This window comes from Halorubrum sp. B52 (assembly GCF_059752555.1).
Window position 1 is genome coordinate 453,892 of the sequence record NZ_MWTG01000018.1, and the last position, 56,247, is coordinate 510,138.

At 59.0% G+C, this 56,247-nt stretch carries 54 protein-coding genes and 8 pseudogenes (2 of these 62 cut by a window edge); 37 read left to right on the top strand and 25 right to left on the bottom strand.

Annotated features, from left to right (window positions below; translation table 11 throughout):
- From B4V04_RS19255 to B4V04_RS19275, 5 genes are all read right to left on the bottom strand, one after another.
- Positions 1-1,118: the 5' portion of a hydantoinase B/oxoprolinase family protein gene (locus B4V04_RS19255; RefSeq protein ID WP_498233258.1), read on the bottom strand. 616 nt of this gene lie to the left of the window's left edge; 1,118 of the gene's 1,734 nt are visible here — the first part of the coding sequence; the start codon lies at positions 1,116-1,118; the stop codon falls past the left edge of the window.
- 172 nt (positions 1,119-1,290) lie between these two features.
- A complete protein-coding gene (locus B4V04_RS19260; RefSeq protein ID WP_498233259.1) occupies positions 1,291-3,048 on the bottom strand; it encodes a hydantoinase B/oxoprolinase family protein in 1,758 nt (585 codons plus the stop codon).
- A gap of 49 nt (positions 3,049-3,097) precedes the next feature.
- Positions 3,098-4,114, bottom strand: a complete 1,017-nt coding sequence (locus B4V04_RS19265; RefSeq protein WP_498233261.1) for an LLM class flavin-dependent oxidoreductase — start codon at positions 4,112-4,114, stop codon at positions 3,098-3,100.
- Between the two features lie 166 nt (positions 4,115-4,280).
- Positions 4,281-5,261, bottom strand: coding sequence for an AEC family transporter (locus tag B4V04_RS19270; protein ID WP_498233262.1), 981 nt, complete (start codon positions 5,259-5,261; stop codon positions 4,281-4,283).
- Between the two features lie 23 nt (positions 5,262-5,284).
- Complete coding sequence (locus B4V04_RS19275; RefSeq protein ID WP_498233264.1) at positions 5,285-5,962, bottom strand: DUF2848 family protein; 678 nt, start codon at positions 5,960-5,962, stop codon at positions 5,285-5,287.
- Positions 5,963-6,263: 301 nt separating this feature from the next.
- On the opposite strand from B4V04_RS19275, the gene B4V04_RS19280 reads away from it, so the two are divergent.
- The 3 genes from B4V04_RS19280 (at position 6,264) to B4V04_RS19290 (ending at position 10,855) form a co-directional block, all read left to right on the top strand.
- On the top strand, positions 6,264-8,144 hold the full coding sequence (locus tag B4V04_RS19280) for an archaea-specific SMC-related protein (protein ID WP_498233266.1): 1,881 nt from the start codon (positions 6,264-6,266) through the stop codon (positions 8,142-8,144).
- A 210-nt stretch (positions 8,145-8,354) separates the two neighbouring features.
- Complete coding sequence (locus tag B4V04_RS19285) at positions 8,355-9,131, top strand: HpcH/HpaI aldolase family protein (protein WP_498233267.1); 777 nt, start codon at positions 8,355-8,357, stop codon at positions 9,129-9,131.
- Positions 9,132-9,208: 77 nt separating this feature from the next.
- Positions 9,209-10,855 carry a thiamine pyrophosphate-binding protein gene (locus tag B4V04_RS19290; protein WP_498233269.1) on the top strand — a complete coding sequence of 549 codons (1,647 nt, stop codon included), beginning with the start codon at positions 9,209-9,211 and terminating at the stop codon, positions 10,853-10,855.
- A 50-nt stretch (positions 10,856-10,905) separates the two neighbouring features.
- On the opposite strand, the gene B4V04_RS19295 is transcribed toward B4V04_RS19290, so the two are convergent.
- Both B4V04_RS19295 and B4V04_RS19300 read right to left on the bottom strand, forming a co-directional pair.
- Positions 10,906-11,871, bottom strand: coding sequence for a D-2-hydroxyacid dehydrogenase (locus B4V04_RS19295; protein WP_498233271.1), 966 nt, complete (start codon positions 11,869-11,871; stop codon positions 10,906-10,908).
- An 80-nt stretch (positions 11,872-11,951) separates the two neighbouring features.
- On the bottom strand, positions 11,952-13,196 hold the full coding sequence (locus B4V04_RS19300; RefSeq protein WP_498233273.1) for a Zn-dependent hydrolase: 1,245 nt from the start codon (positions 13,194-13,196) through the stop codon (positions 11,952-11,954).
- Between the two features lie 168 nt (positions 13,197-13,364).
- Between B4V04_RS19300 and B4V04_RS19305 the strand changes: the two genes are divergently transcribed.
- Together B4V04_RS19305 and B4V04_RS19310 are read left to right on the top strand one after the other, a co-directional pair.
- Positions 13,365-14,849, top strand: a complete 1,485-nt coding sequence (locus B4V04_RS19305; RefSeq protein ID WP_498233274.1) for an amidase — start codon at positions 13,365-13,367, stop codon at positions 14,847-14,849.
- An 86-nt stretch (positions 14,850-14,935) separates the two neighbouring features.
- On the top strand, positions 14,936-15,214 hold the full coding sequence (locus B4V04_RS19310) for a hypothetical protein (protein ID WP_498233276.1): 279 nt from the start codon (positions 14,936-14,938) through the stop codon (positions 15,212-15,214).
- Here the strand turns inward: B4V04_RS19310 and B4V04_RS19315 are convergent.
- Complete coding sequence (locus B4V04_RS19315; RefSeq protein WP_498233278.1) at positions 15,211-16,839, bottom strand: thiamine pyrophosphate-binding protein; 1,629 nt, start codon at positions 16,837-16,839, stop codon at positions 15,211-15,213. The two genes, B4V04_RS19310 and B4V04_RS19315, sit on opposite strands and share 4 nt — an antisense overlap.
- Positions 16,840-17,079: 240 nt before the next feature.
- On the opposite strand from B4V04_RS19315, the gene B4V04_RS19320 reads away from it, so the two are divergent.
- Together B4V04_RS19320 and B4V04_RS19325 are read left to right on the top strand one after the other, a co-directional pair.
- A complete protein-coding gene (locus B4V04_RS19320) occupies positions 17,080-17,595 on the top strand; it encodes a hypothetical protein (RefSeq protein ID WP_498233280.1) in 516 nt (171 codons plus the stop codon).
- Complete coding sequence (locus B4V04_RS19325) at positions 17,592-18,170, top strand: thiamine pyrophosphate-dependent enzyme (RefSeq protein WP_498233281.1); 579 nt, start codon at positions 17,592-17,594, stop codon at positions 18,168-18,170. The genes B4V04_RS19320 and B4V04_RS19325 overlap by 4 nt, the downstream gene beginning before the upstream one ends.
- 106 nt (positions 18,171-18,276) lie before the next feature.
- On the opposite strand, the gene B4V04_RS19330 is transcribed toward B4V04_RS19325, so the two are convergent.
- Entirely contained in the window at positions 18,277-19,437 is a 1,161-nt protein-coding gene (locus B4V04_RS19330) for an NAD(P)/FAD-dependent oxidoreductase (RefSeq protein WP_498233282.1), read from the bottom strand.
- A gap of 174 nt (positions 19,438-19,611) precedes the next feature.
- Here B4V04_RS19330 and B4V04_RS19335 point away from each other — a divergent pair, with 174 nt between their 5' ends.
- Positions 19,612-20,595 (top strand): ornithine cyclodeaminase family protein, encoded by a 984-nt coding sequence (locus B4V04_RS19335; RefSeq protein WP_498233283.1) that lies wholly within the window; start codon positions 19,612-19,614, stop codon positions 20,593-20,595.
- A 100-nt stretch (positions 20,596-20,695) separates the two neighbouring features.
- On the opposite strand, the gene B4V04_RS19340 is transcribed toward B4V04_RS19335, so the two are convergent.
- Positions 20,696-21,019, bottom strand: coding sequence for a tRNA-binding protein (locus B4V04_RS19340; protein WP_498233285.1), 324 nt, complete (start codon positions 21,017-21,019; stop codon positions 20,696-20,698).
- A 110-nt stretch (positions 21,020-21,129) separates the two neighbouring features.
- Here B4V04_RS19340 and B4V04_RS19345 point away from each other — a divergent pair, with 110 nt between their 5' ends.
- Positions 21,130-21,948, top strand: a complete 819-nt coding sequence (locus tag B4V04_RS19345) for a VOC family protein (RefSeq protein WP_498233286.1) — start codon at positions 21,130-21,132, stop codon at positions 21,946-21,948.
- Between the two features lie 22 nt (positions 21,949-21,970).
- On the opposite strand, the gene B4V04_RS19350 is transcribed toward B4V04_RS19345, so the two are convergent.
- The 5 genes from B4V04_RS19350 to B4V04_RS19370 are packed head-to-tail and all read right to left on the bottom strand — an operon-like array spanning position 21,971 to position 26,754.
- Positions 21,971-22,675: an ABC transporter ATP-binding protein gene (locus B4V04_RS19350; protein WP_498233287.1), complete on the bottom strand. Its 705-nt coding sequence runs from the start codon at positions 22,673-22,675 to the stop codon at positions 21,971-21,973.
- Complete coding sequence (locus tag B4V04_RS19355; protein WP_498233288.1) at positions 22,672-23,433, bottom strand: ABC transporter ATP-binding protein; 762 nt, start codon at positions 23,431-23,433, stop codon at positions 22,672-22,674. The genes B4V04_RS19350 and B4V04_RS19355 overlap by 4 nt, the downstream gene beginning before the upstream one ends.
- Positions 23,430-24,473 (bottom strand): branched-chain amino acid ABC transporter permease, encoded by a 1,044-nt coding sequence (locus tag B4V04_RS19360; protein WP_498233290.1) that lies wholly within the window; start codon positions 24,471-24,473, stop codon positions 23,430-23,432. The genes B4V04_RS19355 and B4V04_RS19360 overlap by 4 nt, the downstream gene beginning before the upstream one ends.
- A complete protein-coding gene (locus B4V04_RS19365; RefSeq protein WP_498233291.1) occupies positions 24,470-25,384 on the bottom strand; it encodes a branched-chain amino acid ABC transporter permease in 915 nt (304 codons plus the stop codon). Before B4V04_RS19365 ends, B4V04_RS19360 begins: the two co-directional genes overlap by 4 nt.
- A gap of 5 nt (positions 25,385-25,389) precedes the next feature.
- Positions 25,390-26,754 (bottom strand): ABC transporter substrate-binding protein, encoded by a 1,365-nt coding sequence (locus B4V04_RS19370; protein ID WP_498233292.1) that lies wholly within the window; start codon positions 26,752-26,754, stop codon positions 25,390-25,392.
- A gap of 491 nt (positions 26,755-27,245) precedes the next feature.
- On the opposite strand from B4V04_RS19370, the pseudogene B4V04_RS19375 reads away from it, so the two are divergent.
- Positions 27,246-27,653 (top strand): annotated as a pseudogene (locus B4V04_RS19375) (transposase domain-containing protein); the annotation flags it as partial.
- Between the two features lie 14 nt (positions 27,654-27,667).
- Here the strand turns inward: B4V04_RS19375 and B4V04_RS19380 are convergent.
- Positions 27,668-30,979 (bottom strand): efflux RND transporter permease subunit, encoded by a 3,312-nt coding sequence (locus tag B4V04_RS19380; protein ID WP_498233293.1) that lies wholly within the window; start codon positions 30,977-30,979, stop codon positions 27,668-27,670.
- A gap of 245 nt (positions 30,980-31,224) precedes the next feature.
- Here B4V04_RS19380 and B4V04_RS19385 point away from each other — a divergent pair, with 245 nt between their 5' ends.
- The 4 genes from B4V04_RS19385 to B4V04_RS19400 all read left to right on the top strand — a co-directional run bounded on the left by B4V04_RS19385 (position 31,225) and on the right by B4V04_RS19400 (position 34,457).
- Positions 31,225-31,896, top strand: a complete 672-nt coding sequence (locus tag B4V04_RS19385; protein WP_498233294.1) for a helix-turn-helix domain-containing protein — start codon at positions 31,225-31,227, stop codon at positions 31,894-31,896.
- A gap of 595 nt (positions 31,897-32,491) precedes the next feature.
- Positions 32,492-33,418 carry a transcription initiation factor IIB gene (locus B4V04_RS19390; protein WP_498233295.1) on the top strand — a complete coding sequence of 309 codons (927 nt, stop codon included), beginning with the start codon at positions 32,492-32,494 and terminating at the stop codon, positions 33,416-33,418.
- Positions 33,419-33,495: 77 nt separating this feature from the next.
- Positions 33,496-34,008, top strand: a complete 513-nt coding sequence (locus B4V04_RS19395) for a winged helix-turn-helix domain-containing protein (RefSeq protein WP_498233296.1) — start codon at positions 33,496-33,498, stop codon at positions 34,006-34,008.
- A complete protein-coding gene (locus B4V04_RS19400) occupies positions 34,005-34,457 on the top strand; it encodes a toxin-antitoxin system TumE family protein (RefSeq protein ID WP_498233297.1) in 453 nt (150 codons plus the stop codon). Before B4V04_RS19395 ends, B4V04_RS19400 begins: the two co-directional genes overlap by 4 nt.
- A 7-nt stretch (positions 34,458-34,464) precedes the next feature.
- Here the strand turns inward: B4V04_RS19400 and B4V04_RS19405 are convergent, their stop codons facing one another.
- Positions 34,465-35,016: a DUF7342 family protein gene (locus tag B4V04_RS19405; RefSeq protein ID WP_498233298.1), complete on the bottom strand. Its 552-nt coding sequence runs from the start codon at positions 35,014-35,016 to the stop codon at positions 34,465-34,467.
- Positions 35,017-35,152: 136 nt separating this feature from the next.
- Between B4V04_RS19405 and B4V04_RS19410 the strand changes: the two genes are divergently transcribed.
- The 8 genes and pseudogenes from B4V04_RS19410 to B4V04_RS19445 all read left to right on the top strand — a co-directional run.
- The gene (locus tag B4V04_RS19410) at positions 35,153-36,034 is read left to right on the top strand and encodes a biosurfactant protein 1 (RefSeq protein ID WP_498233385.1); all 882 of its coding nucleotides are present in this window, start codon (positions 35,153-35,155) and stop codon (positions 36,032-36,034) included.
- A 64-nt stretch (positions 36,035-36,098) separates the two neighbouring features.
- Positions 36,099-36,416 (top strand): annotated as a pseudogene (locus tag B4V04_RS19415) (hypothetical protein); the annotation flags it as partial.
- A gap of 68 nt (positions 36,417-36,484) precedes the next feature.
- On the top strand, positions 36,485-37,147 hold the full coding sequence (locus B4V04_RS19420; protein ID WP_498233299.1) for a DUF6735 family protein: 663 nt from the start codon (positions 36,485-36,487) through the stop codon (positions 37,145-37,147).
- 137 nt (positions 37,148-37,284) lie between these two features.
- Positions 37,285-38,502: a hypothetical protein gene (locus B4V04_RS19425; RefSeq protein WP_498233300.1), complete on the top strand. Its 1,218-nt coding sequence runs from the start codon at positions 37,285-37,287 to the stop codon at positions 38,500-38,502.
- A 95-nt stretch (positions 38,503-38,597) separates the two neighbouring features.
- On the top strand, positions 38,598-39,008 hold the full coding sequence (locus B4V04_RS19430; protein WP_498233301.1) for a DUF8025 family protein: 411 nt from the start codon (positions 38,598-38,600) through the stop codon (positions 39,006-39,008).
- Positions 39,009-39,116: 108 nt separating this feature from the next.
- The gene (locus B4V04_RS19435; protein ID WP_498233302.1) at positions 39,117-39,617 is read left to right on the top strand and encodes a DUF7995 family protein; all 501 of its coding nucleotides are present in this window, start codon (positions 39,117-39,119) and stop codon (positions 39,615-39,617) included.
- 6 nt (positions 39,618-39,623) lie between these two features.
- Positions 39,624-39,989, top strand: a complete 366-nt coding sequence (locus B4V04_RS19440) for a DUF7568 family protein (RefSeq protein WP_498233303.1) — start codon at positions 39,624-39,626, stop codon at positions 39,987-39,989.
- A gap of 69 nt (positions 39,990-40,058) precedes the next feature.
- A pseudogene (locus B4V04_RS19445) lies at positions 40,059-40,439 on the top strand (DUF7567 family protein); the annotation flags it as partial.
- Here the strand turns inward: B4V04_RS19445 and B4V04_RS19450 are convergent.
- Positions 40,410-41,180 (bottom strand): annotated as a pseudogene (locus B4V04_RS19450) (restriction endonuclease); the annotation flags it as partial. The pseudogenes B4V04_RS19445 and B4V04_RS19450 overlap by 30 nt on opposite strands.
- A gap of 135 nt (positions 41,181-41,315) precedes the next feature.
- Here B4V04_RS19450 and B4V04_RS19455 point away from each other — a divergent pair.
- The 8 genes and pseudogenes from B4V04_RS19455 to B4V04_RS19490 all read left to right on the top strand — a co-directional run.
- On the top strand, positions 41,316-41,984 hold the full coding sequence (locus tag B4V04_RS19455) for a DUF6166 domain-containing protein (protein WP_498233304.1): 669 nt from the start codon (positions 41,316-41,318) through the stop codon (positions 41,982-41,984).
- Positions 41,984-42,115, top strand: coding sequence for a hypothetical protein (locus tag B4V04_RS19460; RefSeq protein ID WP_008458061.1), 132 nt, complete (start codon positions 41,984-41,986; stop codon positions 42,113-42,115). The genes B4V04_RS19455 and B4V04_RS19460 overlap by 1 nt, the downstream gene beginning before the upstream one ends.
- Positions 42,116-42,231: 116 nt before the next feature.
- Positions 42,232-42,663, top strand: a complete 432-nt coding sequence (locus tag B4V04_RS19465) for a hypothetical protein (RefSeq protein ID WP_498233306.1) — start codon at positions 42,232-42,234, stop codon at positions 42,661-42,663.
- Between the two features lie 110 nt (positions 42,664-42,773).
- Positions 42,774-43,310, top strand: coding sequence for a hypothetical protein (locus tag B4V04_RS19470; protein ID WP_498233307.1), 537 nt, complete (start codon positions 42,774-42,776; stop codon positions 43,308-43,310).
- A gap of 57 nt (positions 43,311-43,367) precedes the next feature.
- Entirely contained in the window at positions 43,368-43,757 is a 390-nt protein-coding gene (locus tag B4V04_RS19475) for a DUF7522 family protein (RefSeq protein WP_498233309.1), read from the top strand.
- Positions 43,758-43,954: 197 nt separating this feature from the next.
- A complete protein-coding gene (locus tag B4V04_RS19480) occupies positions 43,955-45,115 on the top strand; it encodes a hypothetical protein (RefSeq protein ID WP_498233310.1) in 1,161 nt (386 codons plus the stop codon).
- 66 nt (positions 45,116-45,181) lie between these two features.
- Entirely contained in the window at positions 45,182-45,403 is a 222-nt protein-coding gene (locus tag B4V04_RS19485; protein WP_058984724.1) for a DUF8129 domain-containing protein, read from the top strand.
- Between the two features lie 225 nt (positions 45,404-45,628).
- Positions 45,629-45,739: pseudogene (locus B4V04_RS19490) on the top strand (DUF8158 family protein); the annotation flags it as partial.
- A gap of 48 nt (positions 45,740-45,787) precedes the next feature.
- Here B4V04_RS19490 and B4V04_RS19495 read toward each other — a convergent pair.
- Both B4V04_RS19495 and B4V04_RS19500 read right to left on the bottom strand, forming a co-directional pair.
- Positions 45,788-46,003, bottom strand: a pseudogene (locus tag B4V04_RS19495) (AAA family ATPase); the annotation flags it as partial.
- Between the two features lie 105 nt (positions 46,004-46,108).
- Entirely contained in the window at positions 46,109-46,390 is a 282-nt protein-coding gene (locus B4V04_RS19500) for a helix-turn-helix transcriptional regulator (protein WP_498233311.1), read from the bottom strand.
- A gap of 458 nt (positions 46,391-46,848) precedes the next feature.
- Between B4V04_RS19500 and B4V04_RS19505 the strand changes: the two genes are divergently transcribed.
- The 4 genes from B4V04_RS19505 to B4V04_RS19520 all read left to right on the top strand — a co-directional run bounded on the left by B4V04_RS19505 (position 46,849) and on the right by B4V04_RS19520 (position 50,058).
- Complete coding sequence (locus B4V04_RS19505) at positions 46,849-47,163, top strand: hypothetical protein (protein WP_498233312.1); 315 nt, start codon at positions 46,849-46,851, stop codon at positions 47,161-47,163.
- Between the two features lie 247 nt (positions 47,164-47,410).
- Positions 47,411-47,560 (top strand): hypothetical protein, encoded by a 150-nt coding sequence (locus B4V04_RS19510; RefSeq protein ID WP_498233313.1) that lies wholly within the window; start codon positions 47,411-47,413, stop codon positions 47,558-47,560.
- A gap of 285 nt (positions 47,561-47,845) precedes the next feature.
- Complete coding sequence (locus tag B4V04_RS19515; protein WP_498233314.1) at positions 47,846-48,967, top strand: hypothetical protein; 1,122 nt, start codon at positions 47,846-47,848, stop codon at positions 48,965-48,967.
- The gene (locus B4V04_RS19520) at positions 48,967-50,058 is read left to right on the top strand and encodes a hypothetical protein (RefSeq protein WP_498233316.1); all 1,092 of its coding nucleotides are present in this window, start codon (positions 48,967-48,969) and stop codon (positions 50,056-50,058) included. The genes B4V04_RS19515 and B4V04_RS19520 overlap by 1 nt, the downstream gene beginning before the upstream one ends.
- Positions 50,059-50,106: 48 nt before the next feature.
- Here B4V04_RS19520 and B4V04_RS19525 read toward each other — a convergent pair.
- The 4 genes and pseudogenes from B4V04_RS19525 to B4V04_RS19540 all read right to left on the bottom strand — a co-directional run.
- Positions 50,107-50,334, bottom strand: a pseudogene (locus B4V04_RS19525) (restriction endonuclease); the annotation flags it as partial.
- 46 nt (positions 50,335-50,380) lie between these two features.
- Positions 50,381-50,509 carry a hypothetical protein gene (locus B4V04_RS19530; protein WP_254921599.1) on the bottom strand — a complete coding sequence of 43 codons (129 nt, stop codon included), beginning with the start codon at positions 50,507-50,509 and terminating at the stop codon, positions 50,381-50,383.
- Between the two features lie 37 nt (positions 50,510-50,546).
- Entirely contained in the window at positions 50,547-51,227 is a 681-nt protein-coding gene (locus tag B4V04_RS19535) for a hypothetical protein (protein WP_498233318.1), read from the bottom strand.
- 14 nt (positions 51,228-51,241) lie between these two features.
- Positions 51,242-52,666 (bottom strand): annotated as a pseudogene (locus B4V04_RS19540) (Eco57I restriction-modification methylase domain-containing protein); the annotation flags it as partial.
- Between the two features lie 212 nt (positions 52,667-52,878).
- Here B4V04_RS19540 and B4V04_RS19545 point away from each other — a divergent pair.
- Positions 52,879-54,003 (top strand): outer membrane protein assembly factor BamB family protein, encoded by a 1,125-nt coding sequence (locus B4V04_RS19545; RefSeq protein ID WP_498233319.1) that lies wholly within the window; start codon positions 52,879-52,881, stop codon positions 54,001-54,003.
- 119 nt (positions 54,004-54,122) lie between these two features.
- Here B4V04_RS19545 and B4V04_RS19550 read toward each other — a convergent pair whose 3' ends face one another.
- Positions 54,123-54,383: a transposase gene (locus B4V04_RS19550; protein ID WP_498233321.1), complete on the bottom strand. Its 261-nt coding sequence runs from the start codon at positions 54,381-54,383 to the stop codon at positions 54,123-54,125.
- Positions 54,384-54,737: 354 nt separating this feature from the next.
- Here B4V04_RS19550 and B4V04_RS19555 point away from each other — a divergent pair, with 354 nt between their 5' ends.
- Complete coding sequence (locus B4V04_RS19555; RefSeq protein ID WP_498233323.1) at positions 54,738-55,736, top strand: DUF7096 domain-containing protein; 999 nt, start codon at positions 54,738-54,740, stop codon at positions 55,734-55,736.
- A gap of 357 nt (positions 55,737-56,093) precedes the next feature.
- Positions 56,094-56,247 carry the beginning of a helix-turn-helix transcriptional regulator gene (locus B4V04_RS19560; RefSeq protein WP_498233324.1) on the top strand. The gene runs 833 nt beyond the window's last position, so 154 of the gene's 987 nt are visible here — the first part of the coding sequence; its start codon is at positions 56,094-56,096; its stop codon lies beyond the right edge, outside the window.

Consider the following 56,247-nt stretch of genomic DNA (forward strand, 5'->3'; position numbering starts at 1 on the left):
GGATCACGCCCCCCGTACGCGATATTGGCAACGATTCCTTTCGTGGCGGCGATCGTTTCCTCGGGGAGCGCGTCCGCCATCGCCTTCGTGACGAGTTCTCCGGCGCGCATGGCTATCTCCCACCCGGCGGCGACGGGGGCGTTATCGACCGGATTGACCATCGTCCCCTCAGGGGTGATCGTCTCGAACGGTCGGTAGAACCCGTCGTTCTTCGGCAGATCGGCACCGAGAAGCGACATGATGACAGCCATCGCACCCGCGAAGGCCATCGCTGGGGTGCAGTTGAGGGGGCCGCGGTTTTGCGTTGCGGTCCCGGTGAAGTCCATCGTCATCTCGTCGCCATCCACCTCGAGAGTCAACGCCAGCAACACCGGCTCGTCGACCACACCGTCACCGTCCATGTAGTCTTCAGCCTGATAGACCCCGTCGGGCAGCTTCTCTATCGCCGATCGGACGCGACGCTCCGTGTAATCTAACAGCTCGTCGAGATAGTCCTTCACTTCCTCGGTGGTGTACTCGGAGTGGAGGTTGCTCAGTCGCTGCTCGCCGGTTTTGTTCGCGGCGAGTTGGGCACGGTAGTCCCCCAGACGCATGTCCGATCCCCGGACGTTTCGAGTAATGAGCTTCATCATCTCCGGGTCGTACTCCCAGTTTTCGACCGCCTTCACGCCCGGGAGAATCAGCCCCTCCGCGTACAACTCCGTGCTGTCGTTGGGAATACCACCCGGTGTCCCGCCACCGATGTCGACGTGGTGTGCCGAGTTTGCCGCGTACCCGACGATCTCACCATCGTGGAACAGCGGCGAAAGTAACATGACGTCGGGGAGGTGCACCGCGCCCTGGTACGGATCGTTAATGAGAATTCCATCCCCCGGCTCAAGTTCGTCCGCCCGCTCACGCATCGTTTGTGGGACGACAGAAACCATCGAGCCGACGTGCTGTGGAGCGATGTCGTGCTGTGCGATGTGACGGAGATCCGAGTCGAAGATCGCACACGTGTGATCGCGCCGAATCTTTATGTTCGTTGAGTAGGCCGTTCGCTGCAGGGTGACGCCCATCTCTTCGACGATGCTCTTCAGCGAGTGTCGAAATATTTCCAGCTCTCCAGGTGCATGCATACGAACTGGTCAACTTACCACATACTCATAAAATTATTGGGCCTCATCAGCGGCGACGAGCGATATCGTATGTTTTTCGTTCGGAACCGTCGGTGATGGGAGCTGGGACGAGGGAAGCTAGAGGCAGACACCGTTCGACTGATACTGGACGGGACGACTGACGAGAGCGCGGTTAGTCCGACCGCTGGTCGCACTCGACAGTCGCCTCTCGGTTAATCTCTCCGTCCTCGATAACGACGCCGTACTCCTTGCGGGCCGATTCGACGGACACCTTCTCGTTTTTGACGTCCTCGAGCACCTTCTCAGCCGATCGTTCGGACGGATCTCCGTATCCGCCGCCGCCCGGCGTTTGAACGCTTGCAACGTCGCCCGGATCGAGGTCGGCAGTCTCCTTCGAGGAAAGCCTCCGGACGTCCCCGCTGGGGTTGATCAGGTAGTCCGCCGTTCCGGCATCGTGCCCGCCGCACAGTCCCCACGGCGGAGTGTGCGACCGTTCCGAGAGCGTCGAGAACGAGGCCTCGTGGTCGTAGAACTCCATGTCGCGACGAACGCCGAGTCCGCCACGGGTCCGCCCCGCACCGGCAGAGTCCTGAATCAGCTCGTACTTGCGCACGTACAGCGGGATCTCGGACTCCAACTCCTCGATCGGACTGTTCGCCGTATTCTGGAAGTGAGCTTGCACGGCCTCCATCCCGTCTTTCGTGGCCCGGGCCCCGTACCCACCTGCCACCGTCTCGTAGTAGACGTACTTGTCGCCGTCACGCGGATCACGCCCCCCGTACGCGATGTTACAGATCGTGCCCTTGCCGGCAGCGATGACTTCCTCGGGGAGCGCGTCCGCCATCGCCTTGAATACGAGTTCAGCGGCACGAACGGCAACCTCGGCGCCGGCGGCGACGGGAGCGTTATCGACCGGATTGACCATCGTCCCCTCGGGTGTGATCGTCTCGAACGGTCGGTAGAACCCGTCATTCTTCGGCAGGTCGGCGCCCAGCAACGCCATAATAGAGTAAATAACGCCGGCGAACGCGAGCGCTGGGGTGCAGTTGAGGGGGCCGCGGTTTTGCGTTGCGGTCCCGGTGAAGTCCATCGTCATCTCGTCGCCATCCACCTCGAGAGTCAACGCCAGCAACACCGGCTCGTCGACCACACCGTCACCGTCCATGTAGTCTTCAGCCTGATAGACCCCGTCGGGCAGCTTCTCTATCGCCGATCGGACGCGACGCTCCGTGTAATCTAACAGCTCGTCGATACGGTTCTGTAGTCCGGCATGACCGTGTTCGTCGACCAGCGCACCGAGTCGCTGCTCGCCGGTTTTGTTCGCAGCGAGCTGGGCACGGTAGTCGCCTAAGCGCATATCAGGCCCCCGAACGTTCCGCGTAATGAGCTTCATCATCTCCGGGTCGTACTCCCAGTTTTCGACCGCCTTCACACCCGGGAGAATTAGCCCCTCCGCGTACAACTCCGTGCTGTCCGTCGGAATCCCCCCAGGCGTCCCGCCACCGATGTCGACGTGGTGTGCCGAGTTTGCCGCGTACCCGACGATCTCACCGTCGTGGAACAGCGGCGAAAGTAATGCAACGTCCGGGAGGTGGATCGATCCCTGTCCTCGGTAGGGATCGTTGATGAGGATCCCGTCCCCTGGCTCGAGCTCTCCCGCGCGTCTGCCCATCTCCTCGGGGACCATCGATATGAGCGTCCCGATGTGCTGCGGAGCGACGTCAGTCTGTGCGATGTGGCGGAGATTCGAGTCGAACAGCGCCGTCGTGTGATCGCGTCGGATCTTGATATTCGTCGAGTAGGCCGTTCGCTGTAAGGTGACGCCCATCTCTTCGACGGTACTTTTCAACGCGTGGCGGAAGATCTCTAACTCTCCGGCTGTCGACATTGACGACGTGTTGGCCGCCGGGTCGCATAAAGTCAGGGGCATGATACCACCCACCACGACAAAAGTCACCGCATTCGAGGTGGGTCTGCGTTCAGACTTTTGGTGCGACTTCCTCGCAGAGCAGTTCGAGTTGGCGCATCACATCGTCGTGGTCCATCCCCTCAAAGTAGACGCGGACGACCAGGTGGTCAATGTCGAGTGCGTCTTTGTAGGCTGTTATCTCGCGCACCCAGTCGTCCGGGTTGCCGACGATGAAACGCTCCTCGATGAGGTCATCGGGGTCGTACTCCTGCCGGAGGACGTCGTGACCGAGATCACCCTGCTCGGACTCCTCATGCCCCCGGCCCTCGTACTGTTTCTCGTAGCCCGCAACTAGGTACTCCCGAGCGAGCCGGTACGCCTTGTCCCGCGTGGACGCAACAACGCCGTCCCGGAAGAGCGGTTGGTCGACGGTATCGGGGGCGAAGCCTCTGTCGCGCAACATCTCATCGAAGCGCGAGCGTCGGTCGACCAGCCCGTCGCGGTCGGGTTGCGTCCCCGGGAACCACGCGTCGACTAATTCATCCGAACGGAGACGAGCCGTTCGGTCCAGCACGACATTGTGATAACCCCCCACCCACACCGTCGGTCGGCCGTCGTGCGGTCGCGGCGTGCAGTGGAAATCCTCGACAGAGTGGTACTCGCCGTCGAAGGTGACACGTTCTTCTGACCAAAGGCGGGTGACGAGTCGGATGTACTCCTCGTACATCGGCCCACGCTCATCGCGATCGACCTGATAGAGTTCGAACTCTCGGGGGCGGTACCCCACCGCCGCTCCGAGGACGAAACGACCTTCAGAAACCCCGTCCAGTATCGCGCCGCGTTCGGCGAGGCGAACAGGGTGATACAGCGGCAACAGCAGGATCGCGGTCCCGAGTTGGATATCGTCGGTTCGGGCCGCGAAGCCGGTCAGCACCGAGAGCGGGTCCGACCAGTACTGATCGACTTCTGCTTCGTGATGTTCCTGCAGGAACACCGAGTCGAGGCCGTTCGCCTCTGCGTATTCGACCTCTTCGAGCGCCTCGGCGTAGTTGCCGTCGCCCTGAATCGGACAGAAACCAAGTTTCATAAAGAATACATGTGGGTGGTACCCACAAAATTATACTGGTCGATCTATTCGACAGTAGGCTAGCAAAGGTTCCGAAATTCGGTATCGGACGTAGTATCTTAGATAGGGTGAAGCTGGACCACGGCGAAATTTCCGGTGGGATCCGAAACATCGCGGCAGTTCGGTATCAGATTATTACACCGGACTGGAGTATCCAGAGCAGTACCGTTAGCGTCGGAATACTGGCCACGGTCGATAGAAACACGGCCGCGCCAACGTACTGTGGGATCGGAACCGAGATACCTCCGCTATCGGGTGCCGAGATGGCCTCGCTCTCGGTATCGGCGTCGACGCTTCCGTCCGCGTCGGTACTCGAGTACTTGATCGCGAGAACGAGTGGCATAATTGCGGTTGGCGCTGCACACCCGAGCACGAACGTCCGGGCAATCACTGGTGTATCGAACGAGAGAAAGAGCGCGATGGCAACGCCGACCACAGGCGCGACCAGCAGTTTGAGCACCGTCGGCGTCCTGACCGCGGAGACCGCCGCCCTTCGGGTACCTGCGAGCTCGATACCGAGAATCAACAGCATCACCGGAATCGCAGCCTCGCCGGTAAAGCGAATGGTCTCCAATGCTGTCCCCGACGGAACGACGTCGACCCACTTCGCAAGGACGGCGACGACGACGGCGTACATTAGTGGGAGTCGAAATATCTCGCTTGTTGCCGTCCAACTCGCTGCCCGCGATCTCGACGCGACGTAGACGCCGACGGTATACATCATGACGTTCTGCGCGATCACAAACAGTACTGCTGCCGAGCGCCCGACGGGACCGAACGCGAACGCAGCCACGGGAATGGCGTAATTCGCGGCGTTCGTAAACGTCGACCCGAGAACGAGAGCCGAAAGGGAAGCACGTCCGTGGCCGCGAACACGCGTGATGACAACCGCAATCAAAACCATCACTAGAGTGTAGAGACTGACGCCCGCCCCTACCTTCACTGCCGTCCCGATCGGTATGGAGGTGGTGACGAGACTGTGGAAGATCAGCGACGGCAGCAAGACGTAGAGGGTGATCGTGTTGAGCGGGCCCGCATCGGTCTCCGTGAGGCCCCCGAGAATTGCACCGACACCTGCGACGACTGTGACCGGGAGGATGGCGGTCACGAAGACAGAGACGATCGACACTGCTAGATCGGTTCGACGTCGTATCCGATCTCGATCGTTCGATCGCGTTCAGGATCGTGGAGTTCGACATCGAACCGGTCTCCGGGGGCGAGTTCACCACCGACAGTCGCGATGGTACCGGAGAGAATCGCCGTCCCGGCCATATCGCCGGGGTAGCGTTCACGGACTACCTCTACGATTTCCTCTGGCGGGAGCAGTTCCGCCAGCGGCTCGTCTTGGTACGGTTCGCGCTCACCATCGACAGTGTTGAATGCACGCAGCTGAATCTCGTCCCAATGATCGCGGATCTCCGAGAGGCGCCAGGCGTCGGCAGAGATCACGTTCGGCGCGATTTGCTTCGACTCCTGGATCCCGTGTTTCTCAAGCTCTCGATCCGTCTGATCGCTGGCGACCACAATATACGTCTCGTCGCCCGTGATGAGCATACCATACTCAGCCTCCCCTGAGGTGTCCTCGCCGACGACTTGGATCTTGTCCGGATTGGTAAGCAGAAGGTATGGGGCGAGTTGGAACGTCGCGGGGACCTCGTCGGGTTCCTCAGTGACGATGCCATCTTTCATCATCTCGTCGATATGTGCTTGTACCGCCGCTTGATCCCTGCCGCTGTATCCCGCGTTGATGAGTCGATCGATTTCGAGTTCGACGATCTCACCTTCGACGTTGAGTCGGAGATTGACCATGGGAGGGAATCCCACTGCGACCTTATAATTATCGTGGATGCGTCAACGATATACATTGTCATAATATGGCCGTAATAACTGGATCGACCGCGTGAACCGTCACTCTGTCCGTTTCTCATCGCTGCCACGAACGGGCCGCCTGACACACCAATCTCCGCCAAGATGACGTTCGTCGTTCGACACTTCTCTCCGCCCGGACTGGCGTACCCTCCACCCATCACATCGTTAGTGGCAACCCGCCCGCAGCGCGAACCGATGGGTTCAACTGAAGAGTTATATCACCCAACGGCCACACCAAAATATGACCACTCAGTCGTCCGAAACACAGTCTACACGGATCCACGTCGAAAACATCGGTGGCATTGACGTGTCGACCGTCTCGCTCGAACCAGGCGTGAATGTTCTCGTTGGTCGTAACGTAACCAACCGAACCTCGTTTCTGCGAGCGATCACGGCCGTTTTCGGTAGCGAGCATGTCCCGTTAAAGGCGAATGCTGACCACGGGCGTGTCGAACTCGAACTCGATGGGGAGACACACGTTCGGACACTTCGGCGGCGGAACGGCGACGTGGTTACTGACGGCACCCCATACAGCGACGCCCCCGAATCTGCATCTCTCTTCGCGTTTATACTCCAGTCGAACGAAGCGCGTCGAGCAGTCACTCCCGGCGCAGATCTCAGAGACCTGATCATGCGCCCAGTTAATACGGAAGCAATCCGATCGGAGATCGCATCGCTGGAGGCTGAAAAAAGCGAGATCATCGATGAACTCGAGAGACTAGATGCGCTCGCGTCCGACCTCTCCGATCTCGAAGCAGAACGGCAGACACTTCAGAATCGAATCGCAGAAAAAAAGGAGTCGCTTGAACGGGTCGAGCGTGAGATCGAGGCAATCGACGTTGAGGCCGAGACCGAAGACGCCCGCAATCGGTTGGAGGAATGTCTCGCCGAACTACACGACCAGCACGCGTCGCTCGAGGAAGTACGCTACCAGATGGGAGATGCACGGCAACACATCGGCGCCCTCCGAAAAGAGCACGAGGAATGTGAATCACGGTTAGAAGAGCTCGTGCCCGCCGATGCCGACAGCCTCGAGGACGCGATCGAGAACTGTCGCGACCGAACGACGTCAATCGAAACGGTGGTGAACGAACTCGAGACGGCTATCTCGTTATCCGAATCCGTCGTAGAGGGAGATGCTGCTGACGTCGTCGAGGTGGTACGAAAACCACCAGATGATACAGATGACCAAGATACGGATGATACCGTCTGTTGGGCCTGCGGAAACGAAGCGCCCCGTGCCGATGTTGAACAGTCACTCGATGGCCTCCGCACACTCCACCGAGAGAAACTGTCCGAGCAGGGTGACAGTATGATCGAACTCTCCAACCTCAAGGAGCACCGAGCGGAACGGGACGTTCTCCGGGATCGAATTGAAGCCATCGAGGAGGAACGCGTGGAACGAGAAGAGGAGCTCACCGATCTCCGAGAGTGGCGCCGTGCGCTGAACGGTGAAGTGGCGAATCTCCGGAGCGAAATTGATGATCTCCCGGTCCGGAACCTGGGGGATCTCGTCGATCGACACAAGGAAGCGGACGAACTCGAGTTCGAGATCGAGCGGCTTCAGGACGACCTCACCGACGTGTCGGAACGGATCGCTGACATCGAAAAGCAACTCGAGGAGCGCGACGCGGTCGAGGCTCGCCGCAACATGGTTCGTGAGAATCTCACCGAAGTCCGCAACCGTATCGATCGCGTTGAAACGGAGGCAGTCGATCAGTTCAACACACACGTGGCTGCCGTACTTGAACGACTCGAATACGATACTCTCGAGCGCGTATGGTTGGAACGATCTCCGTCCGACGACGATACGTCAACATTCACACTCAAGATCCTTCGGTCGACCGGAGATGTAATGACTCATCACGACAGGATTGAACACCTTTCTGAGTCCGAACGCGAGGTAATCGGAGTGATCTTCGCTCTCACCGGCTACATCGTCCACGATGTCTGTGAAACGGCGCCGTTCGTACTGCTCGACTCGATCGAAGCGATCGACTCCGACCGAATCGCCTCGTTAGTTGAGTACCTCGCGGAGTACTCCAGATATCTCGTAGTCGCGCTGCAAAACGACGATGTAGACGCCCTCGATACCGATTATCACTGCGTAACCGATATATAAGTCTACTTACAGAAGACGGGGCCAGATTGTGGAGTGTCCTAACCACTCCCTCGACGGCTACGGGGGAGATTTCTCGACGAAATAAGAACCGCTCGATTTCGGCAGCAAAACTCGGATGGCTACGAACGAGCAGAAATTCTCTTTGTGATGGCGATCTGCGCGTTGTGGACCATACAAAGATACATTGGGGCGGCCGTCAAGGCAGCGGGTATGGATCGGGAAAATACGGTTCGTGAGAGCCTCGAGGCCGGACGCCCCGTCTACGGCGCCGCGACCGGGACATGCTCTCCGACAATGGTCGAAGTGTACGGCGAACTCGGCATGGATTACGTGTGGGTCGATCTCGAGCACGCGGGACCGAGTCCGTACAACAGCCGCATTTTCGAGGAACTAACCCGTGCCGCCGAGGTTGCCGATACGGAACTACTCGTGCGGCTTCCGTCGCCCGATCCCCATCTCATTCGGAAGGTCCTCGATGCCGGTGTCCGAACGTTGCTAATCCCGCGAATCGAGACTGCAACCGAAGTATGCGAAGCGGTCAAAGCGACTCGTTTTCGCTACGAGGAGAGCCCGGGTGAACGGGGGATCGGGAAGGGACGCGTAAGTACTTGGGGGGCAGATTTCTCTGACCATGCTCAGCGCGAGGACGACGCTGTACTGCTCGGCGTGATGATCGAGAATCGGACCGCGATCAAGAACCTCGAGGAGATTCTCGAAGTTCCGGAGCTTGGATACATCTTCATCGGGCCATCAGACCTGTCAGTCTCGTTCGGTAAACCGCTAGAGAAGGAGGATTCGAAAGTTCGGAACGGCATCAAGCAGATCGAAACTGTGACTGCCGACACCGATGTCGCGCTTGGCGGGATCGCGAATGATCCCGAAACCGCCCGGGAGATGATAGATCGGGGCTATCGGTTGCTCCGAATCGGCGACGAAATCGGAGCCGCCCGGAACGTTCTCGGGGAGCGCTTGGATGAGCTCTCTTGAGTAAGACGATCGGTATCTGAAAGCCGTCACGGCTCGTCCTCGCCATAGTTTAAGTACTCTGTCGATCATACCGGTCTATGCGCGTTAACGAAGCGATCATTGAACTGTTAACCAACGAGGGGATCGACACGATCTTCGGCATCCCCGGGAAGCAAACGCTTCCACTGAACGAAAGTATCGGCACGCGTGAGGGTATCGATTTCGTCGTCGCCCGCCATGAGACGGCTGTGTCGCATCAGGCTTGGGGGTATGCCGAGACCAGCGGGCGGATGGCCGCAACCTGCGTCATCCCCGGGCCGGGCGACATGAACGCGATGAACGGGCTGAAAAACGCCCTGAACGACTCCACGCCACTGCTCCACATGGCAGTCGAGACAGAGCCCGAGCTTCGCGGGGGCGACGCGATCCACGAGACGCCGGTAGATACGTACGACAATGTGGTAAAAGAAAACATCCTTGTCGAATCTCCGACGTCGACGATCGCCGAGCTCGGACGTGCGATATCCATCGCGCGGACGCCGCCAAGGGGTCCGGTCCGCATCGGAATCCCCAAGAACTTCCTGAAGATGGAGGTAGAGCTCGCGGAGCCGGGAGAATTCTCCAAGGGATCGATCCGGGGCGTGCCGGAGGAGAAAATCGAAGCGGCCACCGAAAAGCTCGCAGACGCCAGTCGACCGGCGATTCTTGCCGGAGGAGGCGTTCGCGCGGCGGACGCGAGCGACGCGCTGATCAGGGTCGCCGAGAAACTCGACGCCCCCGTCGTCACCACTTACAAGGGAAAGGGGGTTATCCCCGAGGATCGCGAGCTCTCAGCCGGGGTGCTCTGCGGCGGCGCCTCGCCGGAGGTGACGAACACGCTTGGCGAGGCGGACACCGTCCTCGCTGTCGGTTCGGATCTTGATGCAGTCGCGACCCGCAGCTTCTCAGTCGACCTGCCGGGCTTGATCCACGTGGCACTTCACCCAAACGATATCGGCGTCGGATACGCTCCCGAGATCGGCATCGTTGCCGATGCGGCTGAGACGCTAGACGCGCTCAGTGATACTATTCCTCAAGCTACTCACGACCATCACGACTCCGATTGGGGGGCCGCCCGCGCTCGAGCGGTACGGGAGGCCGATCGCGAGCGTCTGGCCGACCTACTAGGAGACGAGCCGCCGCTCACCTCGCCGTGTGTCCTCTCTACCGTCCGTGAAGTGCTCCCCCGAGAGACCAACGTCGCCGTCGACGCTGGGGGTTTCCGCCTCTGGACACTGGTTAGTTTTGACGCGACGGGCCCCCGTTCGTACGTCAATCCCGGTTCGTGGGCGACGATGGGTACCGGACTCCCCGCGGCGATCGGCGCCGCGCTCGCGAACCCGGCAGAACCGACCGTCGCGCTCACGGGTGACGGCGGACTGATGATGTGCATTCACGAACTCCACACCGCCGTGGACGAGGGAATCCCGCTGACGATCATCGCGCTTAACAACTCCGACTACGCGATCATCTCGGAGGAGGCTGGCCGGAGTTACGCGCTCAGCGAAGGTGCCTACGGGTGGGACGAGACGCCAATCGACCTCGTGGGCGTCGCCGAAGGCATGGGGATGGATGCCACCCGGGCCGAGACGCCCGAGGCTATCCGTGAGGAGGTAGGGAGCGCGCTTGAAAGCGACGGCCCGACGTTGATCGAGGTGCCGACAGACCCACGGGAGCCGCAAGCGAGCGTTCACATGCGGGACTGAAGGTCCCGCGATCGAACCGTTCTGTACAGTAGTTCAGTGCGAGAGCCAGATCAGTGTATGCGGTTTTGCATCTCGTCAAGCGAGCCGCCGACGTACTGTTCGTAGTTGCTCACAAACATCTCAGCAGATCGTTTCGCGAATCGGGGGCTTCCACCGGCCATATGGGGTGTTATTACCACGTTCGACAGCTCCCAGAGCGGTGATGTTTCCGGGAGCGGCTCGGTTTCCGCAACGTCTAGGGCGGCACCACCCAGATAACCAGTTCGTAACTGTTCGACGAGTTCGTCCTGCTCGACGACGGCGCCTCTGGACACATTCACTAGGACCGCGTCCGATGACATCGAAGAAAGTTCCTCCGCCCCGATCAGACCATGGGTCTCGGGGGTTAACGGGCACGCGAGTACGACGTAGTCTGCCTCGCCGAGGACTTCGTGGAGATCTTCTGGACCGAACATTTCGTCGACTTCGGGATGGGCTTTCGAAGGGTGTTTCCGCAGACCAAGGACGGACATATCGTATGCCTCACCGAGCTCGGCGATGCGACCACCGATTGCTCCGACGCCGATAATCCCCAGGGTCTGGGTCCCGAGTTCTCCAGCGGGAAAGCGGTGCCACACCCGGCGTCGCTGCTGTCGTTGACTGCGGTGTAATCCCCGTTCGAAGAATGACATCAGCGCAAACACGTGTTCCGCTATCGGACGTGCGTGGACTCCTGACACCGTCGTGAGCACTGCTCCAATCTCCTCAACCTCATCGAGATCGTAGAAGTCGGCGCCCGAGCTAAGCGTGTGGACCCAGTCGAGAGTCTCGGCGTGTTCGACCAACGCGTCAGAGATCCCGTGTTCCACCACGATGTCGGCAGACGGAAGCTGTTCGATGAACTCCTGGTAATTCGCGGTCTGATACAGATCGATGTCGGGCAGACTGTCTCTGACGGCTGCCGTGAAATCGACCGGCGTGTCCTCCGTCTCTGGCGGAAATTCGTGAGATAGAACAACTCGAGGGGCTGGCGTCATGCGTGTCTGCATCCACCGAAATCACATTAAAATACCGTTCAGGCGATACAGACCGCCGGCTACCAGCGATTCGTTTCTGGCTACCTATTCCCGCCCAGGTTGGCACCTGCGAGAGATCCCGTCGCGTGAAAGAATGTTTTAGCGCCGTTGACGCACGCTTCCCACGGGGTGAACTCTTCCTCGGTGTGCGTGCGGCCGTCGTGGCTCGGAACAAAAATCATGCCGGTGTCGGTGAGGTCGTTGAGGTGCTTGGCATCGTGACCGGCCCCACTCGTGATCGTCATGTGTGACGTGTCCACCGATTGGCAGGCACGGTGAAGGACCTCACGAACGGTGGGAGAGAACTCCGTGGCGGGAATTTGCCAGATGGTATTCACTTCGGCCTCGGTTCCGTGGCGCCGCGTCGCAGCTGCTACTTCCGCCCGCACGCGCGCTATCGCCTCGTCGACGACATCTTCGTTCGGACTGCGAACGTCGACCGTAAACCGAGCTGTGGACGGAATAACGTTGATCGAATCCGGGGAAACCGCGAACTCACCGATGGTCGCGACGGCGTCCCGGCCCAGTGATTGCGGCGAGGCCAGAATTTCGTCGGCAGCGTCGACGGCAGTAGCGAGCGCATCGCTACGAGTTTGCATCGGTGTCGGTCCCGCGTGGTCGGCTATGCCCGTGATCTCGACCTCTAACCACGCCATGCTATATATGCCGTCGACGATTCCCACGTCGACGTTCTCGGCTTCCAGCTGCGGACCCTGTTCGACGTGGAGTTCGAGTGCCGCATGAAGTTCGTGGGGTTCGCAGGGGTGTTCGCCGTCGAAGCCGATATCTCGGAGCGCCTCGGCTACGGTTAGGCCGTCTCGGTCTCTGGTTTGTTTGACTTCGTCTACGTCTGAGACCCCCGTGAAGGCAGCGCTTCCCATCATCGCGGGCTGGAAGCGAGATCCTTCCTCATTCGTCCAATTCACGATTTCGATCGGACGTTCGGTCGCAATATCGTGATCGTCGAGGGTTCGGAGGGTTTCGAGCGCCGTAAGGACGCCAAGCTGACCGTCGAAACGGCCGCCCTTCGGCTGGGAGTCGAGGTGCGAACCGATGAGAACCGGAGGGAGGTCGGAGTTAGTACCGCTTCTTCGAGCAAAAATGTTGCCGAGTTCGTCGATACGGACGTCGAGACCCAGCGAGTCGAGATCCTCGACGAACCGTTCGCGAACGCGACGGTCTGCGTCCGTGAGTGTGAGTCGATTCAGTCCGTCATTTTCGGTTGCCCCTATCTCGCTGTACTCCTCAAACGTTCGTCGAAATCGGTTATTGTCAATCCAAGACATGGCACACAATCCCTGACGGTGCACAAAATAGTTTGCAGGAATGAAAACGCACGAGAAAGAACGGAGGCAGAATCGTCTTTGAGTGAACTGTGAAAGTTACCAAACGGCCTTTCGTTCTCCGTTATCGGTCAGAAAGATTGATAAACACGAGCTATGTGTCCTCATATCATGGGACGCATGAGATCCGTGACAGAGTCCGATATCGAAGAGTACGCCAACTCCATCGATCTCGAATTTGCTGGCGACGAAGCAGCGAGCGCCGCTGAACGGTTGAATACGCTGTCCGGTATCTACGAAGAACTGGAGGCCGCGCCGGTCGAATCGATCGAACCACGAGAGTCCGACGGTGACCACTTCGAGTCGCAACCGTATCGCCCTGACGAGGACGAGGACCCCCACAACGCCTGGCTCGCGAAGTTCGATCTCACTCGTCCAAACGAGACCGGGAGACTGAGCGATCTCACCGTCGCCATCAAGGATAACACGTGCGTTCGAGGCGTCGAAATCACGTGCGGTTCACGGGCATTCGAGGGAGTCGTTCCGGGGGAACACGCCGACGTAGTCGATCGCTTCCTCAACGCGGGAGCGACGATTGTCGGCAAGACAAACATGGACGAACTGGCGTTCGGGCCGACGTCTGAAACGAGCGCCTTCGGTCCGACAAAGAACCCGGTCGACACCGACCACGTGGCGGGCGGATCTTCGGCCGGGAGTGCGAGTGCTGTCGCTTCGGGTGATGTCGACCTCGCACTTGGGACCGATACGGGTGGCAGTGTCCGCATTCCAGCCAGTTACTGCGGTATCGTCGGCATCAAGCCCACGTACGGTCGAGTACCACTACAAGGAATCGCAGAGCTCGCGTATTCGATGGATCACGTTGGTTCGCTCGCGAGTGATGTCGAAACAGCAGCGCGCGGCCTCGAGGTCATGGCAGACGCTGCACCGGGCGGAGACGATCCAGACTACGTCGACGATCTTGGACTCGATCCGGCTGAACTGACCGTCGGTGTTTGTGATGCCTTCTTCGAGAAGCACACCTCCGAAGAAGTCGAACGATCCGTCCGTACGGCGATCGGTGAACTCGAGGATCTCGGTGCGACAGTTCGTGATGTCAAGATCCCGGCCATGGAGTATTCCCGCCAAGCGTGGTGGGGGATCGCGCCCGCGGAGTTTGCAGCGGCGTACGAATCAGACAATATTGGATTGTGGAGACACGGACGACCGGAACCGACTTTCCCCGCCGCATCGGCCCGAGTCCGTCAGGCATCGAGCCGAGCCCTCGGGACAAATATCAAGGAGATGCTCGCGCTCGGAATCCATCTCCTCGAGACGCACAACGGCTTTCATTACGTTCGGGGGAGACGCCTGCGATCGCTCTTGCGGAACCAGTTCGACAGCGTCTTCGAAGACATCGATGTCCTCGCAGCACCGACCACACCAACGACGGCGCTGGAACTCGATGGGTTCGAACGTGGTGTTACGCCCCCGGTGAATTGGACGACACATCCCGCGAATCTGACGGGGCATCCAGGAATCACGATTCCGTTCGAGAATCCGAATGGGGATCTCCCGGTCGGGTTCCAGCTGATGGGAGCCTGGCACGACGAGGAGACGATTATCGATGCGGCCTACGTCTTCGAACAGGAGCGGTAGATTCGTCCTCACGATTCGAGGCGGGAATCGAACGATTCCACGACCCACACCGCCATCTCTACGGGTACGCGATGTCGGCCGAGCCGGTGGAACTCGTCACGCTCCGTGCAGCTGGGACAGTCGAAACGCCGCCGGTCGAGGACGCGGTGACCACGACGGGCGGCGAACGGGTCCGCCGCGAACGTGAGGTGTACTTCGCGAATCGCGGATTCGTCGCGACGCCCATAGTCGACCGACAGGCGCTTGCCGTCGGTGAGACTGTCGATGGTCCCGCAACCTTCGAAGAATCGGGCTGTACGAGCCTTCTCCCGCCGCAGACCACGGCAGAAATCCCAGAGGATGGGAACCTTCGCGTCGACCTCTAGTACGGTGGAAACCCGGGACGAGCAATATCCGGATTCGTGCGCACATCGAGGACGAGAGGAACGTCGGGCTTGTCCGTGAGAAACTCGTCGAGGACGTCTAGATCGTCAGTCGACCGTATCGTCGCGGCGCGTGCGCCTAGACCGTGAGCGACCTGTTCGAACTCTGGGCTCTCGTAGTCAACAGCGGTCGACCGGTCGAATTCGAGGTTCTGGCGGTGGCGGATGATTCCGTAGCTCTCGTCGTTCAGGACGACGAAGACAATCGGAAGATCGAGACGGACTGCAGTCTCGACGTCCTGGACGACCTGCATGAACGCGCCGTCGCCCATGTAGCAGACGACGTCTCGGTCGCGGTTGGCATACTGCGCACCGAGCGCGGCGGGGAGTGCGTACCCCATCGTTCCGAAATTACCGTTTACGAGCATCTGGCCGCCGGCGTCGAGTTCGTGGAAGACTGCAGGGAAGCCCGTGTTGTTCCCGGAATCAACGGCGACAACGGCATCGCCGGCGGTGCGGTCGGAGACGGCGAGCGTGAGCGCGCGCGGATCCACGTACGGTCCGTCCGACCGCTCGTCGAACGGGATGACGTGACCCGCTTCTGCGATGGTCTCCCTGACCCTGTCGGCGCGTTCGGGGTTCGTCCCGACGCGGTCTCCGAGTGCGGCGACGGTCGCGTGGGCGTCTCCGAGTACGCCGACTTCGGGGTCGCGGTATCGGCCGAGCGCGTCGGCTGAGAGGTCGACCTGAACGATATCGGCGTCCTCGTAGAGCGCGCCGTAGCGAGTTGACTTTCCCGAGAGTTGTGCGCCGACGGTGAGCACTGCGTCTGCGTCCCAAAGTAACGCGTCGTTCGCGGGTGTCATAAACGTGCCCGCGATCCCCGAGTGGAGCGGATGGTCGTGATCGAAGAGCCCCTTCGCAAAGTACGTCGTCGCGATGGGTGCGCCGAGTCGTTTTGCGAGTGCGGTAATGGACTCGGCGGCGTCGGACGCACGAGCGCCGCCACCGGCGAGGATGACGGGATGGTCGGCGTCGTTGAGGACGGCGGCCGCTGCGTCGACCGTCTCGGGGTCAGCGTAGACGCGCTGGGCCGTAGACGATCGCGGTTCGTAAGAGTCCTCGGGGACGGGATCTTCTTGGATATCTCCGGGAATCTCGACGATTGCGGGACCGCGTTCGGTACGCGCTTTCGAGAACGCACGACGGAGCGTTTCACCGATCGTGTCCGACGTCTCCACCCGTGTCTGATAGACGGAGATCGGGTCAGTAAACGCGGCGTGGTCGAGGTACTGGAGGGAGGTTTCCCGGCCCCTGAATCCGGTGTCCCCGATGAGAACGACGAGCGGGACGTTGTCGCGGTCCGCGGCGGCGATACCGGTTGCACCGTTCGTTACGCCCGGGCCGTGGGTAAGTGTACAGACGCCGACTTCACCAGTGGTACGAGCGTAGCCGTCCGCCATCGAGACGGCGACCTGTTCGTGACGTGCGTACCGGAACGCGATGTTGTGGTCGTTCGTCGCGTCGAGGAGGTGCGCGTTCCCTTCCCCGATGAGACCGAAGAGCGTCGTGACGCCTTCGGCGGCCAGTGCATCGAGTATGTAAGTGCTTCCCGTTGTCTCAATCATTAGTATTGTTAGTTCCGGAATGGGGACCGTTTCGCTGAAAGGACCGACAAAGTGCGACGACATAAGCGTTGTTCAACCCTAACATTAAGTACCGCTTCGTGAAAAGTCGCGGTATGGGAATGATCACACAGCATCAGACCTGTCCTCAGTATCCGATGGGCGACGCTTCGACGTCTCGGTCCATCAACTCGATCACACTCGCAGGCAATTCACGAGCGATCCCCGGCTACCATCTCGCCCATGACCTGGAGTGAGGACGCCGCGGAGGCATTGGCGGACGCTGGCGTCGACTTGGTCGCGTACCTCCCCGACTCGAAGATGGACGCCTTGATCGGTGAAGTTGTCAAGGACGATCGGTTCGAGACAGTGCTGGTCAGCCGTGAAGAGGAGGCTGTCGGCGTACTCGTGGGTGCGTGGGTCGGCGGCGACCGTGGTGCACTGCTCTGTCAATCGAGTGGTCTCGCGAATACGTTCAACGCCATCGGCTCGCTCAGCGTCCCGGCACGCGTCCCCTTCCTTGGAGTAGTGACACGGCGCGGCAATCTGGGCGAGTTCAACATCGCGCAGGTGCCCGCAGGGTACAATATGGACAAACTCCTCGACAATGTCGGAGTCCGCAACTCCGTCGTCACTGACGAGGATGATCTCCGTGAAACGGTGGCACTCGCGGGCGAGACCGCATTCTCCACGCAGTCGCCCTACGTCGTCCTGCTAGAACAGACTGTCACCGGACGGAAATCTGAGGCCGCAAAATGACGGATGCACACGCGGACCAGTACGCCTGTACGGAGACTGTCCTCGACGTCACCCCGGACGCGGCCGTGGTTTCGAATCTCGGTGTCGCGTCCTACGTCCTCGCGAGCGTCTCGGACCCCGATCGGGCTCGGAACTTCTACCAGTGGGGAAGCATGGGCGTGACCACGGCGGTCGGACTCGGCTTGGCCCTCAGCACGGACGAACCTGTCACCGTCCTTGACGGCGACGGGTCGCTGTTGATGTCGCTCGGTGTGCTCTCGACCGTCGCGCGCTCCGACCCGGACAACCTGACGATCGTCGTTTGGGCGAACGATATTTACGGAACGACGGGCGGTCAGTCGCTCCAGGCCGACCATACTGATTTCGCCGGGATCGCCGAGAGCAGTGGTCTCGACGCGGTCTCCGTGCGCGAGACCGAAGCCTTCGCGGCCGCCTACCGGGACGCCATCGAGTCCACAGGTGTCACCGTCATCGTCTGCCACGTCGACTCCGTCGATCCCGACGCGCGGCCGTCGTTTGACTTCCCGTATATCGCACGGCGTGCCCGCAATTCGCTCACGACCGATACAACGTAGCGGAGTCGCTGCAAAATATTCATTCCGCCCTGCGATTGTAGATGGCTCTTTGTCCGAGGGTATCGACGGCATCGGCTAGGATAAATAGGTAGAGTTTGCCTGCGATTCACGCGACGCTCTGTTCGTTGAGCGAGGAACCGCGTTCGAATCGATCGGCGGCGAGCACAGAGACGTCGACGATGTCTGTGTCACCACCGAAAATCAAGTCGGAGACAATCTGTGCGGTCGCCGGGGCGTGCTGGAATCCGTGACCAGAGAATCCGGCGGCAGTCACGAGGCCCGGCAGCGTCTCCTCGATTATCGGGTGGTTGTCGGGCGTTACTGCGTACAATCCGGCCCAGCCGCGTTTGATCCGCGTCTCCGGGCCGAAGTATGCCGCACAGTCGGCGGCGCGTTCGACTGCCTCAGCGGCCCATGCTATTTCCATATCTTGTTCATACCCGTCCGGATCAACAATTTGGTCGTCCTCGGCGAAGTGTCCACCGACGAGCGCGGCGCCATCACGCTCTGGCCGGAAGTACGACCCCGTCTCCATGTCGATCGTTAGCGGTACCGACTCGGGAACCCGTTTCGAGGGCTGGACTACGGCGATTTGTCGTCTGCGCGGCGAAATCGGTAGCGTCGCGCCGGCCATCTCCGCAACACTGGTCGCCCATGCTCCAGTTGCGTTGACAACATAATCGACATCGATTCGCTCCGTAGTCCCGTTGTTGACAACATCGACGCCGACGATGCGACCGCTGGACCGATGGACGGCAGTGACCGGTGTCTTGGGCCGGATCTCGACCCCGAGACCGCGGGCGGCCTCGGCGTATCCCTGTACCGCGAGATTCGGGTCGGCGAATCCGTCCGTCGGATTGTACGTCGCGGCGCGGTAGTTTTCGGTATTGAGTTCCGGACAGTGTTTGGTCGCTGCCGATGGCTCTAGGAATTCAGTTTGGGCACCGAGATCGCGTTGCATCCTGACGTCCTCGCGAAACCGTTCGGCGGCCGACTCGCTGCGCGCGAGAAACAGGTACCCGCTTGTTCGGAATCCAATATCGACGCCGAACTGATCCTCGAAGGCATTCCAGACTGCTTTACTTGCCAGCGAGAGCTTGACGTTAACCCGAGTAGAGAATTGTGACCGGATGCCGCCGGCCGATCGAGCAGTACTTCCCCCGCCTAGCGACCCCTGCTCACAGAGCGTTACATCTGCGCCTCGTTTCGCCAACGCGTGTGCCGCCGCAAGACCGACGATGCCGCCGCCGCAGACGAGAACTTCCATGCAGATACAGTCGCAGCTATGATATAAAGCACCAATGATATTAAATTGACATGGTTGTCATCAGTGCGGGCACACTATGTCACACCTGTTCCGACCGATCAAGGCCGAAGCGCTCGGATCGACCGTACCGTGGAGCCATCAACGTCTAAGTCGTCAGCGGGCGTCGGGGTCGATATGGTTCGCGTGCTTTCAGAAACTGTCGTCGAACGACACCTGAACTTGGGATCCCTCGTCGACGTGGTGGGAGATGCGCTTATAAAACAGGCCGCGGGTGAGGTCGAGCGTCCAGACCGCCCCCACTTCCCGGTCGGAAAAGGGCTCGACGGGCCTGACGCGACCGGCACTGCAATTGCGATGCCCGCGTACATCCACGGGGCGGAGCGGTACGCGACGAAGCTTGTCGGTGTTCACGAGGGAAACGCCGATCGAGGACTCCCGACGATCAACGCACAGATCGCGCTCACCGACGCCGGTACCGGTCTGCCGGAGGCGCTCGTCGCCGGGACGACGATCACCAATGCCCGAACGGGTTGTATCGGCGCGCTCGCCGTCCGAGAGCTGGTCCCAGATCCCCTCACGCTGGGAGTGATCGGAGCGGGTGCACAGGCCCGCTGGCAGACCCGCGCGATCGCGACAGTCGCCGATCTTGAGGACGTGCGCGTGTACTCCCCGAGCGAGTCACGATACACGTGCGCAGCGGACCTCTCCGACGAAGGGATTCCCGCGCGTGCCGTGGAGAAGCCGGCAACGGCAGTGACAGGCACCGATGCGGTGGTCACGGCGACGACCGCGGCTGAACCGGTGTTCCCGGCGAGTGAATTGGGTGATGAAACCCTCGTCGTCGCCATCGGTGCGTTCACCGAGCAGATGCGTGAACTCGAATCGGCGGTGATCGAAGAGGCGGAAACGGTGTTTGCCGACGTGCCGTCAGAGGTGATCGAGACCGGCGACTTCCGCGCGACCACTCTCACCGAGTCGGACCTCGTTGAATTCGGTACGATCCTCGGTGACAGCACCTGGGAGTCCGCGGCTGGAACTCGTACGGTAGTCGCCTCGGTCGGTTCGGCAACGCTGGATGCGGCCGCGACCGATGCCATCTACCGTCGTGTCGTCGAGGCGGACGACGGTACCGAGGTCGATCTCCGCTCGGCCGACTAACGCGTGTCTCCTCGAACCCTCTCGGTCCCGCAAGCAGCTGTAATGAGGGTGTCAAACACGTGGTCTGGTACCTGAAATCGGACAGTCGATCCCACCTTTCTCAGTACAGTTCTCCGCCAAGTGGCACGGATTTGTCCGGCGTCACAAGCACCGGGTTCCCGTCGTCACCCGGGACTCCGAGCGTCAACGCGTCCGACTCGAATCCGGCAATACGGATTGACCCGAGGTCCGTCACGCAGAGAACCTGCCCACCGACGAGATCCCCCGCATCGTGATGGAAACCCAGTTGCGCCGCTGACTGGCGTGACTCATCGCCCAAGTCGAGCCACAGCTTGACCATCTTCGGTTTGTTCGTCTCGGGGAACGGTTCTGCGTCCGTGACCTCTGCCACTTGAATCGTCACTCCGAAGGGAGATTCCGCCATACCGCGAAGCTAACATTGGACGGGAAATTAGGTGTGCCGGTTGCCACAGCCGAAACACATGATGGGCTGGATAACAAAAAGAGGGTTCAATGAACCTCCAGATTGATCACGTGACGGTCGCCGGGCGAGATCTTGATCGGCTCGGTGACGCGTTTGACGGAGCCGAACTTGACACGGAGTATGGGGGTCGCCACTCGAACGGGGTCACTCACATGTCCGTCGTTGGCTTCCGTGACGGGAGCTACATTGAGCTCATTTCGTCGGTCGATCCCGACGAGGAATCGCCGTGGTGGAACGGTCCGATCCACGGAGACGGTGGTCCGTGTGCGTGGGCCATTCGAGTCGATGATATCGAGACGGTGAGTGCCGATCTCGCCGATCGGGGGATCGCCGTCGACGGTCCGGAACAGTACGAACGGGTTCGTGAAGACGGAACGCGTGTCGAGTGGGATCTCACGATCCTTGGGGAGGGCGAACTGGGGTCGACGCTCCCGTTTCTCATCAGTGATCGGACACCGCGCGAGCGTCGTGTACAGCCAACCGGACGGCTGGCAGATTCGCCGATCCGTGGTGTTGACACGGTAATACTCGGCGTTCCTGATATCGAGGCTGCAATCGAAGAGTTCGAGATGGCCTTCGACATGAATGACCCGCACCGGGGCGATGATCAGACGCTTTCAGCAACGGTGGCGTCGTACCCAAACCAGCCGGTCGCGCTTGCGGAGCCGCACGAGGAGGGGTGGCTCGCTAACCGCCTCGCCAACTTCGGGCCGCGTCCAATTGCGTACCTACTTGCCTCCGACAATGATAGCCCTCCTGAGTTCGTCGACAGCTCCGATGACTCGTTTATGGAGCGCTCGGTGGAATGGCTGCCGGTAACAGAACCGGTCGGCCGTCGGTACATCGGCGTCGTTCCATCGGCCGAGTGACCGAAAGGGTGATTGCAGACAGTCACCCGCCGAGAAACTGTTTCCGGACCGCTTCGTCGTTGAGTAAGGCGTCGCCGTCGTCCTCGTATCGGTTCTCACCGTTAGCGAGAACGTACCCCCGATCGCAGCGTCGAAGCGCCTCCTTTGCGTTCTGTTCGACCATCAGTACGGTCGTTCCCGTATCATTGATCGCATCGATACGGTCGAACATGTCACCGACGAGGTCCGGTGCGAGACCTGCACTCGGCTCATCCAACAACAGCACATCAGGGTCTAACATTAGTGCACACCCCATCGCAAGCATCTGCTGTTGGCCCCCCGAGAGGGATCCTGCCTCCTCGTCAGTTCGCTCGGCGAGGACCGGGAATCGGTCATACACCATCTGTTTGCGCTTTTCCGGAACCGTTTCCAACACGTACGCTCCGATCCGAAGGTTCTCTTCGACTGTTAGCGTCGGGAAGATGTTGTCTGACTGCGGAACGTATCCGATACCCTCGTGAACGACATCTTCGGGTGCCATCCCGGTGATATCCGCACCGCGGAACGTGATCGATCCGCCGAGACACGTCGCGATTCCGACGATCGCTTTCATTACCGTTGATTTACCCGCGCCGTTGGGTCCGACGATTGCGACGTACTCTCCATCCGCGACGCGAAGATCCACCTCGGATAACACCTTGATCTCCCCGTACCCAGCATCGAGCTCATCGATATTGAGAAGACTCACGCTCCACCCCCGAGGTACGCTTCGATGACGCGGTCGTCCGACAACACGTCCTCTGGACGACCGTCAACGAGCACCTGTCCCTGCTGCAGAACGATCAGCCGGTCGACCAGCTCGGTCAGCGTTTCAAGCTCGTGTTCAATGACGACGATTGTCATTCCATTTTCGTTAAGTCCACGTACGTGTTCGGCGATTTCGTCGGTCAGGGTCGGATTCACGCCGGCGAACGGTTCATCAAGCATGAGCACGTCAGGGCCTAACATGAGGGCCCGTGCGAGTTCCAGAAGCTTCCGTTGACCACCGGAGAGATTGGCGCTGTACTCGTCGGCGAGGTGATCGAGTTCGAACGTCTCGAGTAACTCATCCGCTCGGGTTTGTACGGACCGCTCTGAGTTTTGCATCGACTCGGTTCGGAACAGCGCAGAGATAGTTTGCTCACCGGGTTGGTTGGGCGCAGCGAGCCGAACGTTGTCCCGAACAGTCATAGTCTTCAGCTCTCTTGTAGCCTGAAACGTCCGAACCAGCCCTCGTCTAGCAAGCACTTCCGGTGGATCACCGGTCACCTCCGTCCCGTCGTACGTAACGACTCCCTCATCCGGCGTGATGACCCCGCTAATGCAGTTGAAGAGAGTCGATTTTCCCGCGCCGTTCGGGCCGATTACGCCAACCAATTCGCCCCTGTCGATCGACACTGACAATCCGTCAATGGCGCGTAGCCCACCAAACTCCTTCACGATTTCGTCGGCGGAGAGGAGACTCATCGGTCCACCCCAAGTTCTTGTGCGTTGCCCCAAATTCCAGCGGGCCGGTACCGGATCACCGCGACGAGGATAAGTCCGACAACGACGAGCCGGATTGAAGCGAACACGTCGGAAGGGACTGGCGTCACATCGAGCGCGAACCGTGAAACAAGTCGCAACCCCATTATAATCGCTAACCCAGCCAGAACTCCCCGATGATTCGCGGCACCGCCAAGCAACATTCCGATCCACACCGTTACCGTCACTTGGATTGTGAAGAATCCTGGAGCGACTGCGCCGTTGTATAGCGCGAACAGCCCACCAGCGAGTCCTGCGAGAGCCGCCCCGTAGACGAATGCTTGAGTCTTGTAGGTAACTGTGGACTTGCCGACCGATCGCGTGACAAGCTCATCCGCTCGGATTGCTCGGAGCACACGGCCATAGGGCGCACTAGTGAGTCGGGTGACGCCGGCAAGCGTTACTAAGGTGATTCCACCGATCACAAACAGCGTCGCGACCAGCCGGGTATCGGCAGTATCAACCAGCGCGGCAATCGGGCGCGGGACGCCGAGGATCCCCACGTTTCCTCCGAATATTCCTTCAAAATTGACAAATATCGAGTGGAGTATCTCAGCTGCCGCGAGGGTCACGATAGCGAGGAAATCACCGCGCAGCCGGATTGAGGTGACGCTGACGCCGAGCCCGACGAGCGCGGCGGCGACAACACCCACGCCGAGGGCGAGGGGCCAGGGGTACCCAAGCCCAATACCCGCGAAAGTGTCCTGTGCCGAGAGCATTGCCGTTCCGTATGCGCCGACCGCAAAGAAGGCGACATGACCGAAATTGACGAGGCCAGTGTGCCCGTACTGGAGGTCAAGTCCGAGCACAAGCATTCCGTAGATAACGAACAAGATACCGACCTCAATAAAGACATAAAAGGCGCTCGGAAGTCGCGCCTGAAGCGGCGTTAACGCAAACAGGCCGCCGATGAGCAAACAGCAGAGCCCCGCCAGCAGGGCCACGTCACCGCTCCCTGATGGGAGCCGGTCGACGACGTTCATACCTCACGCACCTCCGTTCCCGCGATCCCGCTCGGCTTCACAAGCAGCACGAGGATCAGAATCGCAAATGCGATTGCCGATGAAAGGCCGCTCATGCCCGACGGTAGAAACGCCGTTGACAGCGATAGTACGATACCAATAAGATACGCTCCGAGAATCGCCCCGTAGGGGCTCCCGGCACCGCCCAGGATCGCTGCCGAGAGGATCTGGAGGATTTGACTGAACCCTGTCGTTGCGTTAACGTTCGTTTGGATAGCCAAGAGGACACCCGAAAGTCCGGCGAGAATGCCGGCGAGTACCCAGACACTATCCCGGATCAGTTGGGTGTCAATCCCTCGAACTCGGGCGAGGCTTTCATCATCGCCCATCGCTCGCATCGCAATTCCGACATCCGTCCGTGTTAGCAATCCGTGAATTGCGACGAAGACGGTGACCGCAGACGCGACGACGATCAGCTGTTCTGAGGTAACAAAAAATCCGCCGAGCAGGTCCACAGATCCGACTGACAGATCCGGGATCGCATCGAATCGGAACGTCGTCGTTTGCGTGTCGTAGTATCGGGCCTCGCGTCCCGCGACGAGACGAATCGCGTTTCGAAGGGCAATCCCGAGGCCAATCGACGTCAACAACAGCGGCACCGGTCCGGTCTGATTGATTGGGGTAAAGAACGCGCGAGCGAGTCCGATACTCACGAGTCCGCCGCCAGCCATCGCAACGAGAGCGGCAACCGGAAGCGGAATTGGGAACGTAGTTGCCGCAAAAAACCCGATAAATGCGCCGATAGTCAGATACTCGCCGTAAGCGAAATTAATCATGTTTACAATGCCGTAAATCAGGGTAAATCCGATCGCGGCGATTGCGATATACGAACCCGTGATCACCCCGAAAATAATATTTTGAAGAAGACCCATCGAAATCAGTACTGGCCTTCCTCAACGAAATCACGGACATCCGCGGCAGAGACCTCACTCGTTTGAGTGAACTCGCCGTCCTGTGCCGTATTGATGCTGACGGTCCCGAACACATTGCCATGTTGGGTGAAATTGACCGGGGTCGCGGCGCCTTGATAGTTGATTTCATCGCCGTTTGCGAGCGCCTCTTTCCCCTCGGCGAACGTGCTGACCGCCGTTCCCTCCCCACGGCTGACTGGACCGAGATTTCGCTGAATTGCTTCCGGCGTGGCCTCGCCCGCCCGCTCGATTGCCAGCGCAGTCACTTGAACGGCGTCCCAAGCTGGGGGCGTCCAGGCGTTGATGTCGGCATCACCCGCCTCAGAGTAGATCCCTTCGAACGTGTCGTAATTCGGCCCGGATTGGCCGGGGGTGGCCCCCCAGGCACCGTTGAGATCGCTACCAACCTGATCGATCACTGCCTGCGACGTCAGCGTATCAGAGAGAATTGGCTGCCGACCGTATCCGCCGTCAGACCAATCGCTCAGCGCGGTGATCGCCGACTCCTGCGGGAGACTCACAAGGAACGCGTCGAATTCGGCCTCAAACAGGCGGCTAAACGCTGATTGATAGCTCGAAGCACCAAGTTCGACTTCCACTCGTTCGGCGACGGTCCCCCCGTTGGCCTCGTAGGCGGAGATGAACCCCTCGACGTAGCTCCGCTCTCCTTCGGTGGTACCGTTGATCACGCCCAAGGTGTCGAGGCCTTCTTCAATCGCGAAGGCGGCGCTACCGCTCGTGTGGACCGTGTCGCCGACGACAGTTCGCCATACCCACTCGTCGTCACTTGTATCATCTGGGGTTCCCTTATCACCTCCACGAGCGTCAAGGAACGTCGATCCGGGCCACGGAGTGACAACTGGTGTCGACAGGTCTTGGAGGAAGTCCCAGAGGGGGTTGATCTCGCTTGAGAATAGCCCGATAATCGCCGCGACATTATCGTTCTCAACCAATTGGGTTGCTACGGTCCGTGCTTCCTGCGGATCGACTGCAGTATCGCGGCGAACGACTTCGAGCTCCGCGTCAAGGGGACCACCCGCTTCGTTGATGTGGTTGACAGCGGCGTCAGTTGCCTGTGAGATCCCAGGCTGAAGGAAGTCCCACTGGCCACTGAGCGACGCCGGCTGTCCAATCGAGATCGTCTCGGAGCTGCCGGTATCTCCGTTCCCACCGTCGGTGCCGTCTCCGCCGTCCCCGTTGCTGCTCCCTCCATCGCCTCCATCACCACCCCCACCGAACCCGACACAGCCAGAGAGCCCCGCTATGCCGCCGGCTCCGGCGATGGTGACAAACTTACGACGATTCGCATGAGTAGTGTTATCAGAAGACATTCAATTGAAACATCTGAAGGAGATTAAATAAAACTTGTGCTGAGAAAAGGGGTCGTTTTTCGATAAGCTGAATCCATCCGAAGGTAAACGCTTGTAACCATTTTCAACAATACTCGGCTCGGCGTACTTACGTATATTTGGAAAGTGGTTAATTCAAAATATATACTAAAAAATATATTAGTACTCCATCTATGTTCTCATATGTAACGTGTTGAAATCGGAGCCTGCAACGATGGCAGGGTGTCCGTAGCGATCGAGTACCCTTAAGAATAGGAAAAGCGTTATCAGCCTCGTTTTTCCAGTATCTGAAGTACGGTAATAAATCCCGTTAGTTTTTGTTGGATACAGCGGAACGTGAGGCAGTCGATTAGCATCGGGATTTACGGCGGCGTACAGTGAGTATCGATCGTAATTGAAATGAATCATCACTTCGTTGATCGACGATGTTCAGATAAGGATTGAAAGGTGAGGCGGTGCGTTTTCAATGATTCATGCCCGAAAACGACCGCCTCAGCGGCTGTTTAGACGATATCAACTTAGATTTTGTGGAGCGAGAAGCAACACCGAAACTGTTGATGAAGTTCAGTATTCAGCATCATATTGCTGGATTATCACTTTCGAATACTATTTTGTTTCTTGAGGTATTCGGTGTTGATCGGGTTCGATCGACTATTCATAACTGGGTTCACAAGGCCGATCTACAGCCGGAATCTGGTCAGGGCTCGAATCACGTTGCGGTCGATGAAACCGTAATTCAGCTTGACGGTGAACACTATTGGTTGTACGCCGCCGTCGATCCAGACTCAAACGATTTACTCCACACAAAGCTTGAGCCGATAAGAACGAACGTGATCGCAGATCAGTTTTTCGCAGAACTCCGCGGAAAACATGACGTCGAGTGATACTGCCGGACTCAGTCCCCTTGGAGCCAAGCACGGCGAAGACGTGCGACTTCTTTGGGAGTGATATCGTCACGCTCGATAGCGCTCTCGATGTCCGCGGCAGTGACTGCACCACGCTCAAGCACGCGTTGGAAGACATCCTCAACGACAGTAGCCGTCTCGTCTCCACCGACCGACCATCGGCAGTCACTGCTTTCGACGGTCCCCTCAAACGTGACTACATCGCCATCCGCTGCTTCCGCGGGGTGTTCGACCGTGTACTCGAGGCTCGCATCGACCACCGAATCAGCGGTGTCCCAGTACACTGTGATGGTTCCGTCATCCCGGTCTACGGCAACTGGTTCGGGGGAGAGGTCGATATTGCCGATCTCGCCATCGACTGATTCCCTGAGTATCATCCGATCGCGAACGTTCCGGAGCGAGACGGTCACTGGAACCACCTGATCGGGGGAGAGGTAGGAGCGGTGAACCGTTCGCGTCACGTCAGCCTTGCCTTCAGCTGTGCTATCGAGTAATTCTATCGCCGTACCGGTGGTGGATTCCCCCAGTCCGGCATCTCGATTCACCACCCGTGCCCAGACGGCGAGCAAGCTCGGGAGGACGAACACGCTGGCGAGGAACGCGAACACGATCGTCAGCGCGGTGATAAGGCCGAACGACTGAAGGAACGGGAGGATCGCGACGAGCAGCACGGCGAACCCGCTGGCAGTCGTCGCCGCACTCGACAGCAACGCACCACCGGTCCCGGTGACGGTCTCGTGTAACGCCGCGGTAACCGTCTCAGCCTCGGCGAGTTCCTGGTTGAATCGCTCGCTGATGTGGAGACTGTAGTCGACGCCGAGCCCGATCGTGAGCCCGGTAATCATGCCGGTGACGATGTTGAACGGGATGTCCAGCAGCGCCATCGTCCCGAGTACCCACGTCAGGGTGAACGCAACGGGGACGATCGTGACGACGCCGAGTGACGCGCTCCCCTCGGTGAGCCGGTAAGCGACCGCGAGGACGACGACGACCGACAGCAGCGCGACGACGAGACTCATGAGCGCCGTCTCCGCGAGCTGGTCGGCCGTGATCTGGTTGACGATCACGTCGCCGGTCGCGATGACGGAAACGCCCTCCCCGTCGGCATCGTCGGCAACCCACCCCATCTGGTCGTGGACGACGTCGTCGTCGACGCCACTGTCGACGGTCACGACCATCCGGACAGCCCGATATTCGCCGTCCTCTCTGTGGACGACATCGGCTGCTTCCTCAGGTGCCACCCGGTACAGTTCGTCGTAGACGGTGGTCACGTTCTCGTCGGGGACGCCGTCGCCATCGATGTCGGCTGCCGCTAGCGTCCGGTTGAACGACGCGTTGTCCGCCGCGAGGCGGTCCATCACCGTGATCGGGTCGGTTACCGCGGGCTCTCCGTCGGCGTACGTCTCCGTCGCCGACATGTCGCTCGCATTCGTGCGTGCGGTGTCGAGCCGGTCGAGTGTCGCGGGATCAGTCACGTCGCCCCTGACAAGTATCGTGGCTGTGGTGTCCTGTCTGACGAAGTCACGGTCGAGCGTGTCGATCGCTCTCTCTGCCGTGTACGTCCCGGGCGCGATCGGATCGGGGAGGTCTTTCAACCAGTCGTCGGGATCCTCCGCGAGGAAATCCGACTGCTCGAAGCTCGCGTCGATACCTGTCGCCCCGTACGCACCCGTCGCGCTGACGAGGAGCGCGACGGCGATGACGACGTAAGGGGCCTTCGTCGCGAGCGTCGCCCCCGTACCTAGGACGCGACTGACCGGCCCGCTACCCGTTCCGACGGCTGGTTTCAGGCGGTCGATCCCCCGGCGTTCGAGGAGCTCGTCGAGTTCGACTTTCAGCGCCGGAACGAGCAGACCGAAGACGAGCAGCGTGGCCACGATGCCGATAGCGCTGACGACGCCGAGTTCGCGGAACACCCCGAGCGGGCTCGCAAGGTTCGAGAGGAAGCCGATGACGGTCGTCGTGGTGACGTAGACGAGTGCGACGCCGACGCTCCCGAGTGCGACAGCCATCGCGCGACTAGGCGACGTCTCGCTCGACTCGCGAGCCTCCCGATAACGCATCACGACGTGGAGGCCGTAGTCGATAGAGAGCCCGATCAGCAGGACGAGGACGACGATGAACGGCTGGCTGAACGCGATGTCGAACCACCCCATCGCACCGAACGTCCACACGAGCACGAGCGCGATCCCCAGGAGACCGAGCAGGATGTCCAGCAAGTCCCGGTAGACGACCACGAGAACGAGCAAGACGAACGCAATCGCTAGTGGGCCGACCAGGAGGACGCTGTCGATCATCGAGTCCGTGATCTCCGTCGAGACGACGCCGTCACCGTAGACCAGGACGGCCATCGAGTCGTCGTCCGGCGCCAGGTCCGTCATCGTGGCCTGTGCGTCCTCGATCTCCTCGGGTGCGTCACCGGGTGCGAACGATCCGCCTGCGGACTCGTGGGTCACGACGAGCAGCGTCGCGTTCGTCTCCGTCGATCCCAGCTCGTAGTAGTCGGGCATGAAGGCAAGCGCGCGTGCCGACTGGTCCGATTCACTGAAAAGTACGTCCGCGACGAGGGCTTCGACTTCGGAGTCGTTTAGCGACCGGAGTTCCGCGATCTGCGTCTCGAGAGTTGGGTCGAGGCTCTCCAGCTCGTTTCTGTCCTCGGCGAGCGTTGCGTACTCGTCCGCGAGAATCTGTTTCGTGACGTTCCCCGTATTCTCACCTGTCTCGTCTTGCGCGCGTCGCTCCTCGACAGCGTCCGCGAACAGCCGGTAGTCCGCCTCGGTGAGGGTCACCGACGTGTTGGCGTCGACGGCCTCGAACGCGGGGCGAACGCTATCGTTGGGGTTGCTCTCGAGCGAATCGAGCGCCTCCGCCAGGCTCGTCTCCGTCCTCGCTAGTTCACGTTCGCGAGTCTGTAGCTCGGCGGCCCGGTCTTCCCGGATCGAGGTGGTCGCGACGAGGTTCGCGACGCTTCGCGTGGAGTCGTTCTCGACGAGGGTTTCGTTGACTGTTTCGTTGGTCTCGAGCGCCCGTTCGTATTCGAGAATAGAAACGAGGGTGTCCTTATCGAGGACGTTGTCGTCCCGGACGATGACCTGTGCTGAGGTCGTATCCGTCGACCCGCTCGAGAAGTTCGCGTCGACGTAATCGAGCGCATCGGCTTCGTCGGCGTCGGTCTGGAACTGGTCGAGGGACGTCGATCGGTCGACCATCGGCACTCCGGCGGCGACCACCGCGGACGCGACGACCATGACCGCAATAACGAGCCGAGCATTGTCCGTGATCCACTCGCTCACGTCGACCATTACTGAACACACACCCCCAGTTTCGACGGCGTGGACGAGGTACGATCCACCGTAACCGCCCCGTTGAGCGTGACGCAGGCCAGCGATCTGGCGACAGAAATCTGGACATTGGGAAATTTCGATCCCGGGCTGCTAGCCACGCGTTCGCGGAGTTCCGACATTACATGTCCGTACACGCCTCGGCTGGTTAGTGATCAACGCGAGAAATTGAGGCCCACCCTAACATATTCGTATGTCCCGCTATAATGAGCGAAATGGTAGGTACGCTACAGACGATGCCACACGCGAAACTTTCCATAGATATCCCCGACCATACCTGGATCGGAGATCTCTCGACTGCTCATCCGGAGGTGGTGTTTCAAGTCGTCACAAGTATCCCTGGCGAAGGGACCGGTATCGGGCTTGTCAGGCTCAAGACCGCTGACCCACTCCCACTCATTACCGACATTCAATCCCGTGACGACATCGAGGACCTCGAACTACTCTGGAAGCACGAAGACGAGGCGCTCCTCCAAATAAAGACGGTGAACCCACTTCCACTTCTCCCGGTCCTGCGAGCCGGTGTCCCACTCAGAATGCCCTTCGATATTCAGAACGGTGTCGCTACGTGGGAGGTGACGACATCGACGAGGCGGCTCTCGAGTCTCGGCGATCACCTCGAGGATTTAGGCATCGGCTTCACGATCGAATATGTTCGCGAAATCGACGCGAGCCAAGCAGACCAGCTGCTCACGGACCGACAGCAAGAGGTGCTTTTGGCTGCTGTCGAAGCAGGCTACTACCGGACACCACGGGAATCGACATTAGGCGAGGTGGCTGAGGCACTCGACATCGCGAACGCGACGTGTAGCGACGTGTTGCACCGAGCAGAGGGCCACATTATCCACTGGTTCGTCGAGGAGCATATGGAAGTATGATAGCCCGACGGCGAAATCGTGGCCGACTGTCGTACCGTGGCTGACGCCGTGTCTAGACGGGTTCTACAGTGAACAGCGAGTCGTCCGCCAGGACGACTTGGACGCGGCGATGCCATGCGTCAGCGAAGGCCTCCCGTTGCTGGTCACTGGCTGACCCATCGAGGATCCCCTGGAGATTCTCGATTGCCGGTCCCCCGTCAGGGACGTCGCCGGTGCGAAGTTCGAACGGAACAACACCGATGAGTGGCAGCATTTCTCCGCGAATTTAGCCAAGTTCGGCGATCTGTCGAATGCCGAGTCACGACACCTCATCGTCGTCTCAAACAAGAACCCGTTCCAGCAAGGAGAGGACGATAGTCGGAGTACGGCGAAGGCTCATCGGCGCTTCGAGCGGGTAGAGGAGGAATGTGAAAAGCGGGCCGTCGAATTCACCGAAATACATCCACGGGAGTAGGGCAGACAAATTTGCTGTCTGAGGGGTACATTATTGAGCCACAAGTCGACTGACCGAGGACCATAGTCGATAGCGTTTATTATCCCCTCAATAGGTGAGGGGCTCGCTGCACTGGCGGGGTCCCGAAATACAGTGAGAACGATGGCAACTAAAGACATCTACGAGAGTGGATTCGACGAGGACATCCGAACGGAATCGAGTGCGAACCAGTGTCCCGAGTGCGACGGCCGGGTCACCACGAACGCGGTCGAAACAGTCTGTGAGGACTGTGGCCTAGTCATCGACGAACAACGCATCGATCACGGGTCGGAGTGGCGGGCGTACGACGACGAGGAGCGCGAGCGAACGGGCGCCCCACTCACTGCGGCTCGCCACGATCGCGGCCTGTCGACGGAAATCGGTTGCGGCACCGACGCGAAGGGGAACGAGATCTCCGGGCAGAAGCGACGGCGACTCGCACGGATGCGTCGCGAACAGACTCGGGGTCGCTGGCGGTCGAAAGCGGAACGGAATCTCGCACACGGGTTGGGCGAAGTGCGTCGGTTGACGAGTGCCCTCGAATTCTCCGATTCGGTTCGCGACCAGGCGTGTCAGCTCTTTCGGAGCGCCCAGAACGAGGATCTGCTTCGAGGCAGATCCATCGAGGCCATCGCCGCGGCCAGCGTCTACGGGGCCTGCCGGTGCAACGGCCGCTCGCGGTTAGTGGACGACGTCAGCGAGATGGCCCGCGTCGCGGAGGCACGGGTCACGAACGCGTACAAAACGCTGAACGAAGAGCTGGGCCTTCCCGCCGAGCCCGTCTCCCCCAGCATGTTCGTGCCGCGCCTCGCCTCGGACCTCAAGTGCCCAGACGAGATCCGACAGCGGGCCCGAGCCCTCGCGGAGCAGGCGGAGGAACGCGGCGTCACGACGGGCGTCCATCCAGCCGGGTTCGCAGCGGCCTGCCTCTACAAGGCGGGACAAGAACAGGGAAAGTGGGTAACACAAATCGACGTCGCGGAGACAGGGAACGTCACGCCAACGACTGTCCGGACCCATCACGAGACGTTAGAGGAACAGGTAGCCTGATAACGCTCGCCTACAAGCATCGCCGTTAGATAGTTTTCCCAGGAAACTATTTGTTCTTCGGCCGCGTAGCATCCAGTATGACCGAGACGTGGGACGACGTCAACGAGCAGGTCAAGGCGGACTGGAAAGAGGAGACGACGCCGTTCGAGCGGGTGTACGAAATCGTCGAACAAACCCACGACGGGCAGTCGGCGGCCGAGATCGCCGATCGAGCGCTCGTGAGCGAGCCGACAGCGCGTCGCCACTGTAAGACGCTCGTGAACACCGGTTTCGCCGAGACGGAACAGGATGGCCAAACGACGCTGTACAAGCGCAACAGCGACCGAGTGTTGATGTCCCGGATCCACGAGCTGCGTGAGGAAGTCGATCGGCCGGCGTTACTCGACAGCATCCAGGAGATGAAAGCCGAGATCAGGCGCTACGAGGACCGCTACGATGTGGTGTCACCGGAGGAATTCGCCCAGCAGCTTGACGCCGACGAGACGGCAGGGTGGGACGACCTCACGGCATGGCGAACGACGCGGCAGAATCTCGCCGTCGCACAAGCCGCACTCGCCTACGACGAGGCCAGTCACCAGCTCGCCGTATGAACGGTACCGACCGCGCCGGCGAGTTCGGGCCGATCTATCTCCCGGCCCTCCGCCGGATTCGTGACCTATGGCTCGAACTCGAGCCGCTCGTTGAAGCAACCGCATACGATGATGTCGTCGCACCTACGGAACTGCAGATCAGTCTCAGTGATGGGATCGGCGGCGCCGACAACGCTCGGCTCGATATCCAGTGGAGCGAACTCGGGATGTATTCGTTCCACTATGTCGATAGCGACGGCGTCAACTGGCGCTTCGATCGCCACCCGAACACACACTCTCCCGAGATCCATTTCCACCGGCCGCCTGAAGCCGCAACAAGGGACACCGAATCGTCCTGTATCGACGTGACCGAGGTGTCACTCGTGACGCGTGCAGTTCATGCAATGTGGCGGGCAGCGTACGAGGACGACGATATAGAGCAGCTGAATAGCGCCTCAAACCCGCCGTGAAACGGGATTAGCGGATGGCGCGGTCAGCCACGTCCATCATCTGTTCACGAGCGGCTTCGACATCCGAGTAGAGCGCCAACGCGTGCTTGATTAGGCGACGGTCTTCCAGATTCTCCTCCCACCGCGTGATCACGTCACGGCGCTCGTGGAGCTCCGCACTTGCGAGGTCGCCGTCAGCGAGCGACTGTTCGAGTTCCTCCCACGTCTCGACGTCGTAGGTCGCCTGCCACTCCTCGATCCCCTCGGTGATCGCGGCCAATTCGCTCCGCAGCTCCTCGCGGGTGTTCTCCTCGATGAGCGTGCGGATTTCCTCGAAGAGCAGTCGCGTGTAGTTCGGTAGATAGCGTGTCGTCTCTCCAGACTCGACGCGACGCAGCTGGCCCTGGTCGACGAGCGCTTGGAGTTCCTCATTGGTCGTACTCCAGGCAGCGTCAGCCTGCTCACTGATCCAGTTGACCGACCGCGGTTCACGAAGCGTCTCGGCGACCGCACGAATACGGTCGCGTGCGCTCATCGACTCAGTCCACGACTGGACCCCATCTCGCGAGAATTCAGACATGCTTGGCACCTCTTACAACAGTGTAGGCGCGGCACTCACATATATGTTTGTACTGTCTCGTATAATCAAGAGTGCGATGCGAACGAGGGGGTCCGGACGTTGAAATACGAAACCGACGGAAACTATGAGCCAACCGATGCACAACCGATATACTGACTTTGCAGAACTGCGGCCGACCGGCGAGGCGTCCCACATTCCGGACATGAGGCTGGACGACGGCTGTGAGGGTGCCCCCCGGCGGCAACACGTTGCGACGAGGTCTGGTGGCTACCCTGATGCGCCGACGGCCACCGACGGCGAGTGCCGGTCCTGTGGAGCGTCAGTCCCAGACAGCCAGACGAAATGCCGGTTCTGTCTCACTAACCATCTCGGGAGTGACACCACTCGCACGAACGAGACAGCGTCGACGACGTTCCTCGGCATCGTCCACCTGGTCGTCGAGTCAACCACGTTCTACGGCGCCGTCGCGAAGGGCGGCGCCGCGGCGACCCTCCTTGCTGCCAACGAGGCGGAGCCGGCCGTCGACGACTATACGCTTATCTACGATCTCGACGAGCCGCCAGCGCGCCAGTTGGCCGAACAATGGCCCTCACTCCCCGACGCAGTACAGGTGTCGTCAGCGGAGGGAGAGCGGCTTCTCAGCACCGCCCGTGACCGGACTAGGTGGCATGGGCAGGGAGCCACGGCGCACCAGCAGCAGCCCCCGACGCGCCTCTACGACCAGCGTGGGGACGGCATCCGCGACGCGTCGCGTCTCGACGCGGTCCTCGACGACGCCGACGACGCGGTGTGGCTGGTTCCAGTGATGGCGCTGACCGAATCTACTGGCGAAGCTGCGGTTGATAGGCAGGAGTCGTCGGTACCGACGACGCAGAAACTCGACTGTCAAACCTGTGGACGGGCGACCGACCATCGGTTCAAGACCCACGAGTCGGTCCCGGATGAGGCGTGGACGGGCCAACCGATCTGGGAGTGCCGGGTGTGTGACTCGGCTCGCTACGGACCCAGTCTCGAGTAGGGCCAGTGCTGGGCGTCGATTAACCAACACCCTGCGAGTACCGTCAAGGTTCGTTGGTTAAGACCGCGAGCTCTGTGAGAGCTACTGCTTCGGGACGCTCGACTGGGAGGTGACCGAAGACGGAGAGCTCACCATCTGGGGGTACGACGACTTCGAGGTGTACGAGGCGCGGGAGAACGGCCTGCCGGACTACGAAGGCGGGATCGTGACCCACGAATTCCTGCGAGAACTCGCCGACCACCTCGAAGCCAACGAAGAGTTCGATATCCAGACGGCGGGGTTCACCAAGTGCCGCTTCCCAGTCCTGGCCAAGTGGTACGTCGTTCGCGACGGCGAAGTCTTCCACGCGGACCTCAGTTCCCCCGACCCGATCGACGTGTAGCGTTGTTCTCCCCCAGGAGGGGTGCGGGGCGACACAGCACAAGCATCGCCTCGTGAGGTGATTGAATCATGGGACACCGCGCACTTGTTGCGTACGAACGTACCGATGGACAGTACACGCTCCACTACTCTCACTGGGGTGCTGCGAGCCTGAAACTGAAGCACCGCATCACGGCCGAAACCCCGTTCGGTGGCGACGACACCGACTCCAAGTGGGCGAAACAGCTGCTGGCGGAACTGGCCGATGGCCTCGAGGCAGATGCCGTCGATGGCTACCTCGCTGACGAAGATCGACCGTCGACGGTCGTCGAGCCGAAGCCTCGTGCCACCGGGCTCACCCTCAACGAGATCGTCGCTGACCATCTCGACTACCTCCACCACGAGGCGTTCTTCGTGGTGTCGACGACGTTCGAGGTAACCGCCTATCGGACGCTGTGGTTCGGGCTCCAGTACGACTCGGAGACAGTCGAACAGGGAGAGACGGTCGGGAATGGCGCGCTCGCGACGGTGCGCTGGTACGACGGCGAGCCGGTCGGCGACGGCCACCTGCAGGGCCAGTTCGCGGCCCTCAAAGACGTCGTCGGCGATATGCTCGACAAGGGCGTCTTCACGCCGTCGACGGCGAGACAGTACCTGAAACGGAAGCTGGCCGAGCGAGTTGGAGACCGACAGGAGCTGCTCATTCTGACCGGAGAGTCATCCTTCGAGAAGGCGAGCCTGAACCACTCATAGTTGGCTCTGTTTGAACCCTCAGCCACTGGTAGTTTTTTGAATCCGTGCTGAATACAGGGAAGTGACTAATCAGCGGAATCGTTCAGCAGTTCATGTGGGGAAAGTACCAATATATTGGGCCAGTGAATTTCCCTGTAATGGCAAAGAATAGAAGTGCTCTATTCTGTGATTACAATTTCCTCGACCTGAAAAGAGAGAAGCAGGAAGAAATGAAGGACGAGATTTCATCGCTCACCTCGGAAGAGTTGGATGAGAACAGCACGGACTCACTAGCGATAATTTTCTCTTCAAAATATACTCCTTCTCAGATCGAACTTCACGACGTTATCAAAAAGGACGGAGGACAGGTTGAGAAAGAAGTTCAAAACCGAACTGGGATTCCAACCCCCGGTCGAGGCACACCGACTAGGAAATACGAGAGGCTGAAGGTAAAGTTCCAGTTTGACGGGGATAAGAAACTATTCCGTTACAAGCCTAGCAGCTACAATTTCAGCCCTCCATTGTACGACAAGCTCAGAAAGAGTGAGGTTGTGAGATACTTTGATTTCCGGACGCAGAACCGGGATGCTGAAGAGGTAAAAGAGGAACTTCACTCTGATATCGAGGACTGGAAGGATGATGTCCGCTCGTGGGTTGAGAACCTCAATTCCGACATCAGGCAGATGCGGGAGAAATTTGAAAACAAAGCTCGTTCGGCGATTGAAAGGCGCCGGGGCGAGGTTGAAACCAAGACAAAGGTTATGGGGGATCTCGGTGTCGATACAGGTGGTTCTGGAAGTCAGGGGTTCGTAGTCCCTGAGAAGAAGCGGAGTATTGAGCTTCCGAAGCTTGAGGACAGCAGTTCTCCGGATATTGTTCCAGACAATCATTATTTGGAGATTCTCGGGATTATCGATGATCTGGGAGTGAATATCGAACGATCTGCCGAAAGGGTTCGAGATCTGGATGAGGAGTCCCTCCGTGATATTTTTCTCGCAGGGATCAACTCTCACTACGCCGGGATTGCACAGGGCGAGTCTTTCAACCGAAGTGGAAAGACTGATATTCTGCTTCCGTACGAAAACCGGAATTTGTTCGTTGCAGAGTGTAAGTTCTGGACTGGACAGGCTCAGTTCGTAGACGCTATGGACCAGCTCTTGGGGAATCTAACGGTCCGGGATTCGCATGCGTGTTTGATGATGTTCTCTAGGAGAGCGAGGTTCGACGAGATACGTAGGAAGGCGGAGAAGGCGACGAAGAGTCACAAGCAATTTGAGACAGAGTTACCGGGTTACGATGATCACGACGTGTACCGATTCAACATCGACTCAGGTACACCAGTCAGGGTGGCTGTCAAAGTTTTCAACCTGAAATAATCGAGTGGGGCGGCATCCTAGTTCAAGCTAAATCGTGGCAGCTGCTGTTTTTCAGGGGTCGGAATGTGTGAGCCCCGCCGTAGGCTCGTGATTCGATGACCTCAGACGACGACCCGTTTCACGACTGCGAGTTAGATCCCGAGGCGATCATCGGGACACACACCTTCGAAGACGTCCTGTTCACCGACGAGACGGAAACCCCGGTGCTCACCGGCGAGACACCGACACATTCGCAAGCAACCGTCGAGGAAGCGAAGGAGTTCGCGACGAGTATCGACACCGACACCCCACAGATCGCGCTTCCGGCATCGGTTGAGACGCAGATCGAGACCCAGAGCAAGCCCTACACAGGGGCCGCGTTCTTCCATTTCAAGGCGACCGGATCCCTCGAGCGTCACCGCGCCTACCACGCCGCCTACGATTCAGATGTGTATACCGTCGACTTCGAAGCGGACTACGAGTCCGGTGATCTGACCATCACCGTCGATCGTGTGGCCGACTCCTGAACGCGATCTCCCGAAGCAGTTTTTTCGAGCGCCGGCGATGGGTGCCGGCGCACCGAGCAGACAGAGCGGAGCAGAGCCCGGTGAGTCGGCGCTCCGAGGTGAACGAAGATGCATATGATCATCTACGCCTTAGTCGAAGCACCGACACAGCACGACGCCCTGGTCGAAGGGAAAGCGGTCTTCGACCGTCTCGTCGGGGCGAATCCCCACGGCGCAGCCGTGTTTGATTACTACTGCACCTTCGACGAAGAGGATACGACAGTAGCCGGGAAAGCGCGTTGGGGAGATCTGCCGACGGCAGCACCCATCAATTCAGAGGAGGGCGGTGAGCTTCTCGACCGGGCCTGGAAGGCCACTAAGGAAGAGTTTCAGCGGAATCTCGACCGCGTGAGAGAGGCGCTCAACGAGCTAAACGACGAGGCGATCATGCGCGACGAGGACCTCGCTCGCCACGCATTCCACCAGATCGGCGCCTACGAGGGACCGTCGATCCCGTTGTATGATCAGCACGCACAGGGAATTCGGCATCGCGGCCAGCTGGACCGTGTCCTCGAAGAAGAGGAGGACAGTCAAACACTCTGGATCGTCCCCGCAGACGTCCACTTCTAACCGACAATGCCACGGATCACTAACTGGGCACGAGAAAGTCGCACGCCGACACTCGCGTATCGAAACACCGAGACTGGCGCTCGGGCTGTCCTGCATCGAGCGCCGGACTCCTACCGGTACAAGTGGCGCGGGGTGATTCTCGTCGACGGCTACCCGGTCTGGTCGCGGGGATACGAGACGAAGGATGCGACATCGTTCCGTGACGAGCTCCGGGAGCGGCCCGCACCGGACCTCAACTGCCCGGAGTGTCCGAACGACGACGTTCGCGTCGGAGAGAAGGCGGCAGACGGGGCGAAAGTCCAGCGGTGGTATGACTGCCCCGATTGTGGGTACGAAGCCCCCTCACGCATCGTCTACGGCGCCGAACGGTGAGTGAGCGGTGGGCGCTGTTTTTCGGCCGGGCACGAGGTGGTGGCCCGGTACGACCGGGTGAGTCAACCAATGAGTCTCGAAGTACTTGACCGACACAGTGAGGCACTGTTCGAATTCCTCTGGTGCCCCGTCTGCGGGCAAGAGGTCTTCACTCACATCCCCTTCGAGGGGGTGTTCTGCAAGAACTGCAACACCCAGGTTGAACTACAAGAATCCCGAGAGACACGCGGCTACGAGGAGGCCGTGCTCGCCTGCTTCGATTCTACCACGACCTGGAACCTCCACGTCGACGAGAAACTGCGCCGCGACCTGCCTGATGGGTCGGCGCGCGTGAAGATCCTCGGCGCACCGGGCGCCTACAAGGTCGACTGGTGGAGTCCAGAGCCGGGTGAGGACTGGGAACCTGTGGAGCGCGGCGAGTTCGACGACGTCGAACACCTCTCCGAACTGCTCGGCGTCGAGGTCGACCGTCGCGTGGAGATTCTCGGTGACCAGCATCCCGACGTCCTCGTCGACGACCTGCGGCCGCCCGCGTTCGGCGTGGGCGACGAATCGGGTCCGGTCGTTGATCCGGTGGATGACGCCCACAGACGTCTCGAAGACCGCGTTCGTGTCCGCGGTGACCGCGACCACCGGGCGGAACGTCACCGATGAGTGCGGTTCTGGGAGGTCGGCGGCTTCGATGTTCTCGATGTCGCAGAACGCCTCCGCGACGACCGCGTCGACGTCGGCGGCCGGGTCGTACGGCCGGAGCGTCTCGTCGCAGAGAATCTCGATGCGCCCGTTGTAGAGGTCGAGGCCGATCTCGTCGGCAATCTCCCGGAGGTCCTCGCCGTCGATCAGCTCGATGGGAAAGGGATCATCGTTCTGCTGGAGGCGGTCGGCGTACTCCTCGGCGGGATCCGTGAACCGGCCGGTCGTGACGACCATCCCGCGTTTCGGGCCGTCGAAGTCGAAGGTCGCGATCGCCGAGTGGAGCTTCTGGACGACCGGCCGCCCGACCGTCCCCGTGTGCTTGCACTCGACGATGATCGCGCGCCGCGTGCCGTCGACGACCTCCTCCATGATGACGTCGCGACCCTCGTCGGCCGTGCGGTCGGCCTGGCGGACGTTCTCGTAGCCGAGGTTCCGGAACACGTCCTCCATCACGTCCTCGAACTCGAACCCCGAGAGATCGTCCAGTACAGCCATCCTCAATTATGTGGACAGTACGTTGCAACTGCCAAATACGTTGCCGAACGCAGCGCCGTCCTGTTTGTTGAACCCCCGAGAGGGGTGCGGGGGTCACCGAACCGCCCGCGACCAATGATGAAGGGGAATGTACCTATGGCCAGTTCGGAATCCGTTTCAGTCGCATCGGCCGCTCAGTCTCACCAAGACACAGTCGAATACGTCGGCTTCCGCGTCGACGGCCAAGCCGTCGTCCTGAACCTCTCGGAGCATCGGCGACTCTCCCTCGAGCGCAGTCTGGACCTCGTCAACCACAGTCCGAGCGGGTTCGAGTGGGGGTACAGTGGTAGCGGGCCCGCCCAGCTCGCGTGCGCGCTCCTCCTCGACTACTACGACGATGAACAGTTCGCCCGTGAGCACTACATCGCGTTCCGGAATCAGGTGGTCTCACAGCTGGAGTGCGACGGTGCCGCGGCGTGCTGGCACCTCACTGGCGAGGAGATCGACGCCGCGATGGCGACCCTTACCGACGACGTCGTCGCCCTCGCCGACGGTGGACGGCCGTCACCGACGCTCCCCGAGAACTGGCGAACCGTCTCTCGCCCTGATCGAAGAGTGTTCCAGCGCGCTGATCGCGACCACTACATCGTGCTCGGGGATGGAAGCGACGAGTGGCTGGTCGTGCTCTGCAGCCAGGGTGACCGGGCATATCCTGCCCCGCTCGCACATCGGACAGTTGTCGAGGAGGCTGACGTGGAACGGGTAATCCAAGAACTCGCCGAAGAGAGCAACGACCTCATCGAACCCCCGGAGGGGGAGCACTGATGGAGACGCTTCGACTGGCGCGAGCCACCCATCAGCTCCTCGAACGTGGTGTCGAGGCGCTCGAGAAAATCGGGCGTGAACTGGAGCGATACAACGACCGACAGGAGCGCACCGACGACACCGACTCGTGACCGAAACTCACTCTCTAGACCAAACACGGAGTACCGGCTTCCAATATACGCCTACCCCCGAGGGGTGCTCGTGTCCCATCCATCGGGAGCGGCAGCCGGTCACGGCGCCGCTCGGTTTGCGGTTCGCAGATCGCGTCCATATCGAATCGATCCCGCGCCATGTCGCCGGCGCGATCTACGAAGCGCATCACTCCTATATGGACGATATCCCCCGGACGAATCTCGTCCATCACGGACTCTGTTACCAGGACCAGCTACTAGGTGCGATTACGTGGCGCTATCCGCTGATTTGCTCGCTGGAGTACGACGGGACGCGATTCGAGGGTGACGAAATCGTCGAGGCAGCACGGATTTGCATCGGCGTCGATTTCCCCAATCTCGCCTCTGCCGCCCTCGCCCGGTCGATGGAACGATTCGTGCGTCGGCACGGCCAGCGACGAGGCGTTCGGCTCCTGCTGACGTTCGTGCGGGCCGACTTCGACGGCTCGATGATCAAAGCGCTCAGAGACAAGGGCTGGCACTGTGCCGGTAAAACGGACCCCGGCTAAGCGGGAAATCGCCCCGATAAGCAGATCCGAGAGCAGCCGAAGTGGCGGTTTCTCTGCGAAGTCCCAGCTGAGTCCGACCGGGAACAGGCCTCTCTCGGGAGGTGGTCCCTGTGACCACGAATGCCAGTCTCGATGAATTCGGAGCGGAGGCTGATTCGGACAACCAGCCGGAGCGCGATCTATCAGTGGTCAAGCGCCTGCTGGACCCGATATCGCCGGACCTCGGGCTACGACTCATTCCCGGCCAGGGTGATCCGGTGTATCTCCAAAACAGAGGAACTGAACGCTACCTGTTCCGGGACGCCCACGAGCGGTGGTTCATCCTCCAGCCCTCGGCCAAGGAGTCAGTCGACGACTTCGTTCGCTGGGTGTATCTCCCCGAGGGCAAGCCCGCCGAGATCGCTCGAACAGCGATCCGTCAACGGACGATTCTCGGCTACAGGTACGTTCAGCGGAGTGAGGCTCCCGACCCGGTCGCAACGACTGTGACAGCGATGTATGTCAGTGAGCCCTGGCCCGACGATGTCTACGAGTGTGGTTCCTGTGGTGAGCTGTTTGACGAACCTCAGATCCACGCTGTTCATTGTTGGAAAGAACACTTCTGGATTCCAAATCCCAAGCAGATTCGCCGTGTGCGAAGAAAATAACAGATGATTGTTATTTAATGACCAATCTCTATATTGTATGAATTTGTTTGTTATAATATGGCGACAAGGATGGCCACCCGACTCGAGGACTACTTCGAGCAACGAACGGACGGGAAGCTCCGTAGCATCGTGAAATATGAGGAGAGTTCCTACGAGATTATCCACATCAGGGATGATGTTGCCGAGCAATATACGCCGGACGAGCTTGAATCGGCAATCGATGAGTCCCGGATGGAATCGTTAGCTGCCCCAATATATGAGAACACGTTCTCAGAAGGCCACGGACAGCTCACGTGCCTTGTACAGTGCTTCGAGAATGTTATTGAGATGAATTTCGTTCTCAACGATGGGATTGGGGCCGCAGTCGCTCTTGATGCTGAAGCCATGGGTGATGCTCACGGGCTTGTAGCTGAGGCAAGGCAGATCGTCCTCGAAGAGCGAGAGTAGTCGCCGATACTAGGCCATCCAGCCACATTTTGAGAGGTTCTTCACGTCTATCGGCGACGGTTGATTAACCAACGAATTCCGAGGAGCCAGAGTGAGTGTTGGTTAAGTGGTGTTGTTGTTGCGCCCGGGAGAGGGGCGCAGGGCGCGCGACGATTCAGTCGCACGACGACGAGGATTCCTGAAGTGAGGTGACCGAAATGAAAGATCCAGAGTCCAGAACCATCTTCGCTGGCGTCGATGGACGTACCGACACCGAACTACCAGAGTGGTACCGAGAGCGACACGGGGATGCAGACCCTGTGACCTTCGCCGAGGCGGTTCGTGATCTTCCGCAGGCCGTCGAGACGACCGTGGCGTACCAGAATCCGTACACCGACGAGTGGGTCGAGACGGAGCGGTTCAACGCGCTCGTCGAGCCGAGTCGGGCTCGGGAGCAGGCCCTAGATGAGGACGCGGAGACGGACCCGTTGTTCCACGTTCCCACTGACAGCTACTCGATCATCAACCCGGTCGACGTCTACGGGCCGCTGGAGGAGGTCCTCCGCGAGGAGACCATCGACGGGACCCCGCTGGGCGAGGTGATGTTCGGCGAGATTCGGCGCTACCGGGGCGGCGGCGAAGTCCATATGGACATCATGTTCGACGGCCTCGAGGTGCGCCTTCCCGGTCGGTCGGACCCGATTACGATGGGCGTCACGTCGGGCTACGACTTCTTCGGCGAGCACGCTGTCTACGTGGAGGGGTTCGCTCAGGATGGCTACTGCTCGAACACGATGCGCTCGCTCACCGACAAGGAGGTTATCAAGCACGTCGGCGACGTGCGAAACTTCCGCACCTGGTGGGAGGAACTCCTCGCACAGGTCGAACTTGTCGCTGATGATCTCTTCGAGTTCATCCGGGACGCTCAGGATATCGACCTCAATTTCTCTGAGCTTCCGTTCACCGTCACAGAGTTCTACACTCTGCTGGGCTTCCCGGACTACCTGGCCGAGCGTGCCGCCGGCGATGTAGAAGCCAATGCGGCGTCCCCCTTCGAGATCGATATGTGGACGCTGCATTCCGGCGCGACGTACGCCCTCACCCACTTCTTCCAAGGGAAAGAGGGGGCATCCCTCGATCAGTACGTCCGCATTGCCAACGACATCCTGTTCAACCCGGAAGGCACGATCGAGCGCGTTGAGCAGGCGTACGAGCAGCAGCTAGAGGCGGACGGTGACGACGGGTCGCAAGCCTCGCTGGCCGGCGAACGAGCGCTGGCGAGCATCGAGCGCGTCAGCGACGACCTGCAGGAGAAAGTCGAGCAGTTCGAAGAACGTGAGGACGCGTTGCGTGAGCGGTTCCAAGAGGCGATGGCCTGACGCCGCGTCGGTGATGTAGTCGTCTGTTCTGTTTTTCTCGCCCTGGATGGGTGGAGGGCTACCGAGATGGAACAGTCCACGATTAGCGACGGGAGTGACGACGAATTCCCACCTGAGAAGCGTCTTGAAGCACCGAATTACCGATTGATCAAGGCCGGTATCGCGACGATCCCGGATATGGAAACCCTCCAAGAGTGTGTTGCCTACGAGAACGCCCACCAGAATCGGACGCAGATCCTGCGCCGGCTCAAGTGGAAGGCTGAAGAGCTACGTGAGGACGAAGAGTAAGCTCTGTTCTTAACCAACACACTCCGCGTTATTTCCCTATTGTTGGTTAACAGGCTGTGCCTCCGTTTTTCGGGCCCCTGAGAGGGTGCGGGGCAGCCAGCAGCGGCGGAAGACACGAACGAGAACGCGACGGAGTAAGTATGATGACCGACTCTGAGCCCTCTATGACGTTCGTGAGCGCACCGAGAACCCTGCGATCCACCGGTCGATGATGTCGTCGAACTCATCCTCGAGCGGGCGGAGAACTCACGAGAGGACCACCAAGACGCCCACTTGGACGACGCGATGGCGACTGTCGTCGACAAATATGGCTCGGAGACCGTCCGCACCGTTATCCAGCGCGTGCTCGTCGACGCCTATCCGTTTCGAACTGCGACGGCGGATCTCGACGTCGAGGACCTCTTCCCGGAGTCGTTCGGTGACGAACTTCGAGATGCAGGTCTTGCCGGCGCCGCTGGGTCCAGTAACGATGGCGGTGTCGGCGGGTTCCCCGTTCGTGATTGTTTCGAGGACACTGGAGAGGTGATTGACTTCGGCGTTGCGATGTTCGACTTCTCAAGGGACGAATCCGGCGCGGAGGACGCGAGCATCACGGATCATCGTACTGGCGACTTCTGGCTCAGCATACAAAACTGTACTCGGGTCGTTTCCGGAAACACTGATTACGGCTACATCCTACGACTTTCCGGAACCTGTGGTGAGTTCCTACGCCTCATGGTCGATGTAGTCCGCTTCCCATTCAGTTCGCGCTACAATTTCACGGCCCCCTCGGCGAGTCAATTCGTACGCGTTCGTTCGGCGGTCTTTCTGGCTTTTCTCGACTAAGCCCTTCTCCACGAGGGTATCGAGATTCGGATACAGCCGCCCGTGGTGGATCTCTTGTTCGTAGTAGTCCTCGAGCTCTTCTTTAACTGCGAGGCCGTGGGGCTCATCTAGGCCGGCTACCACATACAGCAGATCTCGCTGAAAACCTGTTAAGTCGTACATGGAATTTGTTATCTATCGAATCGATATAATAATACTGGAAACGTATCTTAACTGTGGCCCAATGGGCCCGCTACAGCTTCTTTTTCAGAACAATTGAGTCATCGTCGTTACACTATTTGTGTCGTATGGACCGATGGTGCCAACAGCTGCTGCGCCCGCCATATTACCGATTCTCACTAACCTGGGAAGATCGGCGACGCCGTCGTATCGTTCCGCAAGGTGCCCCCAACAAACGCATCACCGGTGCCTGCAGTGGTAGCGACTGTCGCCGCTGGTGACGTGGCAGTCACACGTTCTAGAATTTTGCGGTCTTCCACTAGTATCGCTGTCGTCTACCCGGCGCTTTCTGGGTGCCGATGCGAGTTCATCGAGGACGTTCCACGTTGACTGGTTGGTGTCGGTGGGATCCACTCATTCATCGGAACTGCGGTGTCCGCGGTGGTGGGCCGATCCCGGCTATGAGTAAGATCGAGATGGGTCTCAGTCCACCGTGGGTACCAGCGCGTGAGTGCGCGCTGAAGCCGCGGGATCGCAACGAGATGCACGTTAAACCTGTTCGCGAGGATGGCGATCGCCACGAGTGCCCGGACGTCGGTTCGGCGGTCGGTCAGTTCTGCCCACGCCGGCCCATCCGGCACCAGGGTGATCGCTCGTGGCGTGGGATCGAGTTCGCGATGGAGCGCGACCGGGCCCTTCGGGAGCGCACCAAACCAACCTTGATCGCGCTGCGGCCGGTGCCGACTGACTCGCCCGTCTCGATCAACGATTCCTGACGCTGCTGGTGATACGTCGAGTCGGTTGATCGGTCGGTATCAGCCATCGCAAGCTCAATGATTTCATTGCGAGCCGAGGGTTCGTCATCTCGGAAACGGTGTCTATACGATCACAGATGATGGTGAGGCGTACCTTGAAGGTCGACTCGGCACTGAAAACTGGCACTACATTGACGACGACGCTAGCGGGGTCAACGCATCCGATTCTGGCGATGTTCACGGGGAGTCCAACGGAGGCGCGAGCTGAATGCGGTCCTTCGTGCCGTGGATGACCCAGCTTGACAAGCGGATCCTCGAACAGCTCGCTAGGGGAGGCGACGCCGACGCTTGGGAGATCGGCTTCGACCTCACCAGCACCGTGAGCCCGGCCGAGTTACCGAGCGCTGTAAGGTGTTGATCGACGCCAGGCTCGTTGAGCGAGGGGGACCGTAATCTCGGATTCGGTCGGTACGAGACCTACTGGTCGATCACGACATGGGGGCGGTAGTATCTGGCTGAAGAAGTCGATCCGGGGTTGGATGCGCCGCTTCCGAGTCCATGGCCGCCACATGCGACGAGGCCCGACTGGTGGGCAGGATCTAAACACCACACTGAATACGGGGTTTGGGAAAATTTCAGCATCTATCTCGGAGAATGAATAGATATATGTGTCTGACCAAATGATAATTGCTAAGGTAGACTGATGTATGGAATCGGCGTTGACAACACTTTGGTGTCGTTCGGAGATATTACACTAGATACTCTGCGAACAGCCGTCGATTCCTGTATTAACGAGGATAGCCGAGGAAAGGTTCGGTTCAAATCTGTCGTTTCATACGACGACCCACTAGATACCCTTGAGCGATTGAACGGTCAGTTACAGGATACTGATCTAATTATTGAGTCGTATCAAGATCACTACCATGTTAAGCTAGAGAGGGTTATCCGACGAGCCGATATAGAAGGTGGACAACGAACTGTCACCGGAGAACTTGGACTCTTCCAAAGCGGAGAAACAGATATCTGGGTAGCGGTAACCGGGAATGGACCAGATTTCTATAAACGAGGACTCATTTGGCTAATCAAGCGTTCTGAGCCGGAAATTTACAACTTCTTTGTTAACTCGAAAGGACTGCGAAATACACTTGAGCAGTTAGAAGACTCAATTTCGTCAGACTTTCAGATATACGCACAGAAGGCAATCGCTTACTCCCACACCGAGGAAGGAAATATTTCGTACGAGACTCGCCCATTTCGGGAGAGTTTTGACTTAGCTGATGACGATGATCGGTACGTTGACAAAATCAAATTTGATGTAAGGAGTGATGATCGGCTTCTTTTATCCGGTTTTATGAGCCGTGATGGTCAACTCAAACTTCTCGGAGGAAGTGTAAATTCATTTTTCGATACGGTGATCCCACTATACACTGAGGAAGGACAAAATATTGCTAATGTCGTCAAAGACAAGCAACGATCCGATCAGACCGGTGAGGTTCAACCTATTGAGCTGGAATTTGACGATCCCGTTTTCCAAAGTGTTGACGATAATCAGAGGCTAATCCAAGCACTAGAGGATCTTACCAATTCTAGTGTGACTGTCTATCATAATAATCCGTACGCGCACGTATCAGTCCTTGATTTTATTGATGGATCCTCTTGTGATGTCTTCATCACAGAACCGAGCCGTATTTCGCTCGTTCCCAGTTACAACGGCTCTCCTAACTCTTTGATGAGAATTTCGGACAAATTATCTCGCGAGCTAAATGAGGGCTCAATATCATCAACTGGACAAGCCGGTTACGAATTTTCTGACTTTTTCGCATAATGGAAGGGAACTGCCAGCGAAAACACCGACGTGTATTCCAAGTCTATGATCAGGCAGTAGACATTGTTTCTTGCTGGCAATCATTTGCAAAACACAGCTATTCAGAGTATTTTGAGGACTACTATTTTGATCGTTTTCCAAGTATATCACAGCCTGAAGGAGACGATCTCACCCCAGATTTTAGTATATACTTTAGTAGTTCGTACGGAATCATCGGTGAAATAAAACGGACGTTCCCTGATGACGATCGGGCATTCAAAAATACACTACGACAACTAGCAAAGTATGATAACGACCTACCACTTCAAACAACCTCAGGGAGTGAACGAGTGCCAGGATGTTGTGATATTCTTCTACTTCTTTCTGGAAGTGATGCGCCACAGATAGGAACACGGATACAAGAACTCCGCAATGAAGGAGAAATCACGTTTGAGAACAACTTGGTTGTTCTTCGATATCAGTATAACACCACCGCTGATTTGTCTCGGTATGAGTTTCAGCGTGTTCCAGTAGCACCCGATGAATTTCGAGATAGTGTCACCAGTGTGAGCGAGGAGGAGACTCTTGAACATACTATGGGCGAAGAAGGTCAGTATCAAACGATGAAGAGCTACCCTCATCACTTCACTCCAACTAAGGTGAAAAAACCAATATGTAATGATGAGCCACCTGCGGTATATTTGGCTACGATTCTGTGGCACAAGATCTTCCCCAACTACCTATCTGATAGTGAATTTCGTGAATGGCGAGAAGGAACAGCACAAAAGACAGTTCCAATACAAACGTCAGTCTCGGAGGTAACGCGAGAGTTCGATCAGTACCTCATGAATGGTACTGTCAGAGAAAACTGGATCCGTGAGTCGCTAGAATTCCTTGATGTTGCTAACCTCGCGCGTGATACGGACTCAGGTTATGAAATCAAATTTCGAGGAATTGTTCGGTCGGTCGGAAGTGACAACCATCAAGAAAGCGCCCAAGATCTTGATCAAATAAAAGAACTTGCGACGATATTTATTGATAGGTACTGTGAATATTCTGATGAGCGTCAAGTCAGGGAGGGTCAAGCATCTATTGATGAGTTCGCTAACTAGACCCCCAATAGTGGTTCAAAATCTATCTCTCAAAATCAGAGATGCTCGCTAATTAATCACCTCCTCGACGATCTCGATCTCCTCTTCGGTCAGTCCGTACAGTTCGTAGACGATCTCGTCGATAAGCTGGTCCGTCTGCTCAATCTTCGCGTTGAACTCCTCGACACGCTCGTTCGTCTCCAGGTAGTTCTCCAGATCGTCGGCCACGTCGTCGACAACCGGCAATTCAATCGTCTTCAGCCGATCAACGAGCAAGTTCCTCTTCGTTGCCGTCTCAAATATTCAAAATTGAATTCACGGCATACACCTACAGCCAGGCCGTTCAGTTGTCGTCGGTGTCCTCAGCGTCGTCGTTGTCTCGCTGGCGACCTTTCGAGACCCGCTCGCCGCCACTGAGGAGGCTCTCACGCGCCTCCTCACGGTCAGATTGTTCCTCACTTTCTGTGCTCATACGTCCAGTTTATACAGTCATGTGTATAACTGTTGGGTCAACGCCACTCTAGAAGATCGTCGATCGCTCGACGGACTTGCGTGACCAGTCCGGACACCCAGACGACTCCGCCGAGCAGTACGATCGATGAAAGCCTGAGCCAGATCGGAACGGATCCCGAGATACCGTGATAGAGTCCCAGCACGAACGAGACAATCGCCGAGACGATCAGAACGATCGTCAACTGAATCATCGGGATATTCCGGAGGTTCGTACTTCGGTTGAAATTGATTCGCATGATGTAGTTCTGCACGAGCAACTCTTCGGTCTCTTCCTGTGTGAATCCGGCCTTGAGCAGTCCCGTGAGATTCTCGGAACTCACACCGACATCGAGTTCCGACGCGGTGTACGTCATCGCCGCAAAGGCTGTCGAAAGGACCAACGAACCGAGTCCGATCTCCGTATAAACGTTTACGAACGGCTCGATGTTTTCAACCCCCGTCTCGGAGCCGGGACCGACCTGTATCGCGATGGACAGCACAGAGATGAGAATTCCAATCAGCGCGACGTTTAGCCGGAGTATCTTACTCGCCTTCGTATCGATGTCGTTGAGCGTTTCACGCTGTGCATCGACAGTTTCGCGAGCCTCCGAGCGCAACTCGGAGAGCTGCCTTGGGTCGCCGTCGAAGTCCACATCTTTGAGTTCCTCGCGTAACTCATCCGGATCGCGGCTCGCCATCGTCAGTTAACCGCCTCTTCAACGATCTCGACCGCCTCCGCCGCCGTGACCTCCGAGGCCGGCTTCCACACCTGGCCGCCGTCCGCCGAGACCGCCGCGACGCCCTCCGCGTCCGCGATCCGGAACTCGTGTTCGAGCAGCCCCTCGTAGATCGACCCGAGGTGCCGCGTGTCCAGGTCCGCGTAGTCGGCCGGCACGTGCTCGCCCTCCTCGTTCTCGGTGGTCGACAGCCAGTAGACCACCTCCGCGATGTACGGGTCCTTCACTTCGTACTCGGTGAGGAACGCGTGGTCCTCGCGGCTAAACAGCCCCCCGTTGTACGGCGGGATGTCAAGGTCCTCCTCGCCCTCATCGATCAGCTCGAACAGCTCCGAGAGTCGCCCCCAGATGGAGGTCGAGAATCGGCTGTACTCCTCGGTGAACGCCTCGCCGGACTCGACGTCCATGCCCTCGACGTCGTCGAGAATCTCTTCGCGCTTCGCTTCGAGGCTGAAGTACTCGTGGTACTCCTCGCTCGCGTCCGGGTCGTCGGGGTCGATCAGCCCGCGTGATTCGGCGTAGAGGACGAACATCAAGCGATAGAGGAGGACCAGCGACTGCTCTTTCAGCTCGTCGCGGTCCACGTCGCCGTCTTCGCCGACGTCGAGGTCGTTCGACTCGACGAACCCCTTCCCGAGGACTCGCAGCGCCCGGAAGACGTTGTCTTGGAGGTCCTCACCGAGTTCCTGTGCGGCCGTCTCTGACTCGGTCCAGACGTCGTCGAGGAACGAGCTGCTCGCGTGCTCGACGAACGCCTCCGGCCGGAAGAACGCGAAGAAGTACTTGAACGCCTCCAGGTCCCCGCTCTCTAAGATCTCCGGCAGGTCGACCTCGTAGTAGGTCTGCGTCTCGTAGTCCTTCGTCCCGTAGAGCCGCCACTTCTTCCCGTCGGTGAGCACGCCCCACTTCAGGTCGCTCGGCGTCCGTTCGAGGTAGTACTTGATCTGGTGTGAGGCGTCGCGGTAGGAGCGCTGCTCTGCGAAGCGCTGCTCAAAGTCGGCGTCCCACTGCTTGGCTTCGAGGATCGCCGACGCCTGCGAGAACAGTCCCTCGTGGTCGCCGTCAAGGGCTCGCTTCGCCCCTTCCCGACGGACGTCGTCGTTCTCGAAGAGCAGCCGGTCGACGTAGCCGCCGCCGTCCGGAAGCGTCACCTCGGAGCTCGTTCCGTGCCCGAGAATGTCGACGACTTCGGCGATCCACGTGTCGATCAGTTCGTCTTCGTTGTAGGAGGGGAGGAGGGTGCCTTCCTTCTCCCAGAGATCGTGTATCTGCTTGAAGGCCTCCTCGGCCTCCTCGTCGCAGTCCCACGCGTCGAGATCGGCGACGCGCTCGTCGAGATAGTAGCCAGAGAAGAGGTTGGAGTTCCGATAGGGACCACTTCCAAGCGTCGCTTGGCTCATGTGATACTATTTCCACATTTCACGGGCTACAAATAGATGACGGAGAGGCCACGGAGATGCGGCGAAAATGCAGCCTGGTCATTCGCTCTAATTGGTCATTGATCCGACAAACCCATAATTAACTACGATGGCCTACTTTTCACCGGTTTTATTTATGTTATCTGAAAATCACATTTGTGAATGTCCCCATATCGCGACGCAGGTTCCTCCGAATGGCCGGCGTAGCCGGAGCAGCCAGCCTCAGTGGGTGCTCACATACCGGTGAAAAGGGAATTGGAACTGAGAGGTCGGCCCCGACCGGTGTCCCGATGTTCCGGTATAATCCAGCCCGGACGGGGGGATCACTGGACACAACCGGCCCGACCAACTCGGTCACCGAACAGTGGGTCGTCCAGACTCCGGGGGGGATCGGGTATTCGCTTGCAGTCTTCGATGACACCGTTTACGCCGGGAGCAACGACGGGGTGGTTTCCACTTTCGCTACAAGCGATGGTACTGAACGGTGGTCAGTCAAGGTCGACGGGCAGATCGGCTGGCCACCGGCGATCGTTGACGACACCGTCTACGTCAGCTGTGGCGGCGGAACGATCTGTGCACTGGCTGCCAGCGACGGGGCCGAACACTGGCGCTTCGAGACCGGCAAACAGGTGGCTCCGGCTCCGGCAGTAGTCGACGGCACTGTCTACATCGGGGGTGTCGGGGACGGTGAGGGGCAGCTCTACGCGCTGGACGCCACCGACGGCACCGAGCGGTGGTCTTTCGAGATGGGGTTCAACGCGTACGCGTCGCCAGCGATCGTCGACAGCACCGTGTACATCGGTGGGAAAAGCGCCTATGCGCTCGACGCCGCTGACGGTACTGAACAGTGGACCCACGAGCTCAACTATGCGGACAGCGCGACGCCGACGGTGGCCGACGGCACCGTCTACCTCAAACACGGCAAAAGAGCCTGGGCACTGAACGCTGCCGATGGGACCGAGCAGTGGTCGTTCGAACCGAAAGACCCCATAGACAGGATCGGGACGGGACCGCTAGCGGTACTGAACGAGACCGTCTATATCGGGGGTGACGATACCGTTTACGCGCTCGCTGCGGATGAGGGTGCCGAGCAGTGGTCTTTCGAGGTGGCTGATAGCGTCGGATCCTCGCCCGCAGTGACCACTGATGCGGTCTACCTCGGTGGGAACGACGGTACGGTGTACGCACTCGCTACGAGCGACGGCACCGAACAGCGGCGCTTCGAGGCGAGTAGTTGGGTGTCGTCCGTGGTGGTCGTCGACGGGACCGTCTACGCTGGCACTGCTGACGGAGCTATCCACGCACTCACCGCTGAGTGACGGTCCGTTCGAGCGGGAACTCATATACTGCTCCGCTGAACTTCTGTACCTCGCATCCAGTTTCTGTTACGATGTGAATTGACTGGTCTGCTTTTTTGAATCCGATGATGGCGTGGGGATCACTGTTTAAGCGCTTGTTCGAGGTTGTAGACTGTGGCGGTCATCACAAGTTCGCGGAACTCGCGGTACCATGCACGAGGGTGGACAGCGGGGCCGAATCGACCCTTGATGGCCGAAAAAGTGGTCTCGGCCATCCAGCGCTGGCCGTATCGCTCGCTGTCCAATCGTGCGTTGTGTGCGTGATCGTACGCAGCGAACAGCCGATGGCGCAGCAAGGGCCGGACGCCCATCGTCGTCCAAAACAGCGACGTGCGACTCATCTTTATGAAGGTCGATTCCCAGGTAGTACATGGTTCCTGTGGAGCGGTTTGTGCGTGAAGGGAGCCACACCTATTCGGCCTCCCATGAGAGTGCGTCCTTGGCAGGTAGGCCAATCAGAGCCACGCGTTCTGAGACGCTGTTGAATCATCGGCCTTTGACCACCCCAGCACCTCTTCACGCACGCTGGGGACTTAGCCGGCTTTCATCCCATCAGAGCAGACCACGCCAATTGGCACCAGTATCGATTCGTATGCTCTCCGGAGCGTTGTGGACGCTGAAGCCCGTCGATTCGCGTTGATTCGCGGTCACGATCTAGTATTTATATGTGTCCGCGGCCGGTAGAACCGGATAGCATGGGCCGGATCGTGGTGTTTTGCGTCTGCATTGTGGTCCTTATCGGACCGCTCACCGCCCTCACTGTAATCGACTCATCACGCTCTACTGGTGACTTCGCCTTTGAGCCCGTTGAAAATCAAATTTCTACCGATGCTGGTGTTTCCTCGGAGACTGGTAATGCGGAGAATAATTCATCTGAAACAGCCACCAAACCTGGTGCCCAGTTTGTCGGAGTAATCGGCACGCACCGTGAGCAGCACGAGGATGAGGTTTCTGCACAGCGGGTTGATGTTCGGATTTCTAGAGCAGACTCTCCCGAAGAGAAAGCCGAGATCGTCGCTGCCATTCACCAACAGAACCAACAACGGCTCGACAGACTTGCCGAAAGCAAACAGGAGCTGAGACGGTCCCACCAAAACGGTACGATCACCGACAGCGAATTTCGGGCCCGTAGTGCTGTCCTCGACGTCGAACTTCGATCCGTCGAACGGACGGCGACCCAACTTGAGCGTGTTGCAGATGATCTCTCGTTCTTGCTTCTCATTGAGGTAGGCGTCGAGTTAGAGGCGATCCACGATGTCCAGACCAGAGCGCAGGAACTCCAAGGAACGAAACTCTTTGTCATCGCTCCCAGTTTCACCCGTGTCTCGAACGACTCCGCTACAGAGTCTCCTACGTCTGACGATACCGGAAGTGACAATGAAACTAGTATAGATAAAAATGTAAGTACAAACGTAAGCACAGCCATTACAGACGCCGAAGCTGAGGTGCAAACGGCTCGCGAGCAGGTCGAGCAAGCGAACCAAACAATTGAAGCAACCCTCGTTACAGAGACAGCCACCGATTTACTCGATCAAGCTCAACATAACCTAAGTGTAGCCGAACAAAAATTGGTCGATGCGCAGGAGGCTGAAAACGAACAAAAAACGATCGAGCTCGCGAATGAAGCCATAAACTCCGCCCGTACAGCTACCGAACAGGCGGAGGCGGCAATTGAAGAGGCTACGAAGGCGTGAAATCTTTGGTCTGCTGCTTGGCTGGTGGATGTGTATTTTTATTGAATTATGCCGAGAGTCTCCTGATGCATTCCTCCAATCGTCGGTAGAGCGTACATCCTGACCCAATTGATCGAGTACTGTCGCAGATAAGAAGCAGATGAAACTATCTCTTCAATCGCTGTCACCGTAGAACGGAAGGGCTTTTTTTAGGGGCAGAGAAGGAATCTCGAACCACTCATGTTGCGAGGTCTACTAAGACGGGGATTCCCACTCGCCGTCTCACTTCTTTTATTCATTGTGATTCTTACTAGTGGTCTGGCCGGTGCTGATCCTGCTTCTCCGAGCAAAGTAGCCGACAACACGTCGCCACAATCCGTGTATGGCGTTCAGATCGATCCGGATAACGTCTTGCTGCAGGTTGACCTTCGTCCCGATGGATCTGGCGAATGGCGGGTTGAATACCGCATTCGCCTCGACGATGAGAACAGTACCGAGGCTTTCGAGCGCCACCGTGAGCAGATCGAATCGG

What these genes read in the sequence shown, in the direction of transcription:
- B4V04_RS19260 (WP_498233259.1), bottom strand. Translation starts at nt 3,048, where the DNA reads ATGCCCCTGACTTTATGCGACCCGGCGGCCAACACGTCGTCAATGTCG.
- B4V04_RS19265 (WP_498233261.1), bottom strand. Translation starts at nt 4,114, where the DNA reads ATGAAACTTGGTTTCTGTCCGATTCAGGGCGACGGCAACTACGCCGAG.
- B4V04_RS19275 (WP_498233264.1), bottom strand. Translation starts at nt 5,962, where the DNA reads ATGGTCAATCTCCGACTCAACGTCGAAGGTGAGATCGTCGAACTCGAA.
- B4V04_RS19280 (WP_498233266.1), top strand. Translation starts at nt 6,264, where the DNA reads ATGACCACTCAGTCGTCCGAAACACAGTCTACACGGATCCACGTCGAA.
- B4V04_RS19285 (WP_498233267.1), top strand. Translation starts at nt 8,355, where the DNA reads ATGGATCGGGAAAATACGGTTCGTGAGAGCCTCGAGGCCGGACGCCCC.
- B4V04_RS19290 (WP_498233269.1), top strand. Translation starts at nt 9,209, where the DNA reads ATGCGCGTTAACGAAGCGATCATTGAACTGTTAACCAACGAGGGGATC.
- B4V04_RS19295 (WP_498233271.1), bottom strand. Translation starts at nt 11,871, where the DNA reads ATGACGCCAGCCCCTCGAGTTGTTCTATCTCACGAATTTCCGCCAGAG.
- B4V04_RS19300 (WP_498233273.1), bottom strand. Translation starts at nt 13,196, where the DNA reads ATGTCTTGGATTGACAATAACCGATTTCGACGAACGTTTGAGGAGTAC.
- B4V04_RS19305 (WP_498233274.1), top strand. Translation starts at nt 13,365, where the DNA reads ATGGGACGCATGAGATCCGTGACAGAGTCCGATATCGAAGAGTACGCC.
- B4V04_RS19315 (WP_498233278.1), bottom strand. Translation starts at nt 16,839, where the DNA reads ATGATTGAGACAACGGGAAGCACTTACATACTCGATGCACTGGCCGCC.
- B4V04_RS19320 (WP_498233280.1), top strand. Translation starts at nt 17,080, where the DNA reads ATGACCTGGAGTGAGGACGCCGCGGAGGCATTGGCGGACGCTGGCGTC.
- B4V04_RS19325 (WP_498233281.1), top strand. Translation starts at nt 17,592, where the DNA reads ATGACGGATGCACACGCGGACCAGTACGCCTGTACGGAGACTGTCCTC.
- B4V04_RS19330 (WP_498233282.1), bottom strand. Translation starts at nt 19,437, where the DNA reads ATGGAAGTTCTCGTCTGCGGCGGCGGCATCGTCGGTCTTGCGGCGGCA.
- B4V04_RS19335 (WP_498233283.1), top strand. Translation starts at nt 19,612, where the DNA reads ATGGTTCGCGTGCTTTCAGAAACTGTCGTCGAACGACACCTGAACTTG.
- B4V04_RS19340 (WP_498233285.1), bottom strand. Translation starts at nt 21,019, where the DNA reads ATGGCGGAATCTCCCTTCGGAGTGACGATTCAAGTGGCAGAGGTCACG.
- B4V04_RS19355 (WP_498233288.1), bottom strand. Translation starts at nt 23,433, where the DNA reads ATGAGTCTCCTCTCCGCCGACGAAATCGTGAAGGAGTTTGGTGGGCTA.
- B4V04_RS19360 (WP_498233290.1), bottom strand. Translation starts at nt 24,473, where the DNA reads ATGAACGTCGTCGACCGGCTCCCATCAGGGAGCGGTGACGTGGCCCTG.
- B4V04_RS19365 (WP_498233291.1), bottom strand. Translation starts at nt 25,384, where the DNA reads ATGGGTCTTCTTCAAAATATTATTTTCGGGGTGATCACGGGTTCGTAT.
- B4V04_RS19370 (WP_498233292.1), bottom strand. Translation starts at nt 26,754, where the DNA reads ATGTCTTCTGATAACACTACTCATGCGAATCGTCGTAAGTTTGTCACC.
- B4V04_RS19380 (WP_498233293.1), bottom strand. Translation starts at nt 30,979, where the DNA reads ATGGTCGACGTGAGCGAGTGGATCACGGACAATGCTCGGCTCGTTATT.
- B4V04_RS19385 (WP_498233294.1), top strand. Translation starts at nt 31,225, where the DNA reads ATGAGCGAAATGGTAGGTACGCTACAGACGATGCCACACGCGAAACTT.
- B4V04_RS19390 (WP_498233295.1), top strand. Translation starts at nt 32,492, where the DNA reads ATGGCAACTAAAGACATCTACGAGAGTGGATTCGACGAGGACATCCGA.
- B4V04_RS19395 (WP_498233296.1), top strand. Translation starts at nt 33,496, where the DNA reads ATGACCGAGACGTGGGACGACGTCAACGAGCAGGTCAAGGCGGACTGG.
- B4V04_RS19400 (WP_498233297.1), top strand. Translation starts at nt 34,005, where the DNA reads ATGAACGGTACCGACCGCGCCGGCGAGTTCGGGCCGATCTATCTCCCG.
- B4V04_RS19405 (WP_498233298.1), bottom strand. Translation starts at nt 35,016, where the DNA reads ATGTCTGAATTCTCGCGAGATGGGGTCCAGTCGTGGACTGAGTCGATG.
- B4V04_RS19410 (WP_498233385.1), top strand. Translation starts at nt 35,153, where the DNA reads ATGCACAACCGATATACTGACTTTGCAGAACTGCGGCCGACCGGCGAG.
- B4V04_RS19420 (WP_498233299.1), top strand. Translation starts at nt 36,485, where the DNA reads ATGGGACACCGCGCACTTGTTGCGTACGAACGTACCGATGGACAGTAC.
- B4V04_RS19425 (WP_498233300.1), top strand. Translation starts at nt 37,285, where the DNA reads ATGGCAAAGAATAGAAGTGCTCTATTCTGTGATTACAATTTCCTCGAC.
- B4V04_RS19430 (WP_498233301.1), top strand. Translation starts at nt 38,598, where the DNA reads ATGACCTCAGACGACGACCCGTTTCACGACTGCGAGTTAGATCCCGAG.
- B4V04_RS19435 (WP_498233302.1), top strand. Translation starts at nt 39,117, where the DNA reads ATGCATATGATCATCTACGCCTTAGTCGAAGCACCGACACAGCACGAC.
- B4V04_RS19440 (WP_498233303.1), top strand. Translation starts at nt 39,624, where the DNA reads ATGCCACGGATCACTAACTGGGCACGAGAAAGTCGCACGCCGACACTC.
- B4V04_RS19455 (WP_498233304.1), top strand. Translation starts at nt 41,316, where the DNA reads ATGGCCAGTTCGGAATCCGTTTCAGTCGCATCGGCCGCTCAGTCTCAC.
- B4V04_RS19460 (WP_008458061.1), top strand. Translation starts at nt 41,984, where the DNA reads ATGGAGACGCTTCGACTGGCGCGAGCCACCCATCAGCTCCTCGAACGT.
- B4V04_RS19475 (WP_498233309.1), top strand. Translation starts at nt 43,368, where the DNA reads ATGGCGACAAGGATGGCCACCCGACTCGAGGACTACTTCGAGCAACGA.
- B4V04_RS19480 (WP_498233310.1), top strand. Translation starts at nt 43,955, where the DNA reads ATGAAAGATCCAGAGTCCAGAACCATCTTCGCTGGCGTCGATGGACGT.
- B4V04_RS19485 (WP_058984724.1), top strand. Translation starts at nt 45,182, where the DNA reads ATGGAACAGTCCACGATTAGCGACGGGAGTGACGACGAATTCCCACCT.
- B4V04_RS19500 (WP_498233311.1), bottom strand. Translation starts at nt 46,390, where the DNA reads ATGTACGACTTAACAGGTTTTCAGCGAGATCTGCTGTATGTGGTAGCC.
- B4V04_RS19505 (WP_498233312.1), top strand. Translation starts at nt 46,849, where the DNA reads ATGAGTAAGATCGAGATGGGTCTCAGTCCACCGTGGGTACCAGCGCGT.
- B4V04_RS19510 (WP_498233313.1), top strand. Translation starts at nt 47,411, where the DNA reads ATGCGGTCCTTCGTGCCGTGGATGACCCAGCTTGACAAGCGGATCCTC.
- B4V04_RS19515 (WP_498233314.1), top strand. Translation starts at nt 47,846, where the DNA reads ATGTATGGAATCGGCGTTGACAACACTTTGGTGTCGTTCGGAGATATT.
- B4V04_RS19520 (WP_498233316.1), top strand. Translation starts at nt 48,967, where the DNA reads ATGGAAGGGAACTGCCAGCGAAAACACCGACGTGTATTCCAAGTCTAT.
- B4V04_RS19530 (WP_254921599.1), bottom strand. Translation starts at nt 50,509, where the DNA reads ATGAGCACAGAAAGTGAGGAACAATCTGACCGTGAGGAGGCGCGTGAG.
- B4V04_RS19535 (WP_498233318.1), bottom strand. Translation starts at nt 51,227, where the DNA reads ATGGCGAGCCGCGATCCGGATGAGTTACGCGAGGAACTCAAAGATGTG.
- B4V04_RS19545 (WP_498233319.1), top strand. Translation starts at nt 52,879, where the DNA reads ATGGCCGGCGTAGCCGGAGCAGCCAGCCTCAGTGGGTGCTCACATACC.
- B4V04_RS19550 (WP_498233321.1), bottom strand. Translation starts at nt 54,383, where the DNA reads ATGAGTCGCACGTCGCTGTTTTGGACGACGATGGGCGTCCGGCCCTTG.
- B4V04_RS19555 (WP_498233323.1), top strand. Translation starts at nt 54,738, where the DNA reads ATGGGCCGGATCGTGGTGTTTTGCGTCTGCATTGTGGTCCTTATCGGA.